52 protein-coding genes, 1 tRNA gene and 1 rRNA gene (1 of these 54 running past the window's edge) are annotated in these 57,671 nt (G+C 35.1%); 25 read left to right on the forward strand and 29 right to left on the reverse strand.

Going from position 1 to position 57,671, the window contains the following annotated elements; genetic code table 11:
- A 16S ribosomal RNA gene (locus RQM59_RS07415) occupies positions 1 to 182 on the reverse strand; the annotation flags it as partial.
- Positions 183 to 782: 600 nt separating this feature from the next.
- On the opposite strand from RQM59_RS07415, the gene thrS reads away from it, so the two are divergent.
- The 5 genes from thrS to RQM59_RS07440 all read left to right on the forward strand — a co-directional run bounded on the left by thrS (position 783) and on the right by RQM59_RS07440 (position 4,674).
- The gene (thrS, locus tag RQM59_RS07420) at positions 783 to 2,723 is read left to right on the forward strand and encodes a threonine--tRNA ligase (protein ID WP_349241465.1); all 1,941 of its coding nucleotides are present in this window, start codon (positions 783 to 785) and stop codon (positions 2,721 to 2,723) included.
- Positions 2,724 to 2,793: 70 nt separating this feature from the next.
- Complete coding sequence (infC, locus tag RQM59_RS07425) at positions 2,794 to 3,312, forward strand: translation initiation factor IF-3 (RefSeq protein ID WP_349241999.1); 519 nt, start codon at positions 2,794 to 2,796, stop codon at positions 3,310 to 3,312.
- A 59-nt stretch (positions 3,313 to 3,371) separates the two neighbouring features.
- Positions 3,372 to 3,569 (forward strand): 50S ribosomal protein L35, encoded by a 198-nt coding sequence (rpmI, locus tag RQM59_RS07430; RefSeq protein WP_349241466.1) that lies wholly within the window; start codon positions 3,372 to 3,374, stop codon positions 3,567 to 3,569.
- Between the two features lie 93 nt (positions 3,570 to 3,662).
- On the forward strand, positions 3,663 to 4,007 hold the full coding sequence (gene rplT / locus RQM59_RS07435; protein WP_349241467.1) for a 50S ribosomal protein L20: 345 nt from the start codon (positions 3,663 to 3,665) through the stop codon (positions 4,005 to 4,007).
- Between the two features lie 82 nt (positions 4,008 to 4,089).
- On the forward strand, positions 4,090 to 4,674 hold the full coding sequence (locus RQM59_RS07440; RefSeq protein ID WP_349241468.1) for a hypothetical protein: 585 nt from the start codon (positions 4,090 to 4,092) through the stop codon (positions 4,672 to 4,674).
- Positions 4,675 to 4,714: 40 nt separating this feature from the next.
- Here the strand turns inward: RQM59_RS07440 and prfA are convergent, their stop codons facing one another.
- The 3 genes from prfA to RQM59_RS07455 form a co-directional block, all read right to left on the reverse strand.
- Complete coding sequence (gene prfA / locus RQM59_RS07445) at positions 4,715 to 5,791, reverse strand: peptide chain release factor 1 (protein ID WP_349241469.1); 1,077 nt, start codon at positions 5,789 to 5,791, stop codon at positions 4,715 to 4,717.
- A gap of 127 nt (positions 5,792 to 5,918) precedes the next feature.
- Positions 5,919 to 7,097, reverse strand: a complete 1,179-nt coding sequence (locus RQM59_RS07450; RefSeq protein WP_349241470.1) for an AIR synthase related protein — start codon at positions 7,095 to 7,097, stop codon at positions 5,919 to 5,921.
- Positions 7,098 to 7,165: 68 nt separating this feature from the next.
- Positions 7,166 to 9,349: a glutamine synthetase III family protein gene (locus RQM59_RS07455; RefSeq protein ID WP_349241471.1), complete on the reverse strand. Its 2,184-nt coding sequence runs from the start codon at positions 9,347 to 9,349 to the stop codon at positions 7,166 to 7,168.
- 195 nt (positions 9,350 to 9,544) lie between these two features.
- On the opposite strand from RQM59_RS07455, the gene RQM59_RS07460 reads away from it, so the two are divergent.
- Complete coding sequence (locus RQM59_RS07460; RefSeq protein ID WP_349241472.1) at positions 9,545 to 10,555, forward strand: glutamine synthetase beta-grasp domain-containing protein; 1,011 nt, start codon at positions 9,545 to 9,547, stop codon at positions 10,553 to 10,555.
- A gap of 56 nt (positions 10,556 to 10,611) precedes the next feature.
- Here the strand turns inward: RQM59_RS07460 and RQM59_RS07465 are convergent, their stop codons facing one another.
- Positions 10,612 to 11,547, reverse strand: a complete 936-nt coding sequence (locus tag RQM59_RS07465; RefSeq protein WP_349241473.1) for a calcium/sodium antiporter — start codon at positions 11,545 to 11,547, stop codon at positions 10,612 to 10,614.
- A gap of 439 nt (positions 11,548 to 11,986) precedes the next feature.
- Between RQM59_RS07465 and RQM59_RS07470 the strand changes: the two genes are divergently transcribed.
- The 11 genes from RQM59_RS07470 to RQM59_RS07520 all read left to right on the forward strand — a co-directional run bounded on the left by RQM59_RS07470 (position 11,987) and on the right by RQM59_RS07520 (position 23,809).
- Positions 11,987 to 13,333: an SPFH domain-containing protein gene (locus RQM59_RS07470; protein ID WP_349241474.1), complete on the forward strand. Its 1,347-nt coding sequence runs from the start codon at positions 11,987 to 11,989 to the stop codon at positions 13,331 to 13,333.
- 95 nt (positions 13,334 to 13,428) lie between these two features.
- Positions 13,429 to 13,581: an SsrA-binding protein gene (locus RQM59_RS07475; protein WP_349241475.1), complete on the forward strand. Its 153-nt coding sequence runs from the start codon at positions 13,429 to 13,431 to the stop codon at positions 13,579 to 13,581.
- An 11-nt stretch (positions 13,582 to 13,592) separates the two neighbouring features.
- Positions 13,593 to 13,823 carry a putative signal transducing protein gene (locus RQM59_RS07480; protein WP_349241476.1) on the forward strand — a complete coding sequence of 77 codons (231 nt, stop codon included), beginning with the start codon at positions 13,593 to 13,595 and terminating at the stop codon, positions 13,821 to 13,823.
- 59 nt (positions 13,824 to 13,882) lie between these two features.
- Positions 13,883 to 13,959 (forward strand) — tRNA-Arg (locus RQM59_RS07485).
- Positions 13,960 to 14,231: 272 nt separating this feature from the next.
- Positions 14,232 to 14,660 (forward strand): hypothetical protein, encoded by a 429-nt coding sequence (locus RQM59_RS07490; protein WP_349241477.1) that lies wholly within the window; start codon positions 14,232 to 14,234, stop codon positions 14,658 to 14,660.
- Between the two features lie 3 nt (positions 14,661 to 14,663).
- Positions 14,664 to 15,110 carry a hypothetical protein gene (locus RQM59_RS07495; RefSeq protein WP_349241478.1) on the forward strand — a complete coding sequence of 149 codons (447 nt, stop codon included), beginning with the start codon at positions 14,664 to 14,666 and terminating at the stop codon, positions 15,108 to 15,110.
- 567 nt (positions 15,111 to 15,677) lie between these two features.
- Positions 15,678 to 17,345 (forward strand): glycoside hydrolase family 19 protein, encoded by a 1,668-nt coding sequence (locus RQM59_RS07500; protein ID WP_349241479.1) that lies wholly within the window; start codon positions 15,678 to 15,680, stop codon positions 17,343 to 17,345.
- A 6-nt stretch (positions 17,346 to 17,351) separates the two neighbouring features.
- Positions 17,352 to 17,762, forward strand: coding sequence for a hypothetical protein (locus tag RQM59_RS07505; RefSeq protein ID WP_349241480.1), 411 nt, complete (start codon positions 17,352 to 17,354; stop codon positions 17,760 to 17,762).
- A gap of 485 nt (positions 17,763 to 18,247) precedes the next feature.
- Complete coding sequence (locus tag RQM59_RS07510; RefSeq protein ID WP_349241481.1) at positions 18,248 to 19,759, forward strand: tetratricopeptide repeat protein; 1,512 nt, start codon at positions 18,248 to 18,250, stop codon at positions 19,757 to 19,759.
- 165 nt (positions 19,760 to 19,924) lie between these two features.
- Positions 19,925 to 22,756 (forward strand): TonB-dependent receptor, encoded by a 2,832-nt coding sequence (locus RQM59_RS07515; RefSeq protein WP_349241482.1) that lies wholly within the window; start codon positions 19,925 to 19,927, stop codon positions 22,754 to 22,756.
- Between the two features lie 15 nt (positions 22,757 to 22,771).
- Positions 22,772 to 23,809 carry a phytase gene (locus RQM59_RS07520; RefSeq protein WP_349241483.1) on the forward strand — a complete coding sequence of 346 codons (1,038 nt, stop codon included), beginning with the start codon at positions 22,772 to 22,774 and terminating at the stop codon, positions 23,807 to 23,809.
- Between the two features lie 65 nt (positions 23,810 to 23,874).
- On the opposite strand, the gene RQM59_RS07525 is transcribed toward RQM59_RS07520, so the two are convergent.
- From RQM59_RS07525 to RQM59_RS07555, 7 genes are read right to left on the reverse strand one after another with little or no spacing between them, the layout of a single operon-like run.
- Positions 23,875 to 24,150, reverse strand: coding sequence for a hypothetical protein (locus RQM59_RS07525; protein ID WP_349241484.1), 276 nt, complete (start codon positions 24,148 to 24,150; stop codon positions 23,875 to 23,877).
- A gap of 1 nt (position 24,151) precedes the next feature.
- A complete protein-coding gene (locus RQM59_RS07530) occupies positions 24,152 to 24,427 on the reverse strand; it encodes an ATP-dependent Clp protease adaptor ClpS (protein ID WP_349241485.1) in 276 nt (91 codons plus the stop codon).
- A 23-nt stretch (positions 24,428 to 24,450) separates the two neighbouring features.
- Positions 24,451 to 25,287: a 50S ribosomal protein L11 methyltransferase gene (gene prmA / locus RQM59_RS07535; RefSeq protein WP_349241486.1), complete on the reverse strand. Its 837-nt coding sequence runs from the start codon at positions 25,285 to 25,287 to the stop codon at positions 24,451 to 24,453.
- Complete coding sequence (locus tag RQM59_RS07540) at positions 25,287 to 25,697, reverse strand: hypothetical protein (RefSeq protein ID WP_349241487.1); 411 nt, start codon at positions 25,695 to 25,697, stop codon at positions 25,287 to 25,289. Before RQM59_RS07540 ends, prmA begins: the two co-directional genes overlap by 1 nt.
- Positions 25,698 to 26,453 carry a triose-phosphate isomerase gene (gene tpiA, locus RQM59_RS07545; RefSeq protein ID WP_349241488.1) on the reverse strand — a complete coding sequence of 252 codons (756 nt, stop codon included), beginning with the start codon at positions 26,451 to 26,453 and terminating at the stop codon, positions 25,698 to 25,700.
- 30 nt (positions 26,454 to 26,483) lie between these two features.
- Entirely contained in the window at positions 26,484 to 26,972 is a 489-nt protein-coding gene (locus RQM59_RS07550) for a TlpA family protein disulfide reductase (protein ID WP_349241489.1), read from the reverse strand.
- A gap of 1 nt (position 26,973) precedes the next feature.
- On the reverse strand, positions 26,974 to 28,050 hold the full coding sequence (locus RQM59_RS07555) for an ABC transporter permease (protein ID WP_349241490.1): 1,077 nt from the start codon (positions 28,048 to 28,050) through the stop codon (positions 26,974 to 26,976).
- A 62-nt stretch (positions 28,051 to 28,112) separates the two neighbouring features.
- On the opposite strand from RQM59_RS07555, the gene pyrF reads away from it, so the two are divergent.
- Complete coding sequence (pyrF, locus tag RQM59_RS07560; RefSeq protein WP_349241491.1) at positions 28,113 to 28,922, forward strand: orotidine-5'-phosphate decarboxylase; 810 nt, start codon at positions 28,113 to 28,115, stop codon at positions 28,920 to 28,922.
- A gap of 165 nt (positions 28,923 to 29,087) precedes the next feature.
- Here pyrF and RQM59_RS07565 read toward each other — a convergent pair whose 3' ends face one another.
- The 5 genes from RQM59_RS07565 to RQM59_RS07585 form a co-directional block, all read right to left on the reverse strand.
- Positions 29,088 to 30,251, reverse strand: coding sequence for a helix-turn-helix domain-containing protein (locus tag RQM59_RS07565; protein WP_349241492.1), 1,164 nt, complete (start codon positions 30,249 to 30,251; stop codon positions 29,088 to 29,090).
- Between the two features lie 307 nt (positions 30,252 to 30,558).
- Positions 30,559 to 31,284: a hypothetical protein gene (locus tag RQM59_RS07570; RefSeq protein WP_349241493.1), complete on the reverse strand. Its 726-nt coding sequence runs from the start codon at positions 31,282 to 31,284 to the stop codon at positions 30,559 to 30,561.
- 31 nt (positions 31,285 to 31,315) lie between these two features.
- Positions 31,316 to 32,785 carry a RagB/SusD family nutrient uptake outer membrane protein gene (locus RQM59_RS07575; protein ID WP_349241494.1) on the reverse strand — a complete coding sequence of 490 codons (1,470 nt, stop codon included), beginning with the start codon at positions 32,783 to 32,785 and terminating at the stop codon, positions 31,316 to 31,318.
- A 73-nt stretch (positions 32,786 to 32,858) separates the two neighbouring features.
- The gene (locus RQM59_RS07580) at positions 32,859 to 36,011 is read right to left on the reverse strand and encodes a SusC/RagA family TonB-linked outer membrane protein (RefSeq protein WP_349241495.1); all 3,153 of its coding nucleotides are present in this window, start codon (positions 36,009 to 36,011) and stop codon (positions 32,859 to 32,861) included.
- 233 nt (positions 36,012 to 36,244) lie between these two features.
- Positions 36,245 to 37,600 carry a helix-turn-helix domain-containing protein gene (locus RQM59_RS07585; RefSeq protein ID WP_349241496.1) on the reverse strand — a complete coding sequence of 452 codons (1,356 nt, stop codon included), beginning with the start codon at positions 37,598 to 37,600 and terminating at the stop codon, positions 36,245 to 36,247.
- A gap of 228 nt (positions 37,601 to 37,828) precedes the next feature.
- Here RQM59_RS07585 and RQM59_RS07590 point away from each other — a divergent pair, with 228 nt between their 5' ends.
- Positions 37,829 to 38,620, forward strand: coding sequence for an ABC transporter substrate-binding protein (locus RQM59_RS07590; protein WP_349241497.1), 792 nt, complete (start codon positions 37,829 to 37,831; stop codon positions 38,618 to 38,620).
- Here the strand turns inward: RQM59_RS07590 and RQM59_RS07595 are convergent.
- The 5 genes from RQM59_RS07595 to hutU form a co-directional block, all read right to left on the reverse strand.
- The gene (locus RQM59_RS07595; RefSeq protein ID WP_349241498.1) at positions 38,612 to 38,788 is read right to left on the reverse strand and encodes a Lacal_2735 family protein; all 177 of its coding nucleotides are present in this window, start codon (positions 38,786 to 38,788) and stop codon (positions 38,612 to 38,614) included. The genes RQM59_RS07590 and RQM59_RS07595 overlap by 9 nt on opposite strands.
- A gap of 59 nt (positions 38,789 to 38,847) precedes the next feature.
- Positions 38,848 to 39,552 carry a DUF4197 domain-containing protein gene (locus tag RQM59_RS07600; RefSeq protein WP_349241499.1) on the reverse strand — a complete coding sequence of 235 codons (705 nt, stop codon included), beginning with the start codon at positions 39,550 to 39,552 and terminating at the stop codon, positions 38,848 to 38,850.
- Positions 39,553 to 39,602: 50 nt separating this feature from the next.
- Positions 39,603 to 39,767 (reverse strand): C1orf53 family protein, encoded by a 165-nt coding sequence (locus RQM59_RS07605; protein WP_349241500.1) that lies wholly within the window; start codon positions 39,765 to 39,767, stop codon positions 39,603 to 39,605.
- A gap of 62 nt (positions 39,768 to 39,829) precedes the next feature.
- Positions 39,830 to 40,369: a DUF4136 domain-containing protein gene (locus RQM59_RS07610; protein ID WP_349241501.1), complete on the reverse strand. Its 540-nt coding sequence runs from the start codon at positions 40,367 to 40,369 to the stop codon at positions 39,830 to 39,832.
- A 12-nt stretch (positions 40,370 to 40,381) separates the two neighbouring features.
- Positions 40,382 to 42,367, reverse strand: coding sequence for a urocanate hydratase (hutU, locus tag RQM59_RS07615; protein ID WP_349241502.1), 1,986 nt, complete (start codon positions 42,365 to 42,367; stop codon positions 40,382 to 40,384).
- Between the two features lie 131 nt (positions 42,368 to 42,498).
- Here hutU and RQM59_RS07620 point away from each other — a divergent pair, with 131 nt between their 5' ends.
- Positions 42,499 to 45,930 carry a methylmalonyl-CoA mutase family protein gene (locus RQM59_RS07620; protein WP_349241503.1) on the forward strand — a complete coding sequence of 1,144 codons (3,432 nt, stop codon included), beginning with the start codon at positions 42,499 to 42,501 and terminating at the stop codon, positions 45,928 to 45,930.
- 148 nt (positions 45,931 to 46,078) lie between these two features.
- On the opposite strand, the gene RQM59_RS07625 is transcribed toward RQM59_RS07620, so the two are convergent.
- From RQM59_RS07625 to RQM59_RS07640, 4 genes are read right to left on the reverse strand one after another with little or no spacing between them, the layout of a single operon-like run.
- Positions 46,079 to 46,963 carry an SAM-dependent methyltransferase gene (locus RQM59_RS07625; RefSeq protein ID WP_349241504.1) on the reverse strand — a complete coding sequence of 295 codons (885 nt, stop codon included), beginning with the start codon at positions 46,961 to 46,963 and terminating at the stop codon, positions 46,079 to 46,081.
- A 9-nt stretch (positions 46,964 to 46,972) separates the two neighbouring features.
- The gene (locus RQM59_RS07630; protein ID WP_349241505.1) at positions 46,973 to 47,464 is read right to left on the reverse strand and encodes a pyridoxamine 5'-phosphate oxidase family protein; all 492 of its coding nucleotides are present in this window, start codon (positions 47,462 to 47,464) and stop codon (positions 46,973 to 46,975) included.
- Entirely contained in the window at positions 47,461 to 47,802 is a 342-nt protein-coding gene (locus RQM59_RS07635; RefSeq protein WP_349241506.1) for a hypothetical protein, read from the reverse strand. Before RQM59_RS07635 ends, RQM59_RS07630 begins: the two co-directional genes overlap by 4 nt.
- A gap of 38 nt (positions 47,803 to 47,840) precedes the next feature.
- The gene (locus tag RQM59_RS07640) at positions 47,841 to 48,344 is read right to left on the reverse strand and encodes a GbsR/MarR family transcriptional regulator (RefSeq protein ID WP_349241507.1); all 504 of its coding nucleotides are present in this window, start codon (positions 48,342 to 48,344) and stop codon (positions 47,841 to 47,843) included.
- Positions 48,345 to 48,627: 283 nt separating this feature from the next.
- Between RQM59_RS07640 and RQM59_RS07645 the strand changes: the two genes are divergently transcribed.
- Entirely contained in the window at positions 48,628 to 49,170 is a 543-nt protein-coding gene (locus tag RQM59_RS07645) for a sigma-70 family RNA polymerase sigma factor (protein WP_349241508.1), read from the forward strand.
- A 129-nt stretch (positions 49,171 to 49,299) separates the two neighbouring features.
- The gene (locus RQM59_RS07650; RefSeq protein ID WP_349241509.1) at positions 49,300 to 51,159 is read left to right on the forward strand and encodes a M61 family metallopeptidase; all 1,860 of its coding nucleotides are present in this window, start codon (positions 49,300 to 49,302) and stop codon (positions 51,157 to 51,159) included.
- 32 nt (positions 51,160 to 51,191) lie between these two features.
- Here the strand turns inward: RQM59_RS07650 and RQM59_RS07655 are convergent, their stop codons facing one another.
- Complete coding sequence (locus RQM59_RS07655) at positions 51,192 to 51,932, reverse strand: DJ-1/PfpI family protein (RefSeq protein ID WP_349241510.1); 741 nt, start codon at positions 51,930 to 51,932, stop codon at positions 51,192 to 51,194.
- Positions 51,933 to 52,044: 112 nt separating this feature from the next.
- Here RQM59_RS07655 and RQM59_RS07660 point away from each other — a divergent pair, with 112 nt between their 5' ends.
- Genes RQM59_RS07660 through RQM59_RS07670 form a run of 3 tightly spaced genes read left to right on the forward strand, consistent with a single transcriptional unit; the run spans position 52,045 to position 56,296 of the window.
- Positions 52,045 to 53,967, forward strand: a complete 1,923-nt coding sequence (locus RQM59_RS07660; RefSeq protein WP_349241511.1) for a CocE/NonD family hydrolase — start codon at positions 52,045 to 52,047, stop codon at positions 53,965 to 53,967.
- A 2-nt stretch (positions 53,968 to 53,969) separates the two neighbouring features.
- The gene (locus RQM59_RS07665) at positions 53,970 to 55,850 is read left to right on the forward strand and encodes a Xaa-Pro dipeptidyl-peptidase (RefSeq protein ID WP_349241512.1); all 1,881 of its coding nucleotides are present in this window, start codon (positions 53,970 to 53,972) and stop codon (positions 55,848 to 55,850) included.
- 5 nt (positions 55,851 to 55,855) lie between these two features.
- A complete protein-coding gene (locus RQM59_RS07670; protein WP_349241513.1) occupies positions 55,856 to 56,296 on the forward strand; it encodes an SRPBCC family protein in 441 nt (146 codons plus the stop codon).
- Position 56,297: 1 nt separating this feature from the next.
- Here RQM59_RS07670 and RQM59_RS07675 read toward each other — a convergent pair whose 3' ends face one another.
- On the reverse strand, positions 56,298 to 56,672 hold the full coding sequence (locus RQM59_RS07675; protein WP_349241514.1) for a VOC family protein: 375 nt from the start codon (positions 56,670 to 56,672) through the stop codon (positions 56,298 to 56,300).
- Positions 56,669 to 57,671 carry the 3' portion of an MDR family MFS transporter gene (locus tag RQM59_RS07680; protein WP_349241515.1) on the reverse strand. The gene runs 203 nt beyond the window's last position, so the window shows 1,003 of its 1,206 coding nt (coding positions 204–1,206); its start codon lies off the right edge, out of view; it ends in the stop codon at positions 56,669 to 56,671. Before RQM59_RS07680 ends, RQM59_RS07675 begins: the two co-directional genes overlap by 4 nt.

Below are 57,671 nucleotides of genomic sequence, written 5' to 3' on the forward strand. Positions count from 1 at the left end.
ACTATGAGGTATTAATCTTCATTTCTAAAGGCTATCCCTCTGTAAAAGGTAGGTTCTATACGCGTTACGCACCCGTGCGCCGGTCGTCAGCGGATTGCAAGCAATCCCTGTTACCCCTCGACTTGCACGTGTTAAGCCTGCCGCTAGCGTTCATCCTGAGCCAGGATCAAACTCTTCATTGTATATCTTTTATAATATGAATGAATAAGTTTCAAAAGAATTTGTTTAACGAAGTTAAACATGGTTATTCTACTCTTTGTTTACGCTGTCAATTTCAATATTTTCAATGAACTTTATTAATCTCACTAAATGATCCTATTTCAATCACTAATTCAACTAATCTATCGTAGAAATGTTAGAATCGAACTAACTAATTTTTTTACCTAAAAACTATTCCAAAATCTCTTAATGAACTTGCTTGTATCTCAAAGCGGGTGCAAATGTAATAACTATTTTTGAATTACAAACAAAAAAATAATTTTTTTTGAAATTATTTTCTCTCCCAACTCTAAACCCTAACAAACTCTCAATGAACTACCCGAAAAATCGGACCGCAAAGATACTACAAATGTTTAATTAAATGCTAATCTTTTTAGAAAAAAAGTATATAAAAATGAAGGTGTTTTATAACTATCTATAAACCCACCAGTTACACCTCGAAAAAATATAACATTTCTTTCTTTAATTTATCCTTGTAGTATATATGTACATCTTTACATTAATTTATTGTACTAAAAAGAGTTTTCTAATATCTTTGCAGCTTCAAATTAATTAAAGGATTAATGATCAATATAACTTTACCTGACGGAAGTGTTAAGGAGTTCGAGAAGAACAGTACGGCAATAGACGTTGCCAAAAGTATCAGTGAAGGGTTGGCTAGAAACGTAATTTCTGCCAGTTTTAACGGAGCAACTGTTGAAACCACCACTCCATTAACCACCGATGGTTCTCTTGTCCTATATACATTTAATGATGCGGAAGGTAAAAAAGCGTTCTGGCATTCTTCTGCCCATGTTTTGGCACAAACCATTTTGGAATTTCATCCTACGGCTAAATTAACGATAGGGCCAGCTATAGATAATGGCTTTTATTATGATATTGATCTAGGTAATGAGATGATCTCTGAAAAGGATTTTCCAAAAATTGAAAAGAGATTTTTAGAACTCGCTAGAGGAAAACATGAGTTTACGATGAGATCAGTTTCTAAAGCGGATGCTCTATCATTATATAAAGGAGAAAATAATCCATATAAGGTAGAATTGATCGAAGGATTAATTGATGGAGATATTACATTTTGTGATCACGATAATTTTACAGACCTATGTCGTGGTGGACATATTCCAAATACTGGCTTAATTAAAGCCATTAAGATCATGAATGTTGCCGGAGCTTATTGGCGCGGTGATGAAAAGAACAATCAGTTAACTCGTATCTATGGAATTTCATTTCCAAAACAAAAGTTACTTACCGAGTATTTAGAGTTACTAGAAGAGGCAAAAAAGAGGGATCACAGAAAATTAGGTAAAGAACTTGAGTTATTTACTTTCTCTCAGAAAGTGGGACAAGGACTTCCTTTATGGTTACCAAAAGGGGCCGCTTTAAGAAGTCGTTTAGAGGACTTCTTAAAGGATGCTCAAAAGAAAGCAGGTTATGAAATGGTAATGACACCGCATATTGGACAGAAGGAATTATATGTTACTTCGGGCCACTATGCTAAATATGGTGAAGATAGCTTTCAGCCCATCACTACACCTAAAGATGACGAGGAGTTCCTCTTAAAACCGATGAACTGTCCTCATCATTGTGAAGTGTATAATTTCAAACCGTATTCATATAAAGATCTTCCAAAACGTTTTGCTGAGTTTGGAACGGTTTATAGATATGAACAAAGTGGTGAGCTACACGGCTTAACTCGTGTACGAGGTTTTACACAAGATGATGCTCATATTTTCTGTACTCCGGATCAGTTAGATCAAGAGTTTAAAAATGTTATTGACCTTGTACTTTATGTCTTTGGCTCTTTAGGGTTTGAAGACTTTACTGCTCAAGTATCCATTAGAGATATGGACAATCTAGAAAAATATATTGGTGATCCAGATACTTGGGATAAAGCTGAGAATGCAATTATTAGTGCAGCGACAGATAAAGGACTGAATTTTGTAATTGAAGAGGGAGAAGCTGCCTTTTATGGCCCGAAGCTGGATTTTATGGTGAAAGATGCTTTAGGAAGAAGTTGGCAATTAGGAACTATTCAAGTTGATTACACCTTACCTGAACGCTTTGATCTTACGTATAAAGGATCTGACAATCAGTTACACAGACCAGTTATGATACATAGAGCTCCTTTCGGGTCTATGGAACGTTTTATTGCTGTTTTACTAGAACATACAGGAGGAAATTTCCCATTATGGTTGACTCCAGAACAAGTTATTGTACTGCCAATCAGTGAGAAATATCAAAAATATACCGAAAAAGTTTTACATTTGTTGGAAAATTCCGAAATTCGCGCCCTCGTAGATAATAGGAGCGAGAAAACGGGAAGGAAGATTCGAGACGCTGAAGTGAGCAAAATACCGTTTATGGTTATTGTAGGTGAGAAAGAAGAAAAAGAAGGAACGGTTTCAGTGAGAAAGCATGGTGAAGGAGATCTCGGAACATTTACAATAGACGAGTTTATTTCTCTTATAGAAGAGGAAATTAAAAAAATAAAAGTAGAGTTTTAATAATAAGTTTAATTTAAAAATTTAAGTCATAGCAATAAGAAGAAAAAGGTCGAAAAGACCTCTAAGAGTAATCAAAGAAGATCAACACAGAATCAACGATAAGATAAAATATGTTGATAAAGTTCGATTGGTTGGAGAAAACATTAAAGTAGATGTATATCCTTTAGCAATAGCTAAGGAAATGGCCGCGGAGCAAGGTCTGGATTTAGTTGAAATATCACCAAAAGCCGTCCCTCCGGTATGTAAGATTATTGATTACAAGAAATTCTTATATGAGCAGAAGAAACGTGAGAAAGCCTTAAAAGCAAAAGCGACAAAGGTAACGGTAAAAGAAATACGTTTTGGCCCACAAACGGATGAGCATGACTATGAGTTTAAAAAGAAACATGCTATTAAGTTCTTACAAGATGGAGCAAAGTTAAAAGCGTTTGTATTCTTTAAAGGAAGATCAATCATCTTTAAGGAGCAAGGTCAAATTCTTTTATTAAAGTTAGCTCAAGAATTAGAGGAATATGGAAAAGTGGAGCAGTTTCCAAAATTAGAAGGTAAACGTATGATTATGTTTATCGCTCCAAAGAAAACAAAATAAGGTTCTGAAATAAGTTCAGAATAAGATATTATAAGCGAGATAAATAAAACGAAGGAGAGATGCCTAAAATGAAAACCAAATCTAGTGCCAAGAAACGTTTTAAGTTGACAGGTTCTGGAAAAATCAAAAGAAAGCACGCGTTTAAAAGTCACATCTTAACAAAGAAGTCTAAAAAACGTAAGCTTAAATTGACTCATGATACATTAGTACATAAGTCAGATGAAGCAAATATTAAACAACAGTTAGCTTTAAAATAAGCCCGTTGTTTAGGGAATTTAATTATTAACCATGGAGTTGGGCTCAACAAAGTTCTTTTAAGTAAGGCGCCTACTACAAAAACAATTTGAATTATGCCAAGATCAGTAAATTCAGTAGCTTCAAGAAATAGAAGAAAAAAAATCTTGAAGCAAGCAAAAGGTTACTTCGGACGTAGAAAAAACGTTTATACAGTAGCAAAAAACGCGGTTGAAAAAGCAATGACATATGCTTATAGAGATCGTAAAAACAATAAGAGAAACTTCCGTTCATTATGGATTCAACGTATTAACGCTGGAGCTCGTTTGCACGGGATGTCTTATTCTCAGTTTATGGGGAAAGTAAAAGCTAACAATATCGAATTAAACCGTAAGGTTTTAGCAGATTTAGCTATGAACAACCCAGAAGCGTTTAAGGCAATTGTGGAGAAAGTAAAATAAATTAATCATTCGCTTATATATTAAAAACCCAAACGTTTCGTTTGGGTTTTTTAATACTGTTAATTTGTAATTTAAGATCATCATGAAATCGAAATCAACCTTGACCCTATTCGTTACCCTACTCATAGCAGGTGTATCTTTTTCTCAAACCCAAAAAGACACGCTCACCATAAATGAGCAGTTTGATAAAATCTATAGAATATCTACGAGCTATCAAGAATATAAGGTTATTAAAAAAACCAGATATCAACGATTGAAAAACAAAGTTCAGGATTCTATAAGTACCTTAAAAAATAGTGTAGCAACAAAAAATAGAGTTATTATATCTCAAAATGATAGCCTTACAGCATCAAGAAAAAAGGTCACAGACCTTTCTAACAATCTAGCTACAATCCAAACTGAAAAGGATAGTATTTCACTTTTGGGAATAACCATGAGTAAATCCGGGTATAGCATCTTGGTTTGGGGAATTATTGCAGTGCTTCTAGCATCCCTCCTTTTCTTTGTATATAAATTCAAATCAAGTAATGTAGACACGGTTGAAGCTAAAAATAATCTTACAGAGATTGAAGAAGAGTTTGCAGTACACAAAAAGAAATCTTTAGAAAAAGAGCAGAAATTACGTAGACAGCTTCAAGATGAAATTAACAAACAACGTGGTGTGTAGAAATAAAAAAACCGAGCTGATCAGCTCGGTTTTTTTATGCTTATATCGTTTCTCCTAATTCTTTAAGTTTTTCGGTATTCTCCGCTAACATCAATTCATCAATGATTTTCTGAATGTCTCCATTCACGATATTAGACAGATCGTATAAGGTCAATCCAATTCTATGATCGGTTACTCGACCTTGCGGATAGTTATACGTTCTAATCTTTGCAGAACGATCTCCAGAAGTAACCATAGATCCACGTTTTGCTGCATCCGCCTCCTGTTTTTTAGCCAACTCTAAATCATATAAACGAGAACGTAATACTTTAAAAGCTTTCTCTTTATTTTTATGCTGTGATTTTTGATCCTGGCATTGTGCAACTAAACCAGTTGGAGTATGTGTTAGACGCACCGCAGAGTATGTTGTATTTACTGATTGCCCACCAGGCCCAGACGAACAGAAATAATCAATTCGCACGTCCTTTGGATTGATCTCTACATCAAATTCCTCTGCCTCTGGAAACACCATACAAGTAGCCGCTGACGTGTGCACACGACCCTGTGTTTCTGTTTGAGGCACACGTTGCACACGATGTACACCCGCTTCAAACTTTAACGTTCCATAGACATCATCTCCGTTTACTTCAAATTGTATTTCTTTAAACCCTCCATTGGTTCCTTCGCTAAAATCAACTGTAGAAACTTTCCAGCCTTTACTTTCGCAATATTTGGTATACATCCGATACAAATCACCTGCAAAAATACTCGCTTCATCTCCACCTGTACCCGCCCGTAATTCAACTACGGCATTTTTAGAATCTTCAGGATCCTTAGGGATTAGTAAAAACTTGATCTCATCTTCTAATTGAGGAATACGGGTATTTGCTTCATCCATTTCCATTTTCGCCATCTCTACCATTTCAGCATCAGAACCATCTGCAATGATCTCCTTAGCTTCCGCAATATTATTTAAAAGCATTTCATACTCATTCGCTTTTTTTACTACTTGACCTAAATCTTTATACTCCTTATTTAACTGCACATAACGCTTTTGATCCATTATTATATCCGGTTGAATAATCAAGTCGGAAACTTCATCAAATCGCTGTTTTACTATCTGTAATTTATCTAACATTGGGTGTCTTTTCTTGGAATGCGAATTTACAATTTTTTAAAGAAAATAGCTTAAGAAAAGAACTTCTTCATTTCCTAAGTTTACAGAAACAGTCACAACATTAAAATACAAGTGTCACAAATTCTTTTTAATATACAAAAGTTCCGTATTCGGTTTGAATGGTCAATCTTTTCGAATCTGAAGCCTCTACCCGACCAATAATTTGAGCATTCACGTTATAAGATTTAGAAATTGAAATAATTTCTTCTGCGATTTCAGGAGATACATATAGCTCCATACGATGCCCACAATTAAATACCTGATACATTTCTTTCCAATCGGTTTTAGATTGTTCTTGAATCAACTTAAATAATGGTGGAATATCAAACATATTATCCTTGATAACATGTACATTATCAACGAAATGAAGAATCTTCGTCTGCGCTCCTCCTGAACAATGTACCATTCCGTGCACTGTTTCGGAAGTATATTTAGACAGGATTTCTTTGATTATTGGGGCGTACGTTCTTGTTGGTGACAACACTAACTTACCTGCATCTATCGGTGCATTTTCTACAGTATCAGTTAACTCTGTATTTCCTGAATATACCAAATCTTCTGGCACCGCTGCATCAAAGCTTTCAGGATACTTCTCTGCCAGGTATTTATGAAATACATCATGACGGGCAGAAGTCAATCCATTGCTTCCCATACCTCCATTGTATTCTTTTTCGTACGTAGCTTGTCCAAAGGATTCCAATCCAACGATCACATCGCCTGGTCTTATATTTGCATTATCAACAACATCACTACGTTTCATTCTAGCAGTTACAGTAGAGTCGACAATAATGGTTCTTACCAAATCTCCAACATCGGCAGTTTCTCCTCCGGTAGAATGAATCGTCACTCCAAATCCTTTTAAATCTTCGATTAATTCTTCAGTACCATTAATAATGGCAGAAATCACCTCACCAGGAATATTATTTTTGTTTCTACCAATCGTGGAAGACAACATAATATTATCTGTTGCTCCAACACATAATAGATCATCAATGTTCATAATTAATGCATCCTGTGCAATCCCTTTCCACACAGAAATATCTCCCGTTTCCTTCCAATACATATAGGCTAATGAAGACTTGGTTCCCGCTCCATCAGCATGCATGATCAAGCAATACTCATCATCATTTGTTAAGTGGTCCGGGACAATTTTACAAAAAGCTTTCGGGAATAATCCTTTATCTATATTCTTAATAGCGTTGTGGACATCTTCTTTGGAAGCAGAAACGCCACGTTGTGCATAGCGTTTAGATATTTCTTTACTCATGTTGTTGTGTTGTTGGCTACAAATTTACTTTTTTGAAGCGAGAAAATCTCACTTTGCTCAGATAGTTTTTATCTTGTAAATAACAGCTCTCTATATTTGGTTAAAGGCCATAAATTATCATCTACTAACAACTCTAACTTATCTGCATGGTAGCGAATCTCCTCTAAAAAAGGTTTTACTTTTTCACAATACGCATCTGCATTTTTCTGCCCTTCAAGCTTGTTTGCCTTCTTCCGCTCTTCAGTCATTTTTTCTATTTTTGAATTGATCTCCGCAATATGATGTGATATTTTCTGGATTAGGTCAATCTGTTCCTTAGCATATTTTTCAAAGTCTTTTCCGAAAATTTCTTTCAAGCCCTTTACATTCTCAATTAATGTATTCTGATATTGAATAGCCGTAGGTATTACATGATTTCTGGCTACATCTCCCAAAACTCTACTTTCAATCTGAATATGCTTTGAATATTCTTCCAGTTCGATTTCGTGTCTTGCTTCTACCTCAACTTTATTCATTACGTTCATTTCTTCATAGAGAGCAATTGCCTTTTTTGAGATTTTAGCTTTTAAAGCTTCCGGAGTTGTTTTGTTATTGCTTAAGCCACGTTTCTCTGCTTCCTTCTCCCAAACGACTCCATAACCATCGCCTTCAAAACGAATATTCTTAGAAGCTTTAATATATTCCCTCAACACATTAAAAACCGCTTCGTCCTTCTTTAAGTTCTTAGTATCGATCAAAGTATCTACTTCAATCTTAAAATCTTTCAGTTGCTTCGCAATAATCGTATTTAAAACTGTCATTGGGCCTGCACAATTAGACCAGGAACCCACAGCTCTTAATTCAAACTTATTCCCGGTAAATGCAAATGGCGATGTTCTGTTTCTATCTGTATTATCCAATAATATTTCAGGAATCTTACCGACAATATTTAATTTTAGATCTGTCTTTTCTTGTGGTGATAATTTCCCTTTCGTTACATTCTCTAACTCGTCCAATACCGCAGACAGTTGTGTTCCTATAAATACAGAGATGATTGCCGGTGGCGCTTCATTAGCTCCCAATCGATGATCGTTACTCGCACTTGCAATAGAAGCACGAATTAATTCTTCATAATCATGTACGGCCTTTATCGTGTTCACAAAGAACGTTAGAAATTGTAGATTCTTCATTGGTGTCTTACCGGGACTCAATAAGTTAATTCCAGTATTCGTAGATAGACTCCAATTATTATGTTTTCCTGATCCATTGATACCTGCAAACGGTTTTTCATGGAATAACACTTTAAACTGATGACGTTGCGACACTTTCTCCATCACATCCATTAATAAAGAATTGTGATCAACTGCTAAATTTGCTTCTTCAAAAATTGGAGCTAGTTCAAATTGATTGGGCGCTACTTCATTATGACGCGTCTTAACGGGTACACCTAACAACATACACTCTTGCTCCAGGTCGCGCATAAAGCTCATGACGCGTGTAGGAATGGATCCAAAATAATGATCATCTAATTGCTGACCTTTTGCTGATGAGTGTCCTAACAAGGTTCTCCCAGTCATCATTAAGTCCGGTCTGGCGGCAGCCAAAGCCGTATCAATTAAAAAATACTCCTGCTCCCAACCTAGGGTAGCATTTACTTTACTCACATTTTTATCAAAATATTTACAAACGGCAGTTGCCGCCGTATCTACAGCTTGTAGTGCTCGTAATAAAGGAGCCTTATTATCCAAGGCTTCACCTGTGTATGCTACAAAAACAGTTGGAATACATAAAGTGGTTCCGTAAATAAATGCTGCTGAAGTAGGGTCCCAAGCAGTATACCCTCGTGCTTCAAATGTATTTCTAATACCACCATTTGGAAAACTCGATGCATCTGGTTCCTGTTGTACCAGTTGCCCACCATCAAAACGTTCCATAGCACCCCCTCCGTCAATCGTTTCAAAAAAAGCATCGTGCTTTTCTGCCGTAGCACCCGTTAATGGTTGAAACCAATGTGTATAATGTGTTGCTCCTTTCGAGAGTGCCCAATCTTTCATACTCACCGCAATTTGATCGGCGATCTTTCTGTCGATCTTTGTACCAAACTCGATGGCATTCATAACACTTTGATATGCTTCTTTTGTCATATACTGGCGCATTGCTTGTTCGTTAAAAACATTCTTCCCAAACAATTCTGAACGTCGTCCATTTTCTTCAATATGAACAGGTTTTCTATGCAACGTTTCTTTTAATGCATTAAATCGTAAGCTAGACATTATATATAAGGTATAAATTCGAGGTCAAAAATACAAAAAATAACTTATTTCGCTTTACACCCCTAAAAAACAGGGGGCAATATTAATTTTTTATTAATTTTTTAAATTTTACCCCTATAAAATTTTGATACTATTCAAAAATTAGCAACATTTGCAGTGTTAAAAATCTAAAACAGAATTATATACAAGAAAGTCATGAGTAAATCTAAATTAGAATACATTTGGTTGGATGGTCATAAACCAACTCAAAACATGAGAAGTAAAACTAAAGTTGAAGACGACTTTAGCGGAAAATTAGAAGATTGCCCTATCTGGTCTTTTGATGGTAGTTCTACGGAACAAGCTTCTGGTGGTGCATCGGATTGCTTATTAAAACCTGTCGCTATCTATCCAGACCCTACACGAAAAAATGGATTTCTAGTGATGTCTGAAGTATTAAGTGCAGATGGCACACCTCACCCTTCAAATGCAAGAGCTACGATAGATGACGATGATAACGATTTTTGGTTTGGGTTTGAACAAGAGTATTTCTTGATGGATGTTAAAACAGAATTACCTTTAGGTTTTCCACGTGGTGGATTTCCAGGACCACAAGGTAAATACTATTGCTCTGTAGGAGGAAGACACACTTGGGGTAGGGATTTTGTAGAAGAGCATGCTGATTTATGCATTGCAGCTGGATTAAACTTTGAAGGAATTAATCAAGAAGTAGCTCCAGGGCAATGGGAATTTCAATTGTTCGCTAAGGGAGCTAAGAAAGCAGGTGATGAAATCTGGGTAGCACGTTATTTATTAGACAGATTAACAGAAAAATATGGTTACTATATTGAATACCACCCAAAACCTATAAAAGGAGATTGGAATGGATCTGGAATGCATGCTAACTTCTCAAATACTACATTGAGAACATGCGGAAGCAAAGAAGTATATGAGACCATCTGTGAAGCTTTTAGACCTGCTACTAAGGAACACATTGATGTATATGGTGAGTTTAACGACGAGCGTTTAACAGGTTTACATGAGACTGCTTCTATTAACGATTTTAGTTATGGTGTTTCAGACAGAGGTGCTTCCATTCGTATCCCGATTATTACAGTAGAAAAAGGATGGAAAGGTTGGCTAGAAGATAGAAGACCCGCTTCTAATGGAGATCCTTATAAGATTGCCGGAAGGATTATAAAAACGGTAAAATCCGCAAAGATTTAAGTTTGAATATATTTTCAATTAAAAAAGCTGTAGTTTATATCTACGGCTTTTTTTTATTAGCGAATAGTAGCATATAAAAAGGCCGCATATATTAAAAGCAATATCACCCCACTCTTTCGCTCCAATCTCATTTTGACAGGCATAAACACCCAGATCAAAATAGAAAAAGAAATTCCTAGCATCCAATAGATATCATTCGTTAACAATGCTTGATCTTCAACTTTAATAGGTGTGATTATCGAGGTCAACCCTAAAACTGCCAATATATTAAATACATTAGAGCCTATTAAATTCCCCAAAGAAATAGCCTTTTCCTTTTTGATTATAGCGATAATTGAAGCCGCAAGTTCTGGAATACTTGTCCCTATAGAGACCACCGTAATTCCAATTAGTCGCTCGCTCACCCCAAAATCAATGGCCATTTCCGTTGCGCCAACAATCAATAATTCTGAACCTCCCCATAATCCAAGCGCTCCTAATACCAAAAACATAGCTGTTTTATAGTTTGGTAAGGCTTCATCGTCCTCCGGCATTTCATCTACCACAGCTTGCTTCTGAAAACGTAGCAAGTACACCAAAAATATAAGTAAGAAAGAGAACAAAATTATTCCTTCAACAAAGGAGATAGCCGCATCATTATACAGGAAATAAAAAAGCATCAAAGAAGCAATCATCATTACCGGCCAGTTGGTGGTGTAAAAACTTCTTTGCACATCAATCTTCGCAATCAATAATGTGATTCCCAATACAAAACCGAGGTTTGCTATGTTCGAACCAATCACATTTCCCAAGGCCAAATCTGGATACCCATCAATAGCAGATTGTATACTTACAATAAGCTCTGGTGCAGAAGTTGCAAAAGAGACGATTGTCATCCCAATAACAATCTTCGGGATCTGCAATCGTAACGAGATGGAAACGGCCGATTTAAGCAACCAATTTCCTCCAAAAATCAACAAAGTAAAGCCTAAAATGATGTACAAAAAGTTCATATATCGTATTTGTTGCGAAGATACATTTTTCTCTATTCCGAAATAGTTAAAAAGATAGATTTGGCAAAAAACAGCTTTTTTTAGCATTTTTATTTCAAAAAATGATCAAAAAACCCTTTATTTCATTTCAATTAAGAATTAAAATAGCCAATTGTAGTTAAAAATTATAGCTCAATCGTAGATAGCTATATTACAAAATTAAACTAAAAATGAGTTTTTGGTTTAAATAGTCAAATCAAATTAATCCTTTTTCGTGTTTTTATGTTACAAATTATTGCGGCTTTATATATATTCAAAAAACAATTCTAGGATTAACACAATTTATACACTTAAAACTATTAAAATGATAACAGTCGCCATTAAGATCATTGAAATTACCTTCGTAATTCTTTCGATCTATTTTATCTAATTATTTATTAACTATTAAAACAAAAAAGCTATGCTAACAACTATTGGAATTTTACTAATTATTGCAGGGATCTTAATTCTTTTATTAAAATCCATTTTAACAACCAACCAATTCTTAAAAACTATTACTCGAGCCAGAGGTATACAAATGGTCGTTTTAGGAGCCATTATGAGCGTTATTACAGGAATGTTCTTTTATGCCGATGCCGGTACAGCCTATGCTGTACAATATCTAAGCGGTGGAGATAAAATGATTACCACCCAAGGGATCAAACTAAAATATTGGGGTAGAGTTATCCCGCTATCTTATGAGATCTCCATTAAAGACATTATTGTTGATGATGTTGATGAGCTACCTAGTGACGCACAAGGAATCTACAACCGAAAAGCTCAGAAATGGGAATTCAGTGATGCGATCAAAGCCGAGATCAGTACTTCTGTAATCGTGGGTGTAAACATTAATGATGCAGAAGTGTTTTTAAATATGGCAGACAGAAACAAGAGTGAGGGAAAATTGATCTTCGGAAGAGTATTACCAAATATTGATGCTGCGATCAAAAACACCTGTAAATTGATGGATGCTCAGGATTATATCTCAGGACAGGCTTCAGATTTTGATCGATATTTTAGAGATCAGTTAGAAAATGGAATGTATCAGGTAGAACAATACTATGAAGAAGAACAACAAACTGCTAACGAGATTGTAGGTGACACAACAACAGTTAGACAAATTAAAGTGGGAAAATCAAGTAAACAGAAAAAGTTCAGAATTAAGAAAGATGCTAATGGAAACATTATTAGAGATAACTCAAATACCTTAAAACAATATGGTTTAAAAATATACCAGGCACAGGTAACAGGTATTGATTGGGAAGCTTCCTTTGATGAACGATTAGATCTTCAAAAGAACGAGGTAGCACAGACGCAGTTAGAAAAACAACAAGCAGAACGTGAGTATTACAGGGCTAAGAAAGAAGTTGCTAAGGGGGAATCTGAGAAAGCCAAGGAAAGAGCAAGGCTGGAAAAGGTTCAGATTCAACAAACCATTGCTGCTGAAACAGAAGCTAAAGTTGCTGAATTCAATCTAATCAAAGAGAAAAAGCAATATGAAGTTGAGCTGTACAAGGCGAAAAGTAAAAAAGTTGCTGCTGATGCCCAATACTATGAAAATGCGAAATTGGTGAGTGCAGGTTTAACTCCACAAGAAAAGGCTGAATGGGAATACAAAACTGCCGTTGGAGTTGCTCAACAATTAAAGGACCTTAGGTTGCCAGCCACTTATATAGAAAGTGGAAAAAATGGTAGCAACAACGGAAACTTGCTAGAATCATTAATTGGCGCTGAGCTTGCTAAGAAAATGATCGAGAAAAAGAAATAAAACTATCCAACCCTTGATGTCAGGAAGGACGAAGTCTACTACTTCGTTCTGAATGACATCATTTTTTTTGGTATCTTTGAGTATCATCAGCTACCATGAAAAAATCAATTTTTAAAACACTTGCCAAACTTAACAAAGCGGTATTGCCTTCGTATACAAAAAGGCAATTGGATATTTCTAAAGCCTCCAAACTTCAATTAGTCATTATCGGCTGGAGAGCTTATGTAACTTTAAATTCATTAGATTAAAAGAAAGTAGTATGAATGAAAAACATGTAAAAGTATTTACTGGGTCGCCAGTAATAGTAAGAAGATTAGAGTTTCTGTTAGATGAATCAGGAATCGGTTCTATCTATAAGAATCAAGATGAATCTGCTAGACTGGCAGGGTTTGGTGGACCGATGAATAGTGCAGAGCTTTTTATACTTAATATTGATTTAGAAAAGGCAGCACCCATAATAGCTGATTATAAAAAAGAAATCGACACATAAAAACTTACAATAAGATTTCTTATTTAAAAAATTGCTGTTATATTTGCACCCTCAAAAATGGCCTCGTAGCATAACTGAATAGTGCACTTGATTACGGCTCAAGAGGTTGCAGGTTTGAATCCTGCCGAGGTCACCAATTAACTCCCTGATTATCAGGGAGTTATCTTTTTAAAAAGATTTCTAAATTTTCATAACCTTTTGATTAACAGGTTCTTGCATTTTTATAGGTTTGAGCCCTGGAAAGAGCAAAATCGTTGACCTAAAATCACATGAAACCTATCTCATCGATACGCATTTTTTAAAAAATTGATCAATTTTGTCCCACAGGTTGTCCCATAGAATTTCATTGGGACAAAATAAAACTAAAAGTTTCCTTACCTTTAGTTCAGCTACTTCGAAAAATATGAAATGGAAAATTTAAACTTAATTGATCAGATACTTGAATTTGATTCACAATCTGGCAGAGGACTTCATACGTCAGATATAGCCAGAATCATGGATAATAAATCAAAAAAAGAAATAATTGCGACAAGGGATTACCTCCTTTATAAAAATATATTTATTAAAGACGAATATGGGACCTACCGTTTAACTCCTTTTGCACGAGAAATAGTTTCTAAATATGGTTCATGGTCAACTTATGTCAAATTCCTTGAAAAGGAAACAGAAAAGCAACATGAAAAAGATGAATTAGATCTTGAAAAGAATAAAGTTGATCTAGAGCTGGCAAAACAAATGCTTAAAGAATACCCTAAAACAAAATGGTTTGCAAGAATAGGTTTTTTTATAGCAATCTGTCTTGCAATTTTAGAGTTAATAAAATTATTTAAAAACTAAAACATGAGTAACGAGTTATCAATAATAATTGTCGGAGCATATACTCTAGTGTATTTAATAGTATTTTTTATTCAAAAAGCTCAAATTTCAAAAAACAAAGAAGTTATCTCCTCTATGAAATCCTTTATGGAAATATTTAAAGTTGATGAAGTAAAAAAATATGTGGAGTTAAAGAGTGAACGAATAATGATGCAAGCAACAGACATGATTGTAAAGGATGAATCCATTAAAAAGGCTATGAAAGATATAACCAATGAAAAAGTTGATGAAATTAAATCTATTTATATGGAGCAAATGGGGGAAGAACACCTTGAATTAGTAGAGTTTGCAATCAACGTTATTTCATCTACTCCCAAAGAAAGAAGAGAAGAACTAATTAACAAGGGACTGCCTAAAACAAAAAGATATTTTGACAAGATTCTTAAAGATATTAATGAAGATGAAGATTGACAAAACTGCTCAAAAATGTCCCAGTAAATACACAATGAAAATCAATGGGAAAACTCCTTAACCCTTTACTAGCCTATCATTGTTGTGTGGATTTTGAAAAAAGTTATAAGAACTCGTATTATTATTCCCCAATTTTCGCCCATAAAAAAATGTAAATTATTGATTATGAGAAACATACAGAAATACTTGAATCCTGCCGAGGTCACATAAGAATGAAAAGTCTGCAAAATTGCAAACTTTTTTGTTTGTAATAACAAATTAACTACAATATAGTCACACCTTATTCCGTGAGCTTAAAATTTCATCATTTTCAGGGATTGACAGGTATTGTAATTCCCTTTACTTTTATACTAAAGAAAAAAGAAAAATCTCATTGACATACAAGTAGTAAGTTAGTTTCACGACCTCCCCCTTTTGAATAATTATAGCACTATTTACAGTGATCTCTTACTACTTGTTATTCAGTATTATAAAGCAAAAAAGAAAGGGATTTATCAATCGAATCGAACAGTTATAGTATTCCTTATAGGGAATCTTTTGTTATACAATTGTCAAAAAGAAGATTTTTTGACGAATACCACAGAGGCAGTTAACACAGTTGCTAAGAATTATGAAGTACAAAAGTTAAGTGCTAAAGAGCTTCAAGAAGATATTCAAATTGATGTTGCTCTAAAAAAGATTCAACATAGGTTTAAACGACATACAAATACTAGCGCAGAAAGAAGTATAGTTATCGGTGATGGATTGATTATCTTAGATGAAGAAATAGCAAAAATTACCGTTGATAATGCTATTACATGGACATTTAAGGTAGAAACTCCTACCCATGAGGATTCTGATATTGAAAATTTTATGATTAAGAAGCATAACGATGTGTTTCGTTATTATTTGATAAAGTATCAACATAATGATGAGAACCCTAATGACCCTTATATTACAACTCTTGAACACATTAATGGAGATGCGCTAGATACAAGTAGCCTGGACTTATCTTCGAGAGATTCCTTCGATTGGGAGTTTGGAGATGGAGGCGGCGGCGATGATGATTGTGAAGGCATTGTAGTAGGTTATGAATTTCAAGCATGTAATCAAGGAGGAACTCATACCGCAGGCACATACTGTTGTCAACATTTAGGAGCTCCTCATGGTTGTCAGACGAATTCAGGTTTTTGCGGGTTTACTTGTACTGGTACAAGTGAGGTGGAAATATTGGATTTTTCACATTGTGATGCTCCGGTAGGAGACCCAGTAGATGGAGATAACCCGAACGACGGAGATATTTCAACAGGCGGAGGATCAGGAAATCCAAATACTGGAAATGATGACAATAATAATACGGTAACAACCTTAGTTGATCCAAGGTGTCCACTGGGAAAAGTAACTGATCCGGTTACAGGAGATTGTGTTTGTCCTTCCGACAAAGTAGAGCAATTTGTTTCAGGAGTAAGTATGTGTATATGTGCTGCTGGTAGAGTAGAAGATTATAGAGGAACTTGTGTAGACAAATGTGAAACGACACTTGTAGACTTACAAAATGTATTTCCAAATACAAGTGCTGCGAAACTACAAGGTATTGCGGATTACATTAATGAACACGGTAAGAACTTTGGAATAGATACCAATGAAAAATTACAACACTTTTTAGCTCAGGCTGGGCATGAAAGCACTAAAATCGGAGGGCATGAATTTGAGGCATTTGAGGAAAATTTAAATTACAGAATATCAAGACTGGGGACAAATAATAAAAATTGGAAGAAGTATTTTAATACTATTAGTAATCCAACAGCAGACCCAAATAAGGCAAACCCAAATAATTATGTTAGTGGTTCAAATCCTGTTTTTGCGGACGCACAAAAGTTAGGCAATTTAGTGTATGCTAATAGAAATGGAAATGGAAGTTTCAATTCAGGAGATGGATATAGATTTAGAGGGAGAGGCGTAATTCATTTAACAGGAAGATATAACTATCAGCAGTTTACTAATTTTTATCAGGGGCGTTATAATAGCACAAAAGACTTTATAGCAACACCCGGTTTGTTGGTAAGTGATACAGAAATTGCCGTAATTAGCGCTTTATGGTTTTTTCAAAAAGATGTGTTGAATAAATTAAATCCGTCAATGAATAGTAATACAAGTGTAACAAGAGTTACCTTTTTAGTGAATGGCGGCTTTAATGGATTGCCTCACAGAAGACTATTGTTTAGTCACGCTCAGAATCATATAATTTGTAAATAAAAAGTAATGAAAACATTAAGAAAAATGACGGCAAATACATCTACCAAATTGTCAATATTATTATTGTCAATATTAATAGCAAGTTTTACAATATATCAATTAAATCAAGAAAGTCAGGATATTATAGGAATATGGAAATCTGACGATACCCCTGAATGGAAATTAGAATTTAAGAATACTGGAACGTGTTTCTGGTACTATACAGGAGAACCGACAAAGGAGTTTACATATAGTATTGAAACTACTACCCCTCAGTGTAATCAAAATGTTCCTATCGGTGATAAATTTAGCTATCTAAAATTAGTTGACAATAGCAATCAAGAACAGTGGTGTTATGAAATCTTCGGTTTAGATCAAACAGGGATGCAAATAAGGCTATTAGGAAGGAGCAAATCAATGTTTTTCACAAAACAATAATTACCTGAAGAATAAATTTATTGTACAAAGTATATTGTATAAAATTTCTAGCTTCGCACGTTCTAGTCACAAAAAAAGCACATCTTTCGATGCGCTTTTTTTCACTAACCAATCATCAACATCCTCAACTTTTTCTCCTTCTTATTTCTATAACTCCGAACACCAAGGCAATAGCCATAAACATAAATTCTCCTTCATCTATAGACAAGCCTGGTGGTGGCGGTGGAGGAATAGGTGGCAGCACCACCTGTCCCATCACACCTAAGGGCAATACAATTAAAAGTCCTAAAAAAAATATTGCTCGCTTATTAAACATCTTAACTTCTTGTTATCTACTTTTTAGACACATACTTCTTGGATAAGTCACTTTTGAGCAAGCTATTTATTATCAGAACTCCTAGCGCATAAATATTTCATAACAATTCCCTAACCCTAAAGTTGTATTCAAATTCTATTATTGGTTCGTTTTATGCTTCAAAATAATTATGGCTCCCAATATTAAACTAGGTATACTACTATTGTATATGGTAGCTTGTTACCAGTGGTCTTTTGGGCAGGAGTTCCCCAATGGGAAGATCGTTGAGCAGTCTATTGAGCTAGGCGAGAAATATTATCGCTCAGGATTATACAATGAAGCCGTGAATCAGTATAAAAAAGCGCTTGACCACATAGATAAAAAAAACAGCTCTCATGTATTAATAGACCTTCAAAATGATATTGGGTGCGTATATCTTTCTATGAACAACTATAGTGCTGCTAAGTTGTTTTTCGAAGAGGCGCTTCAAGGCTCTCAGCAAATACACTATCAGAAAGGAAATGCTGATGCACAAGGTTATCTAGGAGTAGTACATGAAAAACAAGGTGACTATCTTACTGCACTTTCTTTTCAAAAAAGGAGTTTGGATATTTTTACCAACATCAATGATCAAGTTGGAATTGCATTGATCAATGAAAATATAGGAAGCATCTTCGAAGACCTTCAGAAATACGATCTAGCTCACACATATTTCACAGATGCTTATCAAATCTTAAAAGGTTCTGACACAAAAGAAGAGGCCAATGTACTAAACAATATTGGAGACACCTACCGTAAAAGACATATATATACTAAGGCGAAGGAATATACATCTATGTCCCTGAAACTATCTAAACAACTAAAAGATTACAATCTATTGGCTAGTGCTTATAAGGATCTGGCCAAAACCCATGCGCTACTCAATGATTATAAAAACGCATATATCTCTAAATTGGCGTCAGATGACTTTCATAAAAAAGCACTATTGAATCAGAATGCAGATCAGATAAACACATTACAGGTAGCATATGCTTCGGAAAAACAAAAATCCCAAATACAATTGCTCCAGGAACAGAATAAGGTAATAAAAGCAAATGAAACGCTACTGATCGTGACATTTGCCTGCAGTAGCATTATTGCTATTATCCTACTTATTTACTACAGCAAAAAACGGGCTTCGAAAGCAAAACTGCAGACTTATAAGCAACGTACACTTCAGGCTGAATTAGCCAAGAAAGAAATTGAAGAGAAAAATTTGCAAAAGGATATTCAACTAAAAACAACGGCTCTATCCAGATACAGCTTGCACTTATCTCAAAAGAACAAGATACTAGCAGACTTGTCGAGCACCCTTAAAAATATTGCTAATAGAAGCAATATTAATTATGAGAAAAAGATCAAAGAGATTACGAAAGAGATCGATTTTAACTTAAAACAAGAAAATGAATGGGAAGAGTTCAAAGTCTTTTTTAAGGATATTCATCCAAACTTCGTCAAAAAACTTTCTAATATTTCAGAAGAAAATCTATCTCCATCTGAATTAAAATTAGGAATCCTACTGCGACTCAATCTTTCTTCCAAAGAAATTGCATCTATTTTAAGAGTTACACCAGACAGTGTTCGAGTAGCCAGACATCGTCTTCGAAAAAAGCTACCCATCGATTCGAAAGAAGATCTTGTAAATTTTATGCTCGCAATTTGATTTTTTTTAGCTGTTTTTCCCTAGTGTTATTGTAAAGTAAAGAAATATCAAATGTTGCTCTTATGTTGACCTAAAAAATAAATATGTTAACGTTTTGTTGCTCTTACAAACCACTTCTAAGCCCCTATCATACTTAACTTTGAAGAACTTAAAAAACAAGAACTAATGAAACTATGTAACGCTTTAAAGCTTTTAATTGTAACGCTGTTTTTATCGTTTACAACGGCAAAAACAACTGCGCAAACAGGTATTATTAAGGGTCAGATAACGGACTCTAATGGTATCTATGTCCCAGGTGCAAATGTTGTTATTGAATCTCTTAAGAAGGGAGACATTACTAACTTTGACGGAAAATTTACTATCGTGAGCGTTCCCGTTGGAACTCACACCATCAAGGTCTCATATTTGGGGTATGAAGATATTACCAAAGAGGTAGTTGTTAAGGAAAATGAAACCACTACCGTGAGCTTTGAACTTAAGTCGGGAAGTATTGAATTGGATGTCATCCAAATAAAATCATCTAGACTAAGAGGGCAGGCTAAAGCGTTGAATACGCAAAAGAACAACCTTAATATCACCAATGTTGTTTCTACAGATCAGATCGGGAAATTCCCAGATGCCAATATAGGAGATGCGGTAAAAAGAATTCCAGGTATCACTATGCAAGTCGACCAAGGTGAAGCTAGAAACATTATTGTTAGAGGGCTTTCTCCTCAATTGAATTCTGTAACATTAAACGGAAGTAGAATCCCATCGGCGGAAGGAGACAACAGAAACATTCAAATGGATCTTATTCCTTCAGATATGATCCAAACCATTCAGGTGAATAAAGCCGTTACTCCAGACATGGATGCAGATGCTTTAGGAGGTTCCGTTAACCTTATTACAAGAACAGCTCCCCAAGGATTTAGATTGTCTGGAACATTGGGTTCAGGAACGAATACCATTACCAGTAAACGAATCTTGAATGGGTCTTTCTTAGTTGGAGATAGAACCGAAGACAAAAAGTTCGGTTGGATGGTTGGTGCTTCTATTAATGATAATGACTTTGGTTCTGACAATATTGAATTCGAGTGGGATGACAATGCTACTCCTTTCATTAACGAATCTGACATTAGAACCTATTTAGTGCAAAGAATCCGTAGAAGTTTCTCTGTAAATTTTGATTACCAAATAAACGATAATAACAACATCTATTTAAAAACAATGTATAACTGGAGAGATGATCGAGAAAATCGATACAGACTTCGTTATCGAAGCATAGAATATATAGATGACACTAATCCTTCTTTAGGATATCAGGGAGAGATCAGAAGACAAACTAAAGGAGGTATCGATAATAACAGAAATAAGAACAGACGTCTGGAAGATCAGCGTATGCAAAACTATACTTTGGGAGGTAGTCATGTTTCAGGAAAACTGGAAATCGACTGGTTGGCTTCTTATGCTACTGCTTCTGAAGAGCGTTTGAATGAGCGTTATATAGAGTACGAACTAGAGGAAGTTGGCGGAAACCCTATTCCGTTTAACATTGACCTGTCGGACACTAGATTTCCAATAATTACCCCAGTTAATACTAGTGATGTTGCCCTAAGCAACTTCAGTTTAAGAGAGATTACTGAAGAAGCTCAGTTTACAGAAGAAAAAGATATGAACTTTTTCGTTAACTTAAAGCTACCGATGAGCCTCGTAAATGATCAAGAAGGTAGTTTTAAGTTTGGTGCTCGATTACGGATGAAAGACAAGAATAGAAATAATAACTTCCTTGAATACAGCCCGTTAAACAATACGTTTGACAACTTCGCCTCCTTACCATTGGTAAATGAAACAGACCCCGATTTCTTAGCTGGAAGTCAGTATGTAGCTGGACAATACGTAGATCCTGCATACTTAGGTCAGTTAAACTTAGCAGATGCCGCATTGTTTGACAGTGAATCCATCGTTGACGAATTTTTAGGAGGAAACTTTGATGCTTCGGAGAATGTAATTGCGGGATACGCTATGATCACTCAAAAATTATCCTCATCAACAACGCTGCTGGCTGGTATCCGTTTAGAGAATACAAATATCGAAGGTACCGGAAACATCGTAAATTATGATGTGAATGGAGATTTTCAAAGTGTGACCACAATAACGGATAAGAATTCCTACACTAACATATTACCGAGCATTCATTTGAAGTATGACTTTTCACAAAACTCGTCACTTCGTTTTGCCTGGACAAACACTATTGCCAGACCTAATTATATTGATCTTATACCATTTAGAAATATCATTAGAGAAGATTCCGAAATCGAGATCGGAAACCCAGATCTAGACCCAACAACCTCTATGAACTTTGATCTATTGGCTGAAACATACTTCAAAAACATTGGTATTTTATCTGGAGGTGTTTTTTACAAAAGAATCAATGATTTTATATATCCATTAGTTACTACTACGACTGATGACTCTCTAGGAGCTGGGACTACTGGATTTGATGCTAAAAGACCTGTTAATGGTGATGACGCATCTATTTTTGGATTAGAAGTAGCGCTGCAAAAGCAACTTGACTTCTTACCTGGATTCTTAAAAAACTTTAATATTTATCTTAACTACACTCACATTAGTTCGAATGCTAATGGGATTCGTAACTCAGATGGAGATGAACGTAATGATGTAGACCTTCCTAACACAGCTCCAAATATGTTCAATGGTTCCTTAGGATATTCAGACAAGAGGTTTAGCACTCGGTTATCTGCTAATTTCTCTGATGCTTATGTGGATGAAATTGGAGGAAATAGCTTAGAGGATCGATACTATGACAAACAATTCTTCCTAGACTTTAACGCATCTTTCACGATCAACAAAAACTTAAGAGTCTATGCTGATGTAAATAACATCACTGATCAACCCTTAAGATATTATCAAGGTCTAAGCAACAGAACAATGCAGGCAGAATATTACGGAAGACGCATTAGCATCGGTTTAAAATACGACTTGTTCAAAAGAAACTAAGTTAAATCCAAAATTATGAAAATGTTTAAAAAATCGAACATAATACCTTCAACATTTATAGCAGTTGTAGTTGGTCTTTCTTCTTGCCAAAGAAAAAATACATTACCTGCAATAGTTCCTGATGTTATAACCGAGAAAACAGTTAATGATACCGATGATCCGGCAATATGGGTAAACAAAAAAGATCCGGCAAAGAGTATTGTTTTTGGAACAGATAAGAAGACAAACGGAGCAGTTTATGCCTTTGATCTTGACGGTAAGATCATAGAGGAAAAGACACTAAGAAACATTAAAAGACCGAACAATGTGGATATTGCCTATAATCTTAAGATAAACGATTCTACCTTTACTGATGTAATTGCTTTTACTGAAAGAGAAAAGCAACAGATTCGCCTATTTTCTGTTCCTGATATGAAACCTTTAGATAAAGGTGGGTTCCCTGTATTTACAGACGAACAAGATACAACAAACAGACTCCCAATGGGAATTAGCATGTATCAGTCACCTAAAGACAGTACGATCTATGCAATCGTTGGAAGAAAGACAGGTCCTAAGGAAGGGTATCTATACCAATATACAATTACAGCAGATAGCACTGGTAATCTTGCATCAAAACTTGTTCGAAAGTTTGGAAAGTTTAGCGAAAAAAAAGAAATCGAAGCCATTGCTGTTGATCATGAACTAGGTTTTATCTATTATTCTGATGAAGGTCATTGCATACGAAAGTACTATGCAGAACCGTCTATGGGTAATGAAGAGATCAGCTGTTTTGGAGGTGAGTATTTTGCAGAAGACATTGAAGGTATTGCCATTGCCAGAATGAAGGATAACAAAGGATTTATTATTGTTTCTGATCAACAAAAAGGGCAGTTTAATATTTTTGACAGAGTATCGAATGATTTCATAAAAGCAGTCAACCTATCTACATTGGAAACTGATGGTTGTGATGTAGTTACCATTCCATTAAACAGTACCTTTTCAAGTGGATTATTTGCGGCAATGAACGATCAAAAAGACTTTTATTTTTATGACTTGGATAAGGTGATAAAATAACCTTTCATTTTTTTATTGTGTAATTTAATACGATAAAAGAGCCTATCAACTTTGATAGGCTCTTTTTAATTTGGATAATATCTTCTTATCGCTATTCGATGTTCTGGAATACTTTTATCGTAATTCTCTACAAGCAATTCAACTATTTCAGGTGGTTTTACTCCAATCTCTTTTTTAAGCCCATATCTAGAGATATATAAATTGTATTGATTTCCAGATTTTTCAAAAATCAAAAAATGAGTTGCATTTAACTCGCTATATGAAATTTCATTTCCATGAAAGGTTTGTGAAGCGTCTTTTTTAAAAGAAGAAAATTCGTAATACTTTAAAACATTCTCCATACTATACCAATTCTGCTGATAGTCCAAGATGTAACAACTTTGAACAACGAGGTTTCAAATCTTTATATTCTCCTGACTTGACTGTACATTTTCCTTTGTAATGCACCAAAATAGTGCACTGCTCTGCCTGTTCTAACGTATGCTCGCACACATCTATTAGCGAATCTATTACAAAATCAAATGTGTGAACATCATCATTGTATAAAACGATCTCATGTTGATTTACTTCTTTTTCTAGTACATCAACTTCTTCTTGTATCTTTTCTTTTGTACTCATACAGCTAATTTATAAAAGAATATTTAATTCTTCGTGTATTTTAACGCTACCCAATTATTTCTTTCCAGCTTCGCTTCTAGTGACAATCCATATTTTGACACTTCTTGATCTATGGTAGGAATATCTTCTTTATAGAATCCACTCAGTAATAATGTACCTCCCTTACCTAAACAGTCGGTATAGATATTCATATCTGCTAGCAGTATATTTCTATTGATATTAGCAATGATAAGGTCATAGTTTTTATTACTTAAGAGTGAAGAATCTCCTTCATACACTGAAATATGTTGGCAATTGTTTCTTGCCGCATTTTCAACTGAGTTTTCATAACACCAGTTATCAATATCGATCGCATCTATAGGTTGTGCACCTTTCATCTCAGCAAATATGGCCAAGATTCCAGTACCGCAGCCCATATCTAACACTTTCTTATCAGAAATATCTAATGCTAATAAATGCTGCACCATCATATGTGTGGTTTCATGATGTCCAGTACCAAAACTCATCTTAGGCTCTATAACAATATCATAAGATAGTTTTGGATCTTCGTGAAATGGCGCTCGAATACTTACTTTACCATCTACCTGAATAGGCTGAAAATTCTTCTCCCATTCGGCATTCCAATTTGTTTGAGCCACTTCGTTAAATACGTGACTTATAGAAAAATCATCAGAATTCAATACAAAAACATGGTCCAGTATTTCTTCATTCCAATCTTCTTTTTGGATATAGGCCGTTACTCCACTCTCTGTTTCAACAAAACTTTCGAAGCCAACAAACCCTAGCTGAGCTATTAAGATTTCAGTCCCCGTTTCTTTCGGCGTTACTTTAAAAGTATATTCTATATACACATTATCCATTATGACAATTCTTCATTCATTCGTTGTTCTTTAATAAAATCTACACCACACGCTAATTTTTTGGCTAATGACATTTTAGATGATACTACTCTCCAAAAAGGCGTTATCGCCTCCAACGAAGACCCGTTTTGATATTTTTCAAAAGCAACTTCTGATGCTATTCTTAGAAAAATACTGGTCGTAACTGGGCACGTCTTTTCAGCTTCATACTCAGCTGCCAAGTCCTTACGCATAGTTAGAATATCCACAGCTACTCCACTTGGAATATGATTTACATAAGCATCAATAATCTTGGGAGTAGCAATAAACATATTTGTCCCTGCAGGCATATCAGCAAACTTCTTATCGATTACTTTTACGATAGGTGGTTTATCTGAATTGAACTTTTCCTGCCAGGTCTTTTTTGCCATTTATATTGCTTTAATGATGGCTGTAAAGTCTTCTACTTTTAATGCGGCTCCACCTATTAATCCACCATCAACATCTTCTTTTGAAAATATTTCCACTGCATTTCCAGGTTTTACACTTCCTCCATACAAAATAGATACATTCTCAGCAATTTCATTCGTGTACCTTTCTTTGATTAAATTTCGGATAAAAGCGTGCATTTCTTGCGCTTGTTCTGGACTCGCTGTTTCTCCAGTTCCAATGGCCCAAACAGGCTCGTAGGCTAATACTATACTGGGCCACGCACTTGCTTCCAAGTGAAATAATGCGTTTTTCAGTTGAGATTCTACAACTGCGAAATGGTTTCCAGATTTTCTATCCTCGAGTTGTTCTCCAAAACAAAAAATCGCTTCGAGATTATTCTCTAAAGCTGTATTTACTTTTTTAGCCAACAGCTCATCATTTTCTCCAAAATATGTTCTTCTTTCTGAGTGCCCCAAAATTACAGACTTGATTCCAATGTTAGTTAGCATGTCTGCTGAGATCTCTCCAGTATAAGCTCCATTTGTTGCCTGATGCATATTTTGCCCAGCAACTTCGATAACAGATTCTTCGGCCGCAGTAACCGCCAAACTTAAGTTAACAAATGTTGGAGACACAATAACTCTAGTAGTAAGATCAAAAGTTTGAATCGCTTCTTTTATTCCGTTTATCAACGCCAAAGTTTGCGCTGCATTATTATTCATTTTCCAATTTCCAGCGACTATATTTTTTCTCATGGTATTCTTAATTTGAGTCGCTAAAATACGCTATTTTTTCAAGGCTTGCACAATGTTTTTATCAGTGATTTTTGTCGCCTTATACAGCGTAATTTTTCCGTTTTCATCCAGTACTACATACCTTGGTATCCACCACAGGTCTAAAAATTTTCCAAACGTTCCTTTTTTTCCAGCTTGCATAAAAAAATGTTCTCCTTTAATTCCCAATCGATCTATCGCACTTTTCCAGCTTCTTGTACTTTTATCCAACGATAAAAAGAGATACACTATCTCAGGATTTTCTCTTTGAAACTCTTTGAGCTTGGGTAGTCTTACAATACAATCTTTACACCAGGAGGCCCAAACATCTATCAGGACCTTCTTTCCTTGGTATTTTGATAAAATTTCTCCTATAGCAATTTCTTCATCGGTTAGTGTAACAAATTCTTCTGTTAACGAGGCTTCTGTAAATTCAGTGGGGGTTTCAAAACAGCATCCCGAGAAGGATATAATCATGACAATAAGAACTATTTTTTTCATGTTACTGTAATCGTATTCTTGGATCTAACCAACTATATATAATATCTACGATAATATTTATGATAATAAAAAGCGTTGCTATAACCAATACACTTCCCATTATAATAGGCAGATCCAACGTGTTTAATGCATCAACAATCTCCTTTCCTAAACCGTTCCAATTAAAAATATATTCAATAAAAACGGCTCCAGCCAACATGGAGGCAAACCATCCTGAAATAGCAGTAACAACTGGATTCAAAGAATTTTTTAATGCATGTTTTTTTATTACCTGATACATAGTAAGTCCCTTGGCTTTTGCAGTTCTTACATAATCTTGTGTTAAAATTTCCAGCAATGAATTCCGCATTAATTGAATCACAACAGCAAGTGGTCTAATTCCTAATACAATAGCAGGTAAGATCAAGTTTTTCCATTGGATATAAGAACCTTCTCCAAAATCATCAACAACATACAAGCTTCCTGTCATTTCCAATCCGGTATACTCGTGGAGCACAAAACCAAATAACCAGGCAAAAAGTATGGCAGAAAAAAATGAAGGTACACTCATACCAAATGTACTGATAACAGCTACAAATCGATCGAAGAAAGTATCTTTGAAAACTGCAGATAATACTCCTAAAAAAATCCCCAACACTATCGCTATTAAAATAGCAAACAGCGCTAAAACAGCCGTATTGGGTAATGTTTCAGAAATTATATGGGATACTTTTTTTCCATTCTTTTGAAAAGATTCTCTTAAGTATGGGTATTTTAAAACAACATTCGTATTACCTATTGAAAATAAGGATTGATAGGAATATGGCTTGCTCTCTAAATTTGTATAATCTTCTTTACCCTTGCTATGAAAAGATAGCGGCGAGACATCATTCAAATAAAACAGGTATTGTTTGGTTTTAGGCTGATCAAATCCATACTTCTTTCTAATATTTGCAAGTTGTTCAGAGTCTTCCCTTTGATCTAACATCATTCTTGCTGGGTCTCCAGGTAAAATATTGAATAGTAAAAAAATAACAGTAACCACTCCAAAAAGTGTCAAAAAACCATAGAAAATTTTGTTTATAATGTACTGAAGCATTCAAACAAAGATAACAGAAAGTCTTAAAAACATGTATCTTTGCCCAACTTTTATACACAACTATGACCACTGAACAACTTATCTCTGAAATTCATAAAAAGAAGTCTTTTCTATGTATTGGCCTGGATGTGGACTTGAATAAGATTCCATCTTTTTTATTGGAGAAGGAAGATCCTATTTTTGAGTTTAATAAAGCCATCATTGATGCGACACATCATCTATGTGTTGCCTACAAACCCAATACCGCTTTTTACGAAGCATATGGTATAAAAGGATGGAAAGCATTAAAGCGAACTATTGAATATATAAACACCAACCATCCAGAGATTTTTACCATTGCCGACGCAAAACGTGGAGATATTGGAAATACCTCTACCATGTATGCAAAAGCTTTTTTTAAAGATCTAGCTTTCGATAGTGTAACGGTTGCTCCTTATATGGGAAAAGATTCAGTTGAACCCTTTTTAGCTTTTGATAATAAGCATACCATTTTATTGGCACTTACTTCAAACAAAGGAGCTTTTGATTTTCAGACAAAAGAGGTTCAAAACAAAGAGGTATATAAACAAGTTTTAGAGACTTCAAAATCTTGGCATAATTCTGAAAACTTAATGTATGTGGTAGGAGCCACAAAGGCCGAATACTTAGCAGATATTAGAACCATCGTTCCTAGTAGTTTTTTATTGGTGCCAGGAGTGGGCGCTCAAGGAGGAAACTTACAAGATGTATGTAAATATGGGATGAATGATTCAGTAGGACTATTGATCAATTCTTCTCGAGGTATCATTTACGCATCTAGCGGAAAAGATTTTGCCGAAGCTTCGGCGAACAAAGCTTTGGAGTTACAGCAACAAATGGCAAAAGAATTGTAAATAAAAAATAGGTCAGGAGCTATAAAAAATCTTTTTTCGGTAACTTAATTTGAAGACAAAGTTTAACAGAATAATAAAATTACTTTATAAGCATCCCAACCATAATTCAAATAATGACTCAAATAAAGCATTAGTTATTTCTTTTTATGGTAGCCCCTATCATCTTTAACTTTCCCGATAACTAGTTACTTTCTTTTTACCATTTTTGGATTGTTTATGTCTCATTTGTTCAATAAACAATGTAGGAGTCATGCTCATCTCGGCTTTAAATGCCTTGTTAAAAGTTACTTTATTGTTGAATCCGACATCATATGCTATGTTAATAATCTTAAGATCCTTATAATTACTCTCTTCAAACATATGTACGGCTTCTTTTATTCTATATTTATTGACAAATTGAAAAAAGTTCATTTCAAAATGTTCATTGATAACCTGCGAGACATTATGTCTGGTAGTTTCTAATTCTTCAGAAAGGTTTTCTAAGCTGAGACCGCTATTTCTGTAGATTTTATCACGCTCAAATAATACTTGAAGCCGATTGCGCAACTCTTCAGAATATCCATCTGTTAAACCCGATTTTTTATATTTAAAAAAAACACCTTCTTTAAAGAGGTAAGATCTACTAAAAATATCAGGCTTAATATAAGCCGTATATGCCATGTACAAGATCATAAGGTTTGTTGAAAACAGTAATGGATACATTGTAAAAAATTGCGGTATCGCTTTGAGCCAGGACAGTATAGTTATTGCGTAAACTGCTAAAAAAACTAAATAGATACGTAATATGTTTTGTAACCATGAAATCAAATCACGTTCTGACTTTCTTTTCGTATCAACTTTCTTTTTGTAAACTCTATATATGAAAAGGGTATATACCATTAATAGCGCTTGCTTATAGTACATGGCGTCTAGAAAAGTAACTCGATAAAAAAACCAACCTATAAGAAATAGGACTAAAGGTAATCCATGACAAAGATCTCTTGGTTTCAAAGGCCTTTTTTCGGAGACTCTTTTAAAATAGAGATATAGCAAGGGTTCATTTAAAAAAGTAAGTGTTGTGATAAGAAGTAATCCATTTACAGTATCAACATCAACATCAAACATGTGTAGGCTTAAGCATATGCTGAAAAAAGAGTACAATAATATGTAAGAACCTATCATTAGACAGCTATGAACTTCTCTCTTTTTTCTCATGTTAATCATCAACGAAAAAAAGACTCCTATAACGCCTATAGAGAAAAATAGCACCATCCATATATTAAGTTCATCAAGGTATATTTGGTTAACATCTCCTTGTTGAGCAATTTCTTCGATAAGTTTAGCTTTCATGCAATTGAGTATAATCAAACGTCTTATAGTTTTTTAACTATTAAGACATTAAAAATTTCATTAAACCTAGGTAAACAAGATTCCCTCAACAATAGTTTTACTACTAGCTGTTTTTTTTACTAATTATATCTAATCTTACATGCCTATAGTTTCAAAAAAACTAAGAAACATGAGTAACAAATTAATACGGTAAGAACTGATACACGATTGGCACATATAGTCATAAAGAAGTATCATTCATAGCAAGACAATTTAAAAAGGTATAGAGGTTAAAACCTCTATACCTAACACACATGAGAATTATTGCTTAGGGTAACGAAAAATTCACTGCTTGAGAAGCTCCAAAAGAGCCTCCCTCAAAAATCGTCGTCGCTCCGGAACTCAGCTTATAACTGCCGTTACCATAGTTACAACATATCCCATCTGCATATGCATCATAGATCACAAACTGATAATTACCATCTGGCAAACACCAATTTGTTTCAAAGGACGTCATACCATTATATGAATCTCCAGAAGCGATAAGTGCCCCTGCTCCATCATACATCTCCCACGAAGTTTCTTCTGGGTATGTGTCAAATGTAATCTCTAGTTTCAGTTCATTTAAGGAACATATTTGACTTACATTTAGCACCATATTCTGACTAGAAAATAATCCAGCATCATCGCTAAAAGTTAATTCAATAGTTTCTCCCGATGAACTTACATTAATATCAGAAACTGTCACTTCTATGGTCCCTTCATTAGATCCTGCCGGAACAGTTACTGAAGGTGGAATTACATATGATGCTGGATCTGCCGTAGTCCCTGCAGATACAACATTTACCGTAAAGGTTCTATTGGAGTTTGTCACGTCAGCTGTATAAATTTTAATTCCCCGAGTATTTGTACCACCTATGTCAACGCCAAAATTATAGGCAGTTGATTCAAAGGTTACATAAGAAAATTTCTCTAGCTCCAAACTATTTTCACAACTCAGGAATGTAAAAGTTGTTAGAGCAAGACTCAGTAATAAATAATAGATTTTTTTCATCTCTCAGTATTTAAGTTTAGTCATTAGTAGTTTAGTCATTCGTAAATCCAGCATAGTTAGGATTCAGATCCATTTCATCTTGCGGTATCTTCAAGTAAAATAAATTACTATTCGCCGGTACGTTAATGGGAATTCGATGAATATTATTTCTGTTTATAGGAAGATTGTATCTCTTTGCATCAAACCATTGCGGTCCAAATTCTCCAAAGAATTCTTTTTTTCTTTCTAATAAAATTTCATCTAATAAAGCTTGCCCTGTATTTGTACTTATCGTAGCATTCGCATCTCTAGCCGATTGAAGTGCAAACAACAATGATCTTGCTTCATTTTCGTTACCCATATGATACTGCGCTTCTGCATCAAACAACACCATTTCAGATTTTCTTAAAATGGGTATATCAGAGGCAAATGTGAAAGCATATTTAGTAGATATGAATTCTCTCCAAGGTGTAGTAGCAGAGACTCCATAAATATCAAAGAATCTATTTCTTACATCACTATTAGAAAACGTACTCACAAAATCAGGATCAAAATACGTAGCTCTATAACTTGTTGTAAGATGATCCATCATAGGTGCAGCATGACCCCAAAAAAAGTTCGTTTCATCAGAACCATTTTGGAACATTGCCCACAGCCACTCCTGATCCTGCATATTGTTAAAGCCTGTTTGCCAACTCGAAGATTGTACTGCCGTACTTGCGCTTCCACCATATGCGGCTTTTGCCAGAGTAGACATTTTAGGCCAGTCGTCTTGTGTTACTGCCAAAACTCTTGTTAACACAGCTTGCGCTACCGCTTTATTTACAAAACTTTTACCTAATCTTGTTGTTGGTAAATCAGCGATTGCATCCTCTAAATCTTGAATTACTTGATTGTAAACTTCACTCAATGGTACTGGAGGGTTTCCTGTCACGTTTTCCACAGATGTAGGCTCCGTATACACTGGAATTCTTACTAGGTCTCTGTTATTATTATAATTAGGAGCGAACTCGAGCACTAATTCAAAGAGGTGAAAACCTCTAAAAAATTTTCCTTGAGCAATTAACTCCTTTTTGTCTGCTTCACTTAACGAAGTGCTCTTTGTTACTCCATCTATTAAAACATTAGCAAAGTTGACATTCTCATAGTTGAAATCCCAAGTAAAATTGGTTCTTCTAAACGTTGCTTCTCTATTTTCATGTCCATAATCAAACGTATACCAACTAAATGCTTGAATAATATCATTTCCTTTTACCGCTCTGGCAAAATACATGGCGTATAATCCACCAACATCTACGGTTCTATATTGTCCTTTATAATTTGCCAATATTCCGGCGATATAGGTCTCTACATTACTTTTATCAGAGAATATTACTCCACTGTTTGCTCCTGTAGTATCTGTGGGATCTTCAATAAAGTCTTCTGAACAAGACACCAGACTCAATGCTACACCTATCATCATGATATAAGCGAGGGCTGAAAATCTATGTAGTATTTGCTTTTTATATATAACTAGTTTCATTTTTTTGTTTTTTTTATCATTTAAATATTTCGTTTAAAGAAATTTAATTTCTCGTTTCGTATAAAATGAGCGATTAGAATTCTATTTGAGTACCAAGTGTCAATGTCTTTTGTAACGGAGATCTATTTGCCGTCAATCCATTGAATGACTGTTCAGGGTCTATACCTTTATGGCTTTGCCATGTAAACATATTTTCTCCTAATACATAAAGTCTCACTTTAGAAAGTCCAACTCTATTTAACACATCTGTTGGAAGGTTATAGCCAAAACTGATATTCTTCATTCTTACATAGTCATTCTTGAATATGAATCTTGTAGATCTATTATTAAAGCTGTTATTAGCAATAGTCAATCTTGGGAAATTAGTAATATCCCCTGGTTGACTCCATGCGTTCAGGTTGTCTGGATGAGCAGATGAACCAATGCTTGACATATTTGCTATTAAACCACTATAATCAGAATCGTAGATATAAGATCCCAGGCTAAAATTGAATAATACTGAAAAATCGAAATCCTTATATCTGAAACTGGTATTGAAACCTCCTTGAATATCTGGAATAGACTCTTTTCCTGTTTCGTATCTAGTTGCAGTATCGTAATCGTTTGTAATTGTTCTACCAGTAACATTTCCATTAGCATCAGTTACATCTTGGTACCATAAAGCATCTCCATTTGCTGGATCTACCCCCGCCCATTCTCTAACATAAAATTCAAAAATGGAGTTTCCTGGCACCCAAAGCTTAGAGCCTTGAACTAACCTATCTGTAAATGGAGTTACTACTTTGATTTCATTCTTTAGTAACGAAAAATTAGTACTAACACTCCATTGCCAATCTTCTTTATTTATAATATTACCTGTTAACGAAACTTCCCATCCTCTATTTTCTATTTCCCCTGCATTTGCTCTCAACACTGGAGCTCCCGTTGATGGAGTAGTTGTGATATCTTGAATTAAATCGACACTATTTCTTTTAAAATATTCTACTGTCCCCGTAATAGCATTATCAAATAGCCCAAAGTCTAAACCAATGTTTGTAGTAATTGATGTTTCCCATGTTAAAGAAGGGTCAATTAATGTTGAGCTAGGTAAAGAAGTAGGAAAGCCTTCTACAGGAGATATTGTAATTCCTCCAAAGTTAGCACCTCCAAACAAAAAGCTTGTTGGAAAGAAACCTCCTGGAATATTTATATTCCCTAATTCTCCGTAAGAAGCACGAATCCTAAGATTACTTAACCAACTTACGTCTGATAGGAAATCTTCCTTATGTGCACTCCAACTTACACCAAACGAGAAAAAATCACCTGTTCTAAACTCTTTACTGAACTGAGACGTCTTGTCACTTCTATAAGATCCATCAAAAAAGTACTTGTTGTCAAAGTTGTAAGAAATTCTTCCTAAAACACTGGCAATTCGTTGTTCTAGCCTAAATCCGCCAAATGATTCGGCTACTGTTCCGTTTCCTAACTCTTCTTGACCTGGTAAAAACCCAGTAGCAGAAGCTCTAAATGAATCTGTAGTTTGCGTATTTGCTTCATAAATAAGATCCACAGAAACATTGTGTTTATCAAATGTATCGTTATAACTCAATGCTTGAATAGCATTTAGCGTGGTCGTAATATTTCGTTGTTTACTTACCCTACCATTAACCGGCGAGGCTGCCCCTATCAGGTCGTCATTAAAGGAATGACTATCAAATAGGTAATTTTCGTAGTTCAGTGTACTTCTGAACTTGAACTTATCCAGGAAGCTAAGTTCTGCATAAGCCGAACCAACAAAATTCGAGCGTACTCTATTTTCTGAACCAAGTAATATAGATGCAAGAATATTCTCTCCGTTAATACCAGGTCTAATACTATTTACAGTTTGTCCTATAGGTCGACCGTTTCCATTCCCTAGATCATAAACTTGTTGTCCGTTGGCATCTAATATTAGTTGTCCATTTTCATCCCTAACATAAATAGGATAAATACTACTGTTACTATAGATCCATGAGATTGCTTGTGTTGTACTTCCCGACGTTTGATCAGGATTGTTTGAATGAGATCTTGAATAACTCGATGTTAAACCAACCTTAAGCCAGTCGTTTACGTCTGTATCTACAGCTCCTCTAACTGCTATCCTCTCGAAATTCGATACAATTACCGGACCTTCATCATTTAAGTAATCCAATGACATAAAATAGTTATTGTTTTCACCTCCACCAGAAACACTCAGTGTATGATTTACACGAGATACATTCTTTCTTAAAATGGTTTCTTCCCAACTTGTATTCCACAGTAAATTTGCTCCTGAGACTAACTGTCCGTCAGTACCTATTGGATTTGTCACACTATATGGATTGTATCCTAATGTAGGAATCAATTGATTCGTTGCATTTTGAGCCGCCAATGTAGGCGTTTGACCAAACTGGTATATATTATTGTTTTTAATTGCCTCCCAATTTAATTTCAAGTAATCCTCTGAACTTACTAGATCATGAATCCCTACTGCAGGATTGGATAGCCCATATTGCGTTCTAACAGAAACTTTTGCTTGTGAATTTCTTTTACCACGTTTTGTAGTTATAATAATTACCCCGTTCGCAGCTCTCGAACCATATAAGGACGCAGAAGACGCATCTTTTAGAACAGAAATTGACTCGATCTGATCTTGACTAATGGTATTCAGGTTTCCATTATAAGGTGCACCGTCAACCACGATCAATGGAGCATTACTTCCATTAAAACTTCCAAAACCTCTAATAACAATATTAGGATTATTTCCAGGTTGTCCTCCCTGAGTAATTAAACTAACTCCTGGAACAGTTCCTTGAAGTGCTCTTAATGGTGAGGTTACTTGTTGTTGTTCTAGTACCGAAGCATTAATAGCCTGAACAGAACCAGTAATCGCTTCCTTTTTTCTGGTACCATACGCAACCACTACTACTTCATCCAGTATTTCGCCTCCTTCAATCATTTTTACATCAATCACATTGGCCGTTCCAATAGTCCTTTCAACAGTTTTATAACCGAGGTAACTAAAGACCAGCACGTCTCCAACTTTAGCTTTTATGGTATATTTCCCATCGAAATCTGTTTCACTTCCTGTTGTTGTGCCTTTTATAATTACACTTACCCCAGGCAGTGTTCCAGTATTATCGGAAACAGTACCAGATATATTCTTCTCTTGTGCTTGTATTGACAGACTCAAGAAGAACATCACTATTAAAAAAAATTTTAGTTTCATAAACTTTGTTTTTCGTTAAACATTTGAATTAAGATTCTGTAGTTGAAAAAAAGCTGGCATTATTCAAATAATACCTTCAATGAAGTCAAAGTTTAATGGATATTTTAAGAGGTAACCTTTGATAATAACCAGCTAATAATTCAAATACAAATCGAAGTAATTGCATTTGTCCTTTTTAACAGGTAAACCCCATAAGAGTTTTCTTTTCCGATAAAATTTTACTTGTTTTTTACTTAACTGGAGAAACCAAAAGCATCTCTTTCTCTAAGGAAACTACTGGGAGTCATGTTTGTTTCTGCTTTAAATGCTTTGTTAAATGTTACTTTATTGTTAAAACCAACATCGTATGCAACATCGATGATGTTAAGGTTATTATTATAGTCACTTTTTAGTATTTCCACAGCTTCGGCTATTCTATATTTATTGATAAGATGAAAGAAGTTCATTCCGAAGTGTTCATTAATGACTTGTGATATATTATGTCTTGTTGTACCCAATCTAGTGGCCAATTTTTCCAGACTTATATTACTTTGCTTGTATACTTTTTCTTGATCTAATAATTGCAGTAGTTGCTCCTTAAGTTCTTCAGAATAACTCTCTGTTAAACCAGACTTTTTATACTTAAAGTCTTTCTTTGTTTCTTGAAACAAGAATTTTTTGCTAAAAACCTTAGGCTGAACATATGCAATATATCCTACATATAATATGATAACAGACATGGAGAATGTTTGAGGATATATAAATAGATTATTTGATGTAACTATCCGTAATAGTGCAATACCATAAACGATATAGAAGAAAACATAGAACATATTCAAAATCATCATATTTCGTTGCCAGTTCAAAATTTGAAAATGAGGTTTCTTTTTCTTCCTCATAATCTTTCTATACTGCTTATATACAAAATAAGCATAGGCAGTCAACGAGATGTATTTCAAAATGACAATTCCACGCAAGGTATCGTACAATATCTCATTCCGGTTGAACATTAAATGCACCTTACCATCTGCTGGTAATAAATAAATTGGGAGTAGATATAAGAATAATAATACGGAAGGTATTAGATGTAGTGCATCTACCCATCTAAATCTATATTTTTCCGAAATCCTTTTAAAGTAGAAGTATAAAAGTGGTCCGTACAAAAATGAAAATGACGTTGAAAAATATAACGTGTGTGGTAAACTAAAATTATTCCTAGATAGGTGAATACAAAGATGAATCATGAACAATGAATGAAAGAGGACAAAAGAACTTATCAGTATGTTCCCTACCAGATCTCCTTTTCTTCTTAAATTGATAACCACGGACAAAAACACTCCAATCAAACCACAAGCAAAAAAGAACAACAACCAAATATTAGTTTTAGGGAGATATGCATTTGCCAACCTTTTGTAGCCTTCTGTATCTTTTATCTCCAAAAAAGAATCGTGTGATAAAATAGAAATATCATGAACACTCTTTATATACTTTTCCGCCAACTCTATTGCCTTCTTATCATTACCCAAATAAGCGCTGTAGATCGCTTCAGTCTTCAAATCTTGCCCCGATATTATTTTACCATCCTCAGCGATGGTATTATTTATATTCAAGGTATCCTTTTGAACAAAGAAAAAATCAATATCTTTCACACGCTCATAGCCATATAGACTAGAACATGCAAGTAGAAAGAGTATTATAATTATTCTACCAGACTTCATTGTGTAAATTGAATTCTTGTTACTCTCATAAAATTAACTATAATTTTGGTTAAAATTATGTTAATCAGTAATTCCCGATAATAACTTACCTTTAAATCCCTTAAAATGAACCTCTTGTAAATGTTAAAAAACAACACATTTTCTATTGATTATACGCCTAAGAAGATTGTATCTCTCGTTCCTAGTCAAACTGAATTATTATATGATCTTGGCTTAGAAGACAGCATTGTGGGGGTTACTAAATTTTGTATCCATCCTCTTCATGCTAAAAAAAATAAAAACATTGTTGGAGGTACAAAATCAATTCATCTTGAAAAAATTAGAGCGCTACAACCAGATATTATCCTTTGTAATAAAGAAGAGAACACCAAAGAAATTGTAGAAGACTGCAGTAGCATTGCTCCAACGCACGTCTCGGACATTTATAACTTGGATGATTCTAAGGAGTTGATTGCATTATATGGAGTTATTTTCTCAAAAACTAAGGAAGCCTCTTATCTTCTTCGGAAAATAAACGCGCAACAACGAACATTTGAATCCTTTATTGAAGCCAAACCCATACTTCACGTCGCATATTTCATATGGAGAAATCCTTGGATGGTAGCAGGCAAGAATACTTTCATCGATCATTTACTTAGCATAAACCGTTTTCAAAATGTATATCATCATTTAGACCGATACCCCAAAGTTACACTTACTTCTCTGAGCAATAAAGTACAACCAGAATTTATTTTACTCTCCTCAGAGCCATATCCTTTTAAAGAAGAGCATAGGATTGAGATACAAAAACAAACAAATGTTTCCAAAGTGGTTTTTGTAGATGGAGAAATGTTTAGTTGGTATGGGTCTCGGTTAGAAAAAGCATTTGCCTATTTCAAACAATTAAGGATTTCTCTCGAAGAATCAATTTGATAGATACTTCAATTGATCCAGCTTTTTCATAATTTTCATTGCTTTAAAAGCGGCCATATCGCTAATAGGCTCATCAATAATTCTATACGCATTAGATTTCTCTAATAGTTTTCTATACCTTTTTTTAAGGTGCTGCGTGTACGTATATAGGGGGGTGTCTAAACTCATAATAGCATAATTACGTTAAATATACGTAATTATTTGATTACAAGAACATTAGACGTGAATTAATCTTGAAGAGCAAATACTTTTCGAAGTAAACTGGTATTTCTTAAACCTACTTTTTCCCGAATTCCTCTTTCCTCCAATTCTATCATGGTAAAAACACCTTTTAAGGTTTGTGCTGTAACATAGTCTGTTAAGTCAGGATTGACTTTATTTACAAAAGGGATCTTGTTGTATTTGTTTATTAGATCCGTCCATACTTTATCCGCCCCTACTTTATCAAAAGATTTTTTAATGACTGGGCTAAAGCTCTTATACAAAGAAGTTGACGTAGCATTTTGCAAATATGAAGTAGCCGCATTCTGCTCTCCTAACAATATATTCTTAGCATCGTTGAATGTAATATTCTTAACCGCATCAATGAAAATTGGTGTCGCTGTTTTTACGGCATCTTCTGCGGCTCTATTTAACAGGAGTAGTCCTTTATCTGCTAACGACCCTAATCCTATTTTTCGCAATCCTTTATCCACTTCTTGCAATTCCGATGGTAACAAGATCTTAACCAATTCATTTTTATAAAACCCATCGGTAGCCGTTAATTTAGACACCTGGTTCTTTATACCATTATCTAAGGCCTGTCTCAATCCATTTCCAATCTGTTCTTGTGTCAGTACTTCTTGGTTTGGTAATTGGTTTACAACTTTCTGTAATTCAGCACAACCAAAAAACTGAAATGCGATTAAGGCTATTAAAATTCTATTCTTCATATTCGTAATATTCTGTTTATTTATTAGATACATTTTATGTGTAAAAGTCACTATTTGAAAGTATCTGTTTTTTTATCGTATCCATACGGACAATGTTTACAACCGCTTTTACAACAATACCCTCTTTTAAGGTGGTATTTTTCTGTAAAAACCTTATAGCCTTGTTCGTTTAAGTAGTAATCCTCTTCCGTAAGCGGAATGTATTTTTTAAACATAGAGCAAAAGTACAATTTTGGGTATAAAAAAAGCGCTACAATGAGCGCTTTTCTATTTTATTTTATGACCCTGGAGGGTATCGTTCTATAATCTCTTTAACAAACTCTTTTATACGCTTATCTTTCCTTTCTGGGTTCGAAAACTTCATAGCTCCAGAGCCGATTCCTTGCCAAACCAACTCGTTCTTTCTTCTATCTATAAAATCTATAAACAAGGTGCCTTCTGTATATTGGTTTACATTGGCCTGGCTCATACCACCCCACATCCATGGATTCCAACCCCAGCCCCAACCCCAGCCCATACCGAAATTGTTATTATTCACTGTTACTCTTTCTCTAGTTTTGTTAAAGATGCTTATCAGGATATCTGGATCATTAGATTTTGTAAATCCTTTTGCCACCATTTCTGCCTCAATCGCTCTCATTACTCTTTTCTTATCCAAATCTGAAATCGTAGCTTTATCTATTCCTTTTTTATGAAACGCAAACGTCTTATAAGAGTTGAAATCAACTTTAGTGTCATAATCAGTAGTTACCTTAACGGTACTACATGAAGTAAGGGTCACAATCAAAATAAGTGTACATAGTCTTAACAGCTTCATAATCGTTAGTTTTTATAGGTTCATAAATAATGAATCATCTACCTTATTTGGAAGTGTAACCTGCAACTCTTTTTCCGTATCCATTGCTCTTTTAATGGCAAAAATTGCTTCGTCATTTCTAGCCCAGCTTCTTCTTGAAATCCCATTGTTTACATCCCAAAAAAGCATTGATTTTAAGCGCTTTTTCGCTGCTTTAGTACCATCAAGAAGCATGCCAAATCCACCATTAACAACTTCTCCCCAGCCTACGCCACCTCCGTTATGAATAGAGACCCAGGTTGCTCCTCGGAAGCTATCTCCTATTACATTATGTATGGCCATATCTGCTGTAAATCGAGAACCGTCATAAATATTCGAAGTTTCTCTGTACGGTGAATCCGTTCCAGAAACATCATGATGATCTCGTCCTAATACTACAGGCCCAATCTCTCCTCTCTTGATCGCTTTGTTAAAAGCCTTTGCTATTTTTATTCTTCCTTCTGCATCTGCATATAAGATTCTTGCTTGAGAACCTACCACTAATTTATTCTCTTGCGCTCCTTTAATCCATTGAATATTGTCAGCCATTTGTTGCTGAATCTCTTCTGGAGAGTTCTTTTTTATTTCCTCTAATATTTCACAGGCTATCTTATCTGTTTTTGCTAGGTCTTTCGGATTACTGGAAGCACATACCCATCTAAAAGGACCAAACCCATAGTCAAAACACATAGGTCCCATAATATCTTGTACATAACTCGGGTATTTAAAATCAATACCATTATCAGCCATCACATCAGCTCCTGCTCTACTGGCTTCAAGTAAAAAAGCATTTCCATAATCGAAGAAATACGTTCCTTTGGCGGTATGATTGTTAATTGCTTTTGCATGTCTTCTTAGTGTCTCTTGTACTCTGTCTTTGAACATTTCAGGGTTTTCGGCCATCATAATGTTTGCATCTTCAAAAGATATATCAACTGGATAATATCCTCCAGCCCAAGGATTATGCAACGATGTTTGATCCGATCCAAGGTCTATATGAATATTATCTTCATAAAACTTTTCCCATACATCCACAATATTACCTAAATATGCTAAAGATACTGTCTCCTTATTCTCCTTGGCTTCGTTAACTCTGGCTACCAGAACATCCAAATCCGAAATTTTCTCATCAATCCATCCTTGATCTAAACGAACTTGGGTAATCTTTGGATTTACCTCTGCACAAACCGTAATACATCCAGCAATATTTCCAGCTTTAGGTTGTGCACCACTCATTCCTCCGAGCCCTGCAGTTACGAACAAGTTACCCTGAGGTGATTTTCCAATTTTCCTAAAACCATTCAATACGGTTATGGTAGTACCATGCACAATTCCTTGAGGCCCTATATACATATAACTTCCTGCGGTCATTTGTCCGTATTGCGTTACACCTAAAGCATTGAACTTCTCCCAATCGTCTGGCTGTGAATAGTTGGGAATCATCATTCCATTCGTAACCACTACTCTTGGTGCATTTTTATGGGAAGGGAATAATCCCATCGGATGACCAGAATACATGGTTAACGTTTGTGAATTCGTCATTTCCGACAAATACTTCATGGTTAACAGGTACTGTGCCCAGTTTTGAAAGACGGCTCCATTTCCTCCATAAGTAATTAACTCATGTGGATGCTGTGCCACCGCATAATCAAGGTTATTCTGGATCATTAACATGATTGCCTTTGCTTGTTCTGACCTTCCAGGATACTCGCTAATATCTCGAGCATACATTTTATAATCAGGACGAAAACGATACATATATATCCTTCCATATACTTCTAACTCTTCGGCAAATTCAGGTAGCAATATTTCATGATGTTTTGCATCAAAATAGCGTAACGCATTTCTCAATGCCAATTCTTTTTCTTCCTTACTTAAAATTTCTTTTCTTTTTGGAGCATGATTTATAGATGGGTCATATTCTTTTCGAGCGGGAAGAACATTTGGAATACCTTGCTGAATAAGCGCTTTAAAATTCATGAAGTTTTTTATTTTTTTACAACACAAATATATTTATTTTTTGATGTTGTTAATTTTAAAGCATTTAAAAAAAGTGTCTTTTTTTTGAAAATTCCGTAAATTGCACCCCTAAAATCATAGTTTTATTACGAATGGAACAAATTGCACCTTATAAACCCACCAATAAAGTAAGAATCGTTACCGCAGCATCACTTTTTGATGGACATGACGCAGCGATCAATATTATGCGTAGAATTATTCAGTCTACTGGAGTGGAAGTAATTCATTTAGGCCATGATAGAAGTGTTGAAGAGGTGGTAAACTGTGCAATACAGGAAGATGCTAATGCCATTGCGATGACCTCTTACCAAGGTGGTCATAATGAGTATTTCAAATACATGTATGATCTATTACAGGAAAAAGGAGCAAGTCATATTAAGATTTTCGGCGGTGGTGGTGGAGTCATTCTTCCAGAAGAGATCAAGGAATTAATGGACTATGGTATTACTCGTATCTATTCTCCAGATGATGGTCGTGAGTTAGGATTACAAGGAATGATTAATGATTTGGTCCAACAATCGGATTTTGCTATTGGAGATGTGTTGAATGGTGAAGTAAATCGATTGGGTAAAAAAGAGATCGGAAGTATTGCACGTGTTATTTCTTCCGCAGAAAACTTTCCAGATATTGCAAAGGAATCGTTGGACATTATCCACGAGAAAAATAAAAAATCAGCTACTCCTGTACTTGGGATTACAGGTACTGGAGGGGCAGGAAAATCGAGTTTAGTCGATGAATTGGTAAGACGATTCTTAATTGATTTTCCTAAAAAAACAATCGGATTGATCTCTGTAGATCCATCGAAACGTAAAACCGGTGGGGCATTGTTAGGAGATCGTATTCGCATGAATGCTATTAACAACGAGCGCGTGTATATGCGTTCTTTAGCTACGCGGCAATCTAATTTGGCCTTATCAAAATATGTCAATGAAGCGGTTCAAGTATTAAAGGCTGCTGAGTTTGATTTGATCATTTTAGAAACTTCAGGTATCGGTCAGTCCGATACTGAGATCATAGAACATTCCGATACTTCATTGTATGTAATGACACCTGAGTTTGGAGCTGCTACACAATTAGAAAAGATTGACATGTTAGATTTTGCCGATCTGGTAGCTATTAACAAGTTTGATAAACGAGGTGCTTTAGATGCTTTGCGCGATGTGAAGAAACAATATATGCGTAACAACAATTTGTGGGATACACATATGGATGATATGCCTGTTTTTGGAACCATTGCCTCTCAATTCAATGACCCAGGAATGAATTCCCTGTACAAAGCCATCATGGATAAATTGGTTGAGAAAACAAACGCAGATCTGATCTCTTCTTTTGAAATCACGAAAGAAATGTCTGAAAAAATCTTTGTGATTCCGCCTGCAAGAACACGTTATTTATCCGAGATTGCAGAAAATAATAGAGCCTATGATAAAAAGACAAATGACCAAGTAAAAGTAGCTCAGAAGTTATTTGGAATCTATAAAACAATTGAATCTATTGTAGATGTTACTATCGAATTGACTAAAACTGGATTAGATGGAGACGAGATTCTAAAACTGGCTCAGAGTGAAGAAGCTGATTTTGTTAAATTACTATTGGCACAGTTTGATAAGGTGAAAATGAACTTAGACCCTTATAATTGGGAGATCATCTTACATTGGAAAGACAAAGTGCAACGTTATAAAGATCCTATCTATACATTTAAAGTGCGTGATAAAGAGATCAAGATAGAAACACATACAAAATCGCTATCACATTCTGATATACCTAAGGTTGCGTTACCAAAGTATGAAGCCTGGGGAGATGTTTTACAATGGAATCTTCAAGAAAATGTTCCAGGAGAATTCCCATATGCATCAGGGCTATATCCGTTCAAAAGAACTGGAGAAGATCCTACGAGAATGTTTGCTGGAGAAGGTGGCCCGGAAAGAACAAATAGACGTTTTCATTATGTAAGCTTAGGAATGCCAGCAAAGCGTCTGTCAACAGCTTTTGACAGTGTAACATTATATGGAAACGACCCAGGACATAGACCCGATATTTACGGAAAGATCGGAAATGCTGGAGTTTCTATTTGTTGTTTAGACGATGCTAAAAAATTATATTCCGGATTCGATTTAAGCCATGCAATGACATCTGTAAGTATGACCATCAATGGTCCTGCTCCTATGTTATTAGGCTTTTTTATGAATGCAGCGATCGATCAGAATTGTGAAAAATATATTAAAAAGCATAAGCTTGAAAAGAAAGTAGAAGCTGCTTTTAAAAAGGTATATGATGATAAAGGGTTAGAAAGACCAACCTATCAAGGTGAATTACCAGAAGGAAACGATGGCCTTGGATTGATGCTGTTAGGGTTAACTGGTGATCAAGTATTACCTACTGACGCATACGCTCAAATAAAAGCTGAAACATTGGCACAGGTAAGAGGAACTGTTCAGGCAGATATTCTTAAAGAAGATCAGGCGCAAAACACCTGTATCTTCTCTACCGAATTCGCTTTGCGATTGATGGGTGATGTTCAGGAATACTTTATTGAAAAACAAGTACGTAATTTCTACTCAGTATCCATTTCAGGATACCATATTGCGGAAGCCGGTGCCAACCCAATTACGCAATTGGCATTGACCTTAGCTAATGGATTCACCTATGTAGAATACTATTTATCGAGAGGAATGGATATTAATAAGTTCGGCCCGAACTTATCGTTCTTCTTCTCAAATGGAATAGATCCTGAATATGCAGTAATCGGACGTGTTGCCAGAAAGATTTGGGCCAAAGCCTTGAAATATAAGTATGATGCAAATCCTAGGGCTCAAATGTTGAAATATCATATTCAGACTTCAGGACGTTCATTACACGCGCAAGAGATCGACTTTAATGACATCAGAACCACATTACAAGCATTGTATGCGATTTACGATAACTGTAATTCTTTACATACAAATGCATACGATGAGGCTATTACTACACCTACAGAGGAATCTGTACGCAGAGCCATGGCCATTCAGTTAATCATTAATAAAGAATTAGGATTAGCTAAAAATGAAAACCCTATTCAAGGTTCATTTATTATTGAAGAATTGACGGATCTGGTTGAAGAAGCTGTCTTAACAGAATTTGATAGAATTACAGAACGTGGTGGTGTTTTAGGAGCGATGGAAACCATGTATCAGCGTTCTAAGATCCAGGAAGAGAGTTTATATTACGAAACGTTAAAACATACTGGAGAGTTCCCAATCATTGGTGTGAATACCTTTTTAAGTTCTAAAGGATCTCCGACAGTTCAACCTGCCGAAGTGATTAGAGCTACTGAAGAGGAAAAACAATTCCAAATTAAAACAAAAGAGAATTTGAACAGGGCAAATGAGAGTAAAGTAGCCGAACAATTAGCCACTATTCAAGAAGCTGCTGTTCAGAATGAAAATCTGTTTGACAAGTTGATGGAAGCTACCAAAGTATGTTCTTTGGGGCAAATTACATCTGCATTATTTGAAGTGGGTGGTCAGTATAGAAGAAATATGTAAGCAGACTCTTGGTTTTATTCAATAAAACCCTAGAGATCGCTTATTCCAAACTTGTTTTGGAATCTAAATAAATTAAAAAATCGGCACCAAATTGGTGCCGATTTTCCTTTTCCTAGCATTTCCCAAGTGTATATTCTTAATAAAGTTCTTACTTTTTCGCCGTTATTATATAATATCCAAAATCTTGTAAACATAACGCTGTAAGCAAAGCGTAAAATGATCCTTTTAGGTTTTCCTTGCTCTCTTTTTTTAAAGGCTGATTTTTCAATAATCTTTTTATGACAAATCCCATAATTGCAAAAGGAACATGTAATACACTAGGCGCTACCCTATACCATACATTCTTTACGGAAACATCTTTAAAGCCAATTTCTTCAAGCTGTACTTTTACTTTCTCAATATTTCCCAGCTTCTTAAGATTCCATGATTTACATAAACCATCATATACTTTTTGCGATAGAAAATTCATTTCGTCTTTTGATTTTTTTCCAAATGCATCAGCAATTACCAAGTTTGCTCCAGATTTTAGAATTCTATGCGATTCTTTTAAAGCTTTAATTGAACAGCCTGAATGACAAAAACTCTCGATCGCTAGTGCACCATCATATGAACTGTCCAGAGCTTTAGTATTTCTATAATCAGCGTTCATAATACTAGCTCTCTCTGAATTTAAAAATTTGTGTCCAAATTTCACTTGAAATTCAGAGATTGTATATCCTGTAACGGCCAAGTTTGGAGACCTAGATATCCCATATTTCATAGTTGCTCCCATTCCACATCCTAAATCGACCACATGGGATTTTTTATTTTGTATATCTAGTAAAGAAAATAGATGAGCATTCATAGCATTTAACATTGTATCTCTTTTCAAGAAGTTGGTCTTGAAAGGAATATAATAGCCAAAGTGCATGTTTAAATCTTTACTCCAAAAACGATAATCTTCCGTTGCTTTGTCATAAAAATCGCTGATTTTACCTTCAATAGATATTCTTTGTGATTCCTTTTTTATTTCAAATGTGGTCGTTATTTCCATAATTTCTTTTTAAAGATGATTTGTCATTTTTCCCAGATTGATTTTTTCTGCTTTTGTAAATTTTATTTCTCGTACCATGTTCATTTCTTTCCACAAGTATTGATGCCCTTTAAGCATTTTGGTATATCGAACCCTTCTTTGGAAAGCTCGCATCTCACCTTCTGTTGCATCCCTTTTTTCACCTAATTCTCCATATAGTTTTATTCCTGGATAAGCATCGAAATTTCCCTTGAACAATGATTTTAACCAAAACCTTTTACCATTGTTTACCGCAAGCAAGCAAACATGTCCATTGGTTTTTGAATTCTTGTTTAGTTTTGTAGCATATTTTTCAAAATAAAAACCTGTTTGATCATCGTTTAAAAACATAGAGCCAATGGGCGTCACTGTAGGAATATTGCTTGCATCTACAGAGGCAACCACTACATGCATGTTAGCTTCAATGCATTTTCTAAAATGAGTTTTTACTTTTATCCAGTCTTTTGTCAAATCTATCTTCATCTTTTCTGTATTTTTAAAGATTCTAAAATTACCGTAAAGTAAATCGCAATGCTTAAAGGAATTATTATAAATCCAATCCAAAATTCTATAGAAGCACTAAATAAACCTGTAAACCATAAGAGGCCATAAGCGACAACAATTAACCAATATTTTAGAAGGTTATTCTTTTGTTTATTGGTAAGTTTTGGCAATAAAAAAAGCAATATAAAAGCCGTAATCAATTGAAAACCTCCAAGGACTATTTGAGCATAAAGTCCATATACAATTGTTAGATATAATAAAGCTGTAATTCCAAAAATAAATCTATTTAAGTAAATAGGAATGTTAATATATTTCATAGTTTCAGAAATTTTTGAAAGTTTGTATTCAAATTTTTTTACTTCTTAATTATTTTGGTGAAATTAGACAATAACCAATGCTCATCAGCCCTGATCGCTTTGTCTAAAATCCCATTTACTGTAGTAGTTACGGATGACAAATCATGTAACACCTTTTTGAATTGTACCGCATCATAAGAATTATCCTCTATATGTTGTAATTCATCTAAGACTCTTAATACTGGCTCAATCTCCCTTTTCTTACGTTCTTTTGTTATTTGCTTAAATAACTCCCAGATATCTTTATCTGCCACAAAGAACTCTTTACGCTCCCCTACTACAAATTCTTTACGAACAATACCCCAGTCTATCAAGGCTCTTACATTCATATTTACATTACCTCTTGAGATTTGTAAAGCCTCCATAATCTCTTCAGCAGATAATGGTTTGGTTGAAACTAACAATAACGCATGTACTTGTGCCATGGTCTTGTTAATTCCCCAGCTAGTCGCTAAACTACCCCAGGTATGAATGTATTTTATTTTCGCTTCTTCGAGTTTCATACGTCAAAGATATAACTATTTTTTAAAACTTTCAATAATTATTGAAAATAAAATAATTTTAATTTGTTTGCATCTTTTCCGTATCTTTTATGTCTACTAAATGAATCATAAAATTAAGTATCATGATCTATAAAAATCAATGTTCCTGTACATGTGTAGAATGCCTGAATGGAGATTGCGCAAAATGTACCTGCGAGAGTTGCTCTTGCTCGAACTGTAACTGTTAACTAGTTATGTCACTTTGAATACTCTTATTTAAGGTGACATACATATTTATCATTATATGACAACAAATGATGTTTGGAATCAGTATTCTGACGATGTAAAATGGTTTATTGCCAGTAAAGTCAAAGATAGTACAGTGACCAACGATGTTTTACAAGACACGTTTATAAAGGTTCACACCAAACTACACACTCTAAAAGATGTTACGAAGTTAAAATCGTGGGTATTTGCTATTGCTCGAAACTCCATCATGGATTATTTTAAAACTTCAAAAATGACATTTGAAATTGCTAATTTCGAATCAGAAGCAACTATATTAGAGGACGTACATACCGAACAAGATTGCTTAAGGGGTATCTTAAAAAGTCTTCCTAAAAAATATAGAGATCCGTTGTTTTTATCTGATATAAAAGGACTAAAACAAGCTGAAGTAGCCACCCAACTTCATCAGAATCTTCCAACGACCAAATCACAGATTCAAAGAGCTCGAAAGCTTATAGCTCAGGGGTTTATGGATTGTTGTGGATTCGTAATGAATGAAAAGGGAGAATTGGTTGGTGAAATTCAGGACAAAAAGGATTGCAAGATTTGCAACGCATAAATTCTTCTTGTAAAACTCTCACATTTTTTTAACACCTCTACTTCCAAAACTACCGTATTTTTACCGCGAATAATTTGTAACATTTGAGGTCCGATATCGTCTTACTTCAAACTATAATCTAACTGTATTATGAGAAAAATACTAATAGCCGCATTAAGTTTGGCTGTATTAAGTGGCTGTTCTTCTTCGAAATTAGCCAAAAATGAAAAGCGCACTGTCGAAGTTGCCATTGATCTAAACAATGTTGTAGACGACAAAGTGCAAGTAACCGTAAATCCGCAAAAAATTAAAGAAGCAAGTGTTGTATATCAAATACCAGCAATTGTACCAGGTACTTATGTAATAAGTGATTATGGAAAATTCGTGGTAGATTTTAAAGCATATGACTACGATGGAAATGAAATGGTAGTTCAAAAATTGGATCCAAATTCATGGCAAGTGAATAATGCACAACAATTAGACAAAGTATCCTATTGGGTGGAAGATACTTTTGATAGTGAAAAGAAACATAAGATCTATGTAATGGCAGGAACCAATATTGAAAAAGATCAAAACTTTTTCTTGAATCTTCCTGGATTTGTTGGTTATTTTAAGGGAAAGAAGGAATCTCCATATGAGATTACGATCTCTCATCCTGAGAAGTTATACGAAACCTCTTCATTGATCAATCAAAACACCACTAAAGAAGATAACACAAAAGATGTATTTGTTGCTTCAAGATATGATGAGATTTCCGATAACCCAATCATGTATGCCCCGTTAAACTACGTGAGTTTTAACATGAATGGTGTCGATGTCACGTTAGCGGTATATTCTCCAAATAATGTGCACGCAGCGAAAGATATGGAGGAGGATTTAAAGAAGATGATAGAAGCGCAAACGAACTTCTTAGAAGGTTTTGAAACTACCAATGAGTATAACATCCTGTTATATTTATTTGACCCAAAAGTATATAAATGGAATAGTTTTGGAGCTTTAGAGCATTTATCTTCTACCACAGTAGTTTATCCTGAATCTTATACAAAACAACAATTGAAAAATGGAATGATTAATGGAACCGTTTCTCATGAGTTTTTCCATATTGTGAGCCCATTATCTGTGCATTCTGAAGAAATTCATTCATTTGATTTTAACAAACCAAACATGTCCAAGCATTTATGGATGTATGAAGGTACTACGGAATATTTTGCAAATCTATTCCAGGTAAATCAAGGGTTAATCGATGAGCAAGCATTTATCAATACAATGCAGGGAAAAATTACTACTTCTAAACGTTTTGACGATGCTATGTCTTTTACTGAAATGAGTAAAAACATTTTAGAGGATAAGTATGCCAAGAACTACAGCAATGTGTATATGAAAGGTGCTTTAATTGGTATGACCTTAGACATTCTTTTAAGAGAAGAAAGCAAAGGAGCTTATGGAATCAGAGACCTAATGAGAGATCTTTCAAAAAAGTATGGAGCTAAAAAACCATTTAAAGATGATGAGATCATTGCTGAGATCGTAGCGATGACCTATCCTTCGATTGGTGAGTTTTTCAAGAAACATGTTGAAGGAAATACACCTATTAATTATAATGACTTCTTTGCTAAAGTTGGTGTAAAGGAACACACAGAAACTGTAGATGTAAGTTACTTCTTAGACAAGAAAAACCAGCCTTTTGTTTCTGTAAATAACAATAGAGAAATCTTTTTTACAAAGAGAACAAACTCAGGTTTGGTTGCCTTAGGTATAAAAGCAGGAGATATCTTAAAATCAGTAAACGGTGAAGCCGTTTCATTACAAAACGCTAGACAAATTGTTGGAAAATCTTTCCAATGGAAAGAAGGCGATGATCTGAAGATGGAAGTATTGAGAGATGGAAAAACGGTAACTTTAGAAAGTAAGATTATAAAACCTCAAGCTGAATCGACCAGTTTAAAAATAGAAGAATTACCAGCAGACAATCCGAAAGTAAAATTGAGGAATGCCTGGTTAAAGGGATAGTAAAAAAAGCGGCTTAAAGCCGCTTTTTTTATTTAATCGTTCAGAATAATACTAGGAACGTCCTCTGATTTCCAATCAATCACCAATCCGCCTGCTAAGCTTCGTGCTATTTCGGGCCCGTATAAGTATTCGCAGAGATAGAGCGCTGCTTCAAAGGATTTAGCTCCCCCTGCCGAAGTAATATATTTTCCGTCATGTATAAACAGCACATCTTTTCGAATATCCAATTTGGGAAACATCTCTTTCATTTTGTCAATATCACTTGGAAAGGTCGTTGATACTTTACCATCTAATAATCCAGCTTTTGCTAAAACGAATGCACCATCGCAATGGGATGTTACAAACTGCGCATCTTTATCCACTTTCTTTACAAAATTGATCATTGCATCGTCTTTCAGGTCTGAGTCTAAATGATGCTCTGCACTAGGTACCACCAAAATATCTATTCTAGGTAGCGAATCCTTTAGGTAGTTGAAATCTGGCAGTATACGCATTCCTTCGAAGGTCGTAATAGGGTTATCCGTATTTGCTACCGTAAATACATTCATTGGCTTAATTCCTTTTCTAAAAATGGTATGCTGAAAGATATCATACGGAGCTGTTAATTCTGTATTAAAGGTTCCATCCATGATCAAAAAAGCTACGTTATATCGATCTGGTTTTAACTCAGGAAGCTTTTTCTCTGTCCCATTTTCTTTTTCATTCTGACTCTTTTCAGAGGTTTTACATCCTATAAAAGTTACTAATAACACTACTAAATACCAATGTTTCATACGGTGTTTTATTTTAAACAAGATTCTAAAAATACGTATTCGTTTTAACAGCAGAAACCTTTAATGGTACTTTTTTGTTTTGTACATTTACCTGCAAACCAATTAATTCGGCATGAAAAAACAATACCTCCTTTCACTTCTAAGTCTTTTTATTTTATTTACAAGTTGCGATACAGAAAAAGTAGAAGCAGAAGACACCTATGTTCAGGATCACTATACCAAGCAAGAAGTAGACATCGTTATGCGCGATGGTGTTAAATTGCACACGACCATCTATTCTCCTAAAGACACGAGCAAAGAATATCCTATTTTAATGCAAAGAACACCCTATAGTTCCAGACCATATGGTGATGGAAAAATGAAGACTAGTATCGGTCCAAACAAGCATTTAATGCAAGAAGGGAACATTGTCGTGTATCAAGATGTTCGAGGACGCTGGATGAGCGAAGGCGTGTATGATAATATGCGAGCTTATATTCCAAATAAAAAAGCAAATCAATCTGATGAAGCTTCAGATACTTATGACACTATCGATTGGTTGGTGAAGAATGTTGAAAATAATAATGGAAATGTGGGAACTTGGGGAATCTCCTACCCTGGTCATTATGCTACGGTTTCTGCCATTGACGCGCACCCTGCTTTAAAGGCAGCATCTCCACAAGCCTGTATTGGTGATTTCTTTTTTGACGATTTTCATCATAACGGCGCTTTCTTATTGAGTTACTTTAGAGCTATTTCGCTCTTCGGAACTTATAAAGATACTCCTTCCGATACAGCATGGTATTCCTTTCCAAAAATGGGAACTCAAGACCAGTATCAATTCTTTTTAGACAAGGGGCCTTTAAAAAACCTGAACAGTTATTTTCAGTACGAGCAATTGGATAATACAACTCCAAAAAGTAAAGAACGCATAGACGATTATTTTTGGAAAGAGATTGTGGAGCACCCTAATTATGACGAAGTTTGGAAAAGTAAAGGGATCATTCAGCACATGAATAAAGTTCCTTCAACTGTAGCAACCATGATTGTTGGAGGCTGGTTTGATGCAGAAGACCTATACGGTCCTTTAGAAACGTATAAAGGCATAGAAAAACACGGAAAAGAAAATTACAACACCTTAGTATTTGGTCCTTGGGACCATGGCGGTTGGGCAAGAAGCAGGCCTCAGAACATTGTAGGGAATTACTATTTTGGTGATTCAATCTCGCTCAATTTTCAAGAAAAAGTAGAGACTAAATTCTTTAATCATTTCCTAAAAGGTAGTGGAGACAAAAACTCAGGACTTCCAGAAGCGCTTGTTTTTGATACCGGAAAAAAAGAATGGAAAGAATATGATACTTGGCCACCAAATAATACTCAGAAAGAAACCATGTACCTATCGGAAGATCAGGAATTATCCAACTCAATGAAATCCTCAAAAGGAATACAGTTTGTAAGTGATATAAAGCGCCCCGTTCCTTATTCAGAAGATATTAAAACAGTGTTTACTCCAAGAAAATATATGACGGATGATCAGCGCTTTGCAGCTAGAAGGCCCGATGTATTAGTTTTTGAAACCGACGTGCTTACAGAAGATTTTACCTTAGCAGGTGATGTTTTAGCGAAACTTAAAGTAGCAACCACAGGTACGGCAGCTGACTGGATCGTCAAAGTAATAGACGTGCATCCTGCAGATGCTAAAAACGACAAAGAGAAGAATAAAAATTTCCAAAAACACCTAAAACTTAGTAACTATCATTTAATGGTGCGTAGCGAAGTAATGCGCGGTCGTTTTAGAAATAGCTTTTCTTATCCTGAGCCATTTACTCCGAATAAGAAGACCGAAGTTGACATTACATTACAGGACGTGTTTCATACCTTTAAAAAAGGACACAAATTACAGGTTCAGGTTCAAAGCACTTGGTTTCCTCTTATCGACCTGAATCCTCAAACATATGTAGACAATATTTTTAAGGCAAACAAAGAAGATTTTAAAACGCAGACTCATACGGTCTTTACGGATTCGAGTATTGAATTCTCTGTATTAAACAACTAATCATGAAGAAGACATTTATTAGTATTATTACCCTTGTATTTGCAATAACTTTATCTGCTCAAGAAAAAGCAAAACCTATTTTTAAAAATGGTGAAGCACAAGTAGTCGAAGCTTTTAACAATCCAAATGATTGGATACGACACGACCTTTGGGTAGAAACGACTTTTGATACCGATGGTGATGGCAAAATGGATAGAATGCATGTTTCTGTAACCAGGCCCATACAAACAAAAACAGAGGGTTTGAAACTTCCTATAGTCTATGTTTCTAGTCCTTATTTTGCTGGAGTAGCTCCTAATGTGAAAGGATTATTTTGGAATGTAAAAAACGAGTTAGGTGAAGAGTCTAAAGTACCAAGAGTACACCCTGAGGTAAAAAGAACAGGACAGAGGCCTATCATTTCAAATTCTCACATCAGAACTTGGGTTCCTAGAGGTTATATTGTTGTGCATTCTTCCTCGCCCGGAACAGGATTGTCACAAGGATCTCCTACGGTGGGTGGAAAAAACGAATCCCTAGCACCAAAGGCCGTGATTGATTGGCTATGTGGTCGTGCTAAAGGATATACAAGCCCTTATGGAAAAGAAACTGTAGATGCATTTTGGTCGACTGGAAAAGTGGGAATGACAGGAACTTCTTACAATGGAACGATTCCTTTAGCAGCAGCTACGACTGGAGTTGAAGGCTTAGAGGCTATCATTCCTATTGCTCCTAACACTTCTTATTATCATTACTACAGATCGAACGGTCTAGTTCGATCTCCAGGAGGATATTTGGGTGAAGATATTGATGTGTTGTATGATTTTATACATAGTGGTGGAGAGGAGTTGATTCTGAATAAAAACTACATCAAAGACAATAAAGATTCTAAAGAATTCATCAGAAAAAGAGATTATAATAACGCAAGAGTTCGTGATATCGAGATGAAGAATGGAATGGACAGAAAGACCGGGGACTACAACGATTTTTGGGCTGGCAGGGATTATCTGAATCAAATGAAACCTATGAAAGCTGCCTTATTAATGTCTCATGGATTTAACGATTGGAATGTAATGCCAGAGCACAGCTATCGCATTGCTAAAAGAGCAAAAGAAATGGGAATTCCTACGCAAATCTATTATCATCAATTTGGACATGGTGGTCCTCCACCAATGAAAATGAGAAATCGTTGGTTTACACGCTATTTGCATGGTGTAAAAAATGGAGTTGAAAATGATGCGCGTGCCTGGATCGTTCGAGAGGATGCTAAAATGACGGAGCCCACAGCTTACGAAGATTATCCTAATCCTGCAGCAGAAAATGTAAAATTTCACTTAGCTAAAGGAGGATCTATTACGGGTAGTTTGACAACCCATAAGAAAAAAACAAAAGTAAAGGAGACATTGGTAGACGACTATTCTTTTTCGGGAATAGCTTTAGCGAGAGCTTCTGAATCGAAAAACAGATTGTTATATACTACTCCTATTCTAAAAGAAGATATTCATATTTCAGGAATAGCAACCATCAAAGTAAAGATTGCAAGCAGTAAACCTGCCGCGAACTTATCTGTTTGGCTGGTTTCGCTTCCATGGAACGAACAAAAAAAAGCAAAAATAACTGACAATATAATTACGCGAGGTTGGGCAGATCTTCAGAATTACAAATCATTAACAGAAAGTAAACCGCTAAAACCTGGGAAATTTTATGAAATGACCTTCGACCTGCAGCCTGATGATCAAGTGATCAAAAAAGGGCAACAAATAGGTTTAATGATCTTTTCTAGCGATAATCAATTTACGTTGCTACCGAAGCCAGGCACAGAATTAACCGTTGATCTTGACGAAACAACACTTAGCATTCCTATTGTTGGAGGAACAAAAGCTATTCAAAAAGCTACAGAATAACAAGTATGAAGTTTACCTGCACAGTATATATTCATAAACCGCAACAAGTCGTTGCTGACTTCTTTGCTAATGCTGATCATTTAGGAGAATATCAAGAGGGCTTTCAAAAAAAGGAGTTAGTATCTGGTGAACCATGGCAAGAAGGTGCTGTCTCTCAGCTGTATTATCAGAATGGTAAACGGAAAATGGAGTTGACTGAAACGGTCTTAAAAAATGAATTACCTAATGAATTTCTTGCAGAATATTTTCACACACATACTGAAAATACTATGAAAAGTACATTTACAGTAATTGATCCAAATGAAACGAAATATGATGCCGAGATTCACTACACAAAATTTAAAGGAGCTATCGTAAAAATTATGGTTTTCTTATTTCCTTCTTTTTTTAAGAAACAGGTTCAGAAATGGTTAACCAACTTTAAAGTTTTTGTTGAGAAGCAGTAAATTAAATTCGCCACGGTGGATTTTTTCTATTCTCTCCTGCTTTATAAAGAATCAATTGATTTCCATCAGGGTCTTTTAAACGGGCTTCTCTCCACAACCAAGGTTGATCTGTGGGTAATAGATCGAATTGAATCCCTTTTCCTTCTAATTCTTTCACTACTGTATCCAAGTTTTCATTTTGAAAATAAACGGTTATTCCATTACCTTTTGGCAACTCGTCAACCAAATGCACAGAAAAGGTCGAATCTCCATCTGGCAATTCAAAGCGTACATATCTAGGTCTTGCATCTACTATGAGATGCAAGCCTAGTTTTTTATAAAACTCCGTAGATGTTGAAACATCTAAAGACGGAATGGTTATCTGATTTAAGTTCATGATTTTTCTTTCTTTAAGATTCGCATTAAAAGAAACAGACATAATACTCCAACAAAGGATAGCAATGTAATAATAGCCCATGTATTATCAAATCCAATATTATCTACCAGTTGCATACCTGTATTATGTCCAAATATATGTGCCACGGAAAAAGCGATACTGTAAAAAGCCATATACTCCCCTTGATTCCCTTTCTTAGCTCGTTCTACCACAAAAGCATTCGAAAATGGAAATGCGATCATTTCTCCGATGGTCATCAACAACATTGCTATAATCAATATCCCTAACCAGAATCCTAGTATCAATATCAAAAAACTTAATGCAGTTAGTAATAATCCTATCATCATCAGAAATGCTTTTGAATATTTGGTATTCTCTAACCAATTGATCAGTGGCATCTCTAAAGCGAAAATGATAAATCCATTCATACCAAAGAGCAATCCAATTTCAAATTCAGTTAGGCGATATACATCTCTATAATACAATGGCATCGTGGAGAAGTATTGTAAGAATACAAATCCAAACAGGAACATAGACACAAAGAATACCCAAAATGCTTTATCCTTATAAACGGACACAGGGTTCTCAACTTTCACCTCATCTAATACTCTGGCCTTTTTAGGGTTTAATACTTTGATCAGTAATACTACGGCCAAAATACAGGTAACACCATCTACCCAAAAAAGTCCGTGGTATCCTATAGAAGTAATAATCAAACCTCCAATAGCCGGCCCAGCGGTAAACCCTAAATTGATCGCCAACCGAATTAATGTTACCGAACGTGTTTTATTCTCTGGCTTACTATAGGCGCTTAACGCCACGAACATGGCTGGACGAAAGGTATCTGCTACCAACATCACTAGGAAAATCCCAACACAAAACCCAACAAAGGTGGTTACAAATTGCAATGAAATGAATAGTAGTCCCGTGAGCAATAAACTAATGCTCATCACTTTATAATAGCCAATCTTATCTGTTAGTTTCCCTCCTAGCCAAGAG

The sequence above is a fragment of the Asprobacillus argus genome (genome assembly GCF_032248395.1).
Lineage (GTDB): Bacteria > Bacteroidota > Bacteroidia > Flavobacteriales > Flavobacteriaceae > Polaribacter > Polaribacter argus.

Bases quoted from the DNA above. Each gene is read 5' to 3' on its own strand.
- thrS (WP_349241465.1), top strand. From the start codon at position 783: ATGATCAATATAACTTTACCTGACGGAAGTGTTAAGGAGTTCGAGAAG.
- rpmI (WP_349241466.1), top strand. From the start codon at position 3,372: ATGCCTAAAATGAAAACCAAATCTAGTGCCAAGAAACGTTTTAAGTTG.
- rplT (WP_349241467.1), top strand. From the start codon at position 3,663: ATGCCAAGATCAGTAAATTCAGTAGCTTCAAGAAATAGAAGAAAAAAA.
- RQM59_RS07440 (WP_349241468.1), top strand. From the start codon at position 4,090: ATGAAATCGAAATCAACCTTGACCCTATTCGTTACCCTACTCATAGCA.
- prfA (WP_349241469.1), bottom strand. From the start codon at position 5,791: ATGTTAGATAAATTACAGATAGTAAAACAGCGATTTGATGAAGTTTCC.
- RQM59_RS07450 (WP_349241470.1), bottom strand. From the start codon at position 7,097: ATGAGTAAAGAAATATCTAAACGCTATGCACAACGTGGCGTTTCTGCT.
- RQM59_RS07455 (WP_349241471.1), bottom strand. From the start codon at position 9,349: ATGTCTAGCTTACGATTTAATGCATTAAAAGAAACGTTGCATAGAAAA.
- RQM59_RS07460 (WP_349241472.1), top strand. From the start codon at position 9,545: ATGAGTAAATCTAAATTAGAATACATTTGGTTGGATGGTCATAAACCA.
- RQM59_RS07465 (WP_349241473.1), bottom strand. From the start codon at position 11,547: ATGAACTTTTTGTACATCATTTTAGGCTTTACTTTGTTGATTTTTGGA.
- RQM59_RS07470 (WP_349241474.1), top strand. From the start codon at position 11,987: ATGCTAACAACTATTGGAATTTTACTAATTATTGCAGGGATCTTAATT.
- RQM59_RS07475 (WP_349241475.1), top strand. From the start codon at position 13,429: ATGAAAAAATCAATTTTTAAAACACTTGCCAAACTTAACAAAGCGGTA.
- RQM59_RS07480 (WP_349241476.1), top strand. From the start codon at position 13,593: ATGAATGAAAAACATGTAAAAGTATTTACTGGGTCGCCAGTAATAGTA.
- RQM59_RS07490 (WP_349241477.1), top strand. From the start codon at position 14,232: ATGGAAAATTTAAACTTAATTGATCAGATACTTGAATTTGATTCACAA.
- RQM59_RS07495 (WP_349241478.1), top strand. From the start codon at position 14,664: ATGAGTAACGAGTTATCAATAATAATTGTCGGAGCATATACTCTAGTG.
- RQM59_RS07505 (WP_349241480.1), top strand. From the start codon at position 17,352: ATGAAAACATTAAGAAAAATGACGGCAAATACATCTACCAAATTGTCA.
- RQM59_RS07510 (WP_349241481.1), top strand. From the start codon at position 18,248: ATGGCTCCCAATATTAAACTAGGTATACTACTATTGTATATGGTAGCT.
- RQM59_RS07515 (WP_349241482.1), top strand. From the start codon at position 19,925: ATGAAACTATGTAACGCTTTAAAGCTTTTAATTGTAACGCTGTTTTTA.
- RQM59_RS07520 (WP_349241483.1), top strand. From the start codon at position 22,772: ATGAAAATGTTTAAAAAATCGAACATAATACCTTCAACATTTATAGCA.
- RQM59_RS07525 (WP_349241484.1), bottom strand. From the start codon at position 24,150: ATGGAGAATGTTTTAAAGTATTACGAATTTTCTTCTTTTAAAAAAGAC.
- RQM59_RS07530 (WP_349241485.1), bottom strand. From the start codon at position 24,427: ATGAGTACAAAAGAAAAGATACAAGAAGAAGTTGATGTACTAGAAAAA.
- prmA (WP_349241486.1), bottom strand. From the start codon at position 25,287: ATGGATAATGTGTATATAGAATATACTTTTAAAGTAACGCCGAAAGAA.
- RQM59_RS07540 (WP_349241487.1), bottom strand. From the start codon at position 25,697: ATGGCAAAAAAGACCTGGCAGGAAAAGTTCAATTCAGATAAACCACCT.
- tpiA (WP_349241488.1), bottom strand. From the start codon at position 26,453: ATGAGAAAAAATATAGTCGCTGGAAATTGGAAAATGAATAATAATGCA.
- RQM59_RS07550 (WP_349241489.1), bottom strand. From the start codon at position 26,972: ATGAAAAAAATAGTTCTTATTGTCATGATTATATCCTTCTCGGGATGC.
- RQM59_RS07555 (WP_349241490.1), bottom strand. From the start codon at position 28,050: ATGCTTCAGTACATTATAAACAAAATTTTCTATGGTTTTTTGACACTT.
- pyrF (WP_349241491.1), top strand. From the start codon at position 28,113: ATGACCACTGAACAACTTATCTCTGAAATTCATAAAAAGAAGTCTTTT.
- RQM59_RS07565 (WP_349241492.1), bottom strand. From the start codon at position 30,251: ATGAAAGCTAAACTTATCGAAGAAATTGCTCAACAAGGAGATGTTAAC.
- RQM59_RS07570 (WP_349241493.1), bottom strand. From the start codon at position 31,284: ATGAAAAAAATCTATTATTTATTACTGAGTCTTGCTCTAACAACTTTT.
- RQM59_RS07575 (WP_349241494.1), bottom strand. From the start codon at position 32,785: ATGAAACTAGTTATATATAAAAAGCAAATACTACATAGATTTTCAGCC.
- RQM59_RS07580 (WP_349241495.1), bottom strand. From the start codon at position 36,011: ATGAAACTAAAATTTTTTTTAATAGTGATGTTCTTCTTGAGTCTGTCA.
- RQM59_RS07590 (WP_349241497.1), top strand. From the start codon at position 37,829: ATGTTAAAAAACAACACATTTTCTATTGATTATACGCCTAAGAAGATT.
- RQM59_RS07595 (WP_349241498.1), bottom strand. From the start codon at position 38,788: ATGAGTTTAGACACCCCCCTATATACGTACACGCAGCACCTTAAAAAA.
- RQM59_RS07600 (WP_349241499.1), bottom strand. From the start codon at position 39,552: ATGAAGAATAGAATTTTAATAGCCTTAATCGCATTTCAGTTTTTTGGT.
- RQM59_RS07605 (WP_349241500.1), bottom strand. From the start codon at position 39,767: ATGTTTAAAAAATACATTCCGCTTACGGAAGAGGATTACTACTTAAAC.
- RQM59_RS07610 (WP_349241501.1), bottom strand. From the start codon at position 40,369: ATGAAGCTGTTAAGACTATGTACACTTATTTTGATTGTGACCCTTACT.
- hutU (WP_349241502.1), bottom strand. From the start codon at position 42,367: ATGAATTTTAAAGCGCTTATTCAGCAAGGTATTCCAAATGTTCTTCCC.
- RQM59_RS07620 (WP_349241503.1), top strand. From the start codon at position 42,499: ATGGAACAAATTGCACCTTATAAACCCACCAATAAAGTAAGAATCGTT.
- RQM59_RS07625 (WP_349241504.1), bottom strand. From the start codon at position 46,963: ATGGAAATAACGACCACATTTGAAATAAAAAAGGAATCACAAAGAATA.
- RQM59_RS07630 (WP_349241505.1), bottom strand. From the start codon at position 47,464: ATGAAGATAGATTTGACAAAAGACTGGATAAAAGTAAAAACTCATTTT.
- RQM59_RS07635 (WP_349241506.1), bottom strand. From the start codon at position 47,802: ATGAAATATATTAACATTCCTATTTACTTAAATAGATTTATTTTTGGA.
- RQM59_RS07640 (WP_349241507.1), bottom strand. From the start codon at position 48,344: ATGAAACTCGAAGAAGCGAAAATAAAATACATTCATACCTGGGGTAGT.
- RQM59_RS07645 (WP_349241508.1), top strand. From the start codon at position 48,628: ATGACAACAAATGATGTTTGGAATCAGTATTCTGACGATGTAAAATGG.
- RQM59_RS07650 (WP_349241509.1), top strand. From the start codon at position 49,300: ATGAGAAAAATACTAATAGCCGCATTAAGTTTGGCTGTATTAAGTGGC.
- RQM59_RS07655 (WP_349241510.1), bottom strand. From the start codon at position 51,932: ATGAAACATTGGTATTTAGTAGTGTTATTAGTAACTTTTATAGGATGT.
- RQM59_RS07660 (WP_349241511.1), top strand. From the start codon at position 52,045: ATGAAAAAACAATACCTCCTTTCACTTCTAAGTCTTTTTATTTTATTT.
- RQM59_RS07665 (WP_349241512.1), top strand. From the start codon at position 53,970: ATGAAGAAGACATTTATTAGTATTATTACCCTTGTATTTGCAATAACT.
- RQM59_RS07670 (WP_349241513.1), top strand. From the start codon at position 55,856: ATGAAGTTTACCTGCACAGTATATATTCATAAACCGCAACAAGTCGTT.
- RQM59_RS07675 (WP_349241514.1), bottom strand. From the start codon at position 56,672: ATGAACTTAAATCAGATAACCATTCCGTCTTTAGATGTTTCAACATCT.